At 50.6% G+C, this 57,671-nt stretch carries 54 protein-coding genes (1 of these 54 running past the window's edge); 38 read left to right on the forward strand and 16 right to left on the reverse strand.

The features are described from left to right. The first annotated feature begins 439 nt into the window (after nt 1–439). From PsAD37_RS24180 to PsAD37_RS24200, 5 genes are all read left to right on the forward strand, one after another. Nucleotides 440–673 carry a helix-turn-helix transcriptional regulator gene (locus PsAD37_RS24180; protein ID WP_063298249.1) on the forward strand — a complete coding sequence of 78 codons (234 nt, stop codon included), beginning with the start codon at nt 440–442 and terminating at the stop codon, nt 671–673. Nucleotides 674–852: 179 nt separating this feature from the next. Further along, on the forward strand, nt 853–4,215 hold the full coding sequence (carB, locus tag PsAD37_RS24185) for a carbamoyl-phosphate synthase large subunit (protein ID WP_063298250.1): 3,363 nt from the start codon (nt 853–855) through the stop codon (nt 4,213–4,215). Nucleotides 4,216–4,310: 95 nt separating this feature from the next. Then, a complete protein-coding gene (greA, locus tag PsAD37_RS24190; protein WP_057461124.1) occupies nt 4,311–4,784 on the forward strand; it encodes a transcription elongation factor GreA in 474 nt (157 codons plus the stop codon). Nucleotides 4,785–5,172: 388 nt separating this feature from the next. Then, nucleotides 5,173–6,513, forward strand: a complete 1,341-nt coding sequence (locus PsAD37_RS24195; protein WP_063298251.1) for a globin-coupled sensor protein — start codon at nt 5,173–5,175, stop codon at nt 6,511–6,513. 144 nt (nt 6,514–6,657) lie between these two features. Beyond that, a complete protein-coding gene (locus tag PsAD37_RS24200) occupies nt 6,658–7,992 on the forward strand; it encodes a hypothetical protein (RefSeq protein ID WP_063298252.1) in 1,335 nt (444 codons plus the stop codon). A 66-nt stretch (nt 7,993–8,058) separates the two neighbouring features. Here the strand turns inward: PsAD37_RS24200 and PsAD37_RS24205 are convergent, their stop codons facing one another. Further along, the gene (locus tag PsAD37_RS24205) at nt 8,059–8,541 is read right to left on the reverse strand and encodes an Lrp/AsnC family transcriptional regulator (protein ID WP_057461126.1); all 483 of its coding nucleotides are present in this window, start codon (nt 8,539–8,541) and stop codon (nt 8,059–8,061) included. A gap of 161 nt (nt 8,542–8,702) precedes the next feature. On the opposite strand from PsAD37_RS24205, the gene PsAD37_RS24210 reads away from it, so the two are divergent. From PsAD37_RS24210 to PsAD37_RS24220, 3 genes are all read left to right on the forward strand, one after another. After that, complete coding sequence (locus PsAD37_RS24210; protein WP_063298253.1) at nt 8,703–9,662, forward strand: mitochondrial fission ELM1 family protein; 960 nt, start codon at nt 8,703–8,705, stop codon at nt 9,660–9,662. A 63-nt stretch (nt 9,663–9,725) separates the two neighbouring features. After that, nucleotides 9,726–10,688: a thioredoxin-disulfide reductase gene (trxB, locus tag PsAD37_RS24215; RefSeq protein ID WP_063298254.1), complete on the forward strand. Its 963-nt coding sequence runs from the start codon at nt 9,726–9,728 to the stop codon at nt 10,686–10,688. Between the two features lie 27 nt (nt 10,689–10,715). Continuing rightward, nucleotides 10,716–11,627: a LysR family transcriptional regulator gene (locus PsAD37_RS24220; RefSeq protein ID WP_057461129.1), complete on the forward strand. Its 912-nt coding sequence runs from the start codon at nt 10,716–10,718 to the stop codon at nt 11,625–11,627. A 1,324-nt stretch (nt 11,628–12,951) separates the two neighbouring features. On the opposite strand, the gene msrP is transcribed toward PsAD37_RS24220, so the two are convergent. Beyond that, nucleotides 12,952–13,926 carry a protein-methionine-sulfoxide reductase catalytic subunit MsrP gene (gene msrP / locus PsAD37_RS24225; RefSeq protein ID WP_063298255.1) on the reverse strand — a complete coding sequence of 325 codons (975 nt, stop codon included), beginning with the start codon at nt 13,924–13,926 and terminating at the stop codon, nt 12,952–12,954. 265 nt (nt 13,927–14,191) lie between these two features. Between msrP and PsAD37_RS24230 the strand changes: the two genes are divergently transcribed. Further along, nucleotides 14,192–15,082: an NAD(P)-dependent oxidoreductase gene (locus PsAD37_RS24230; RefSeq protein ID WP_063298256.1), complete on the forward strand. Its 891-nt coding sequence runs from the start codon at nt 14,192–14,194 to the stop codon at nt 15,080–15,082. A 127-nt stretch (nt 15,083–15,209) separates the two neighbouring features. Here the strand turns inward: PsAD37_RS24230 and PsAD37_RS24235 are convergent, their stop codons facing one another. Both PsAD37_RS24235 and PsAD37_RS24240 read right to left on the reverse strand, forming a co-directional pair. Then, a complete protein-coding gene (locus tag PsAD37_RS24235) occupies nt 15,210–17,270 on the reverse strand; it encodes an elongation factor G (protein ID WP_063298257.1) in 2,061 nt (686 codons plus the stop codon). A 246-nt stretch (nt 17,271–17,516) separates the two neighbouring features. Beyond that, nucleotides 17,517–18,026: a DUF992 domain-containing protein gene (locus tag PsAD37_RS24240; protein ID WP_063298258.1), complete on the reverse strand. Its 510-nt coding sequence runs from the start codon at nt 18,024–18,026 to the stop codon at nt 17,517–17,519. Nucleotides 18,027–18,472: 446 nt separating this feature from the next. Between PsAD37_RS24240 and PsAD37_RS24245 the strand changes: the two genes are divergently transcribed. Next, nucleotides 18,473–19,186, forward strand: a complete 714-nt coding sequence (locus PsAD37_RS24245; RefSeq protein ID WP_063298259.1) for a hypothetical protein — start codon at nt 18,473–18,475, stop codon at nt 19,184–19,186. A gap of 114 nt (nt 19,187–19,300) precedes the next feature. Here the strand turns inward: PsAD37_RS24245 and PsAD37_RS24250 are convergent, their stop codons facing one another. Then, the gene (locus PsAD37_RS24250) at nt 19,301–20,500 is read right to left on the reverse strand and encodes a pyridoxal phosphate-dependent aminotransferase (protein WP_063298260.1); all 1,200 of its coding nucleotides are present in this window, start codon (nt 20,498–20,500) and stop codon (nt 19,301–19,303) included. A 274-nt stretch (nt 20,501–20,774) separates the two neighbouring features. Here PsAD37_RS24250 and PsAD37_RS24255 point away from each other — a divergent pair, with 274 nt between their 5' ends. From PsAD37_RS24255 to PsAD37_RS24265, 4 genes are all read left to right on the forward strand, one after another. Further along, on the forward strand, nt 20,775–21,173 hold the full coding sequence (locus PsAD37_RS24255) for a GtrA family protein (RefSeq protein ID WP_153039851.1): 399 nt from the start codon (nt 20,775–20,777) through the stop codon (nt 21,171–21,173). A 443-nt stretch (nt 21,174–21,616) separates the two neighbouring features. Next, the gene (locus PsAD37_RS24260; RefSeq protein WP_063298261.1) at nt 21,617–22,027 is read left to right on the forward strand and encodes a DUF3775 domain-containing protein; all 411 of its coding nucleotides are present in this window, start codon (nt 21,617–21,619) and stop codon (nt 22,025–22,027) included. A 168-nt stretch (nt 22,028–22,195) separates the two neighbouring features. After that, nucleotides 22,196–22,324, forward strand: a complete 129-nt coding sequence (locus PsAD37_RS29440; protein ID WP_256387170.1) for a hypothetical protein — start codon at nt 22,196–22,198, stop codon at nt 22,322–22,324. A gap of 161 nt (nt 22,325–22,485) precedes the next feature. Continuing rightward, nucleotides 22,486–23,385: a DMT family transporter gene (locus PsAD37_RS24265; RefSeq protein WP_084408093.1), complete on the forward strand. Its 900-nt coding sequence runs from the start codon at nt 22,486–22,488 to the stop codon at nt 23,383–23,385. An 86-nt stretch (nt 23,386–23,471) separates the two neighbouring features. Here the strand turns inward: PsAD37_RS24265 and PsAD37_RS24270 are convergent, their stop codons facing one another. Continuing rightward, complete coding sequence (locus tag PsAD37_RS24270; RefSeq protein ID WP_208992060.1) at nt 23,472–23,936, reverse strand: plastocyanin/azurin family copper-binding protein; 465 nt, start codon at nt 23,934–23,936, stop codon at nt 23,472–23,474. 249 nt (nt 23,937–24,185) lie between these two features. Here PsAD37_RS24270 and PsAD37_RS24275 point away from each other — a divergent pair, with 249 nt between their 5' ends. Next, the gene (locus PsAD37_RS24275; RefSeq protein WP_084408095.1) at nt 24,186–26,102 is read left to right on the forward strand and encodes a S9 family peptidase; all 1,917 of its coding nucleotides are present in this window, start codon (nt 24,186–24,188) and stop codon (nt 26,100–26,102) included. Between the two features lie 17 nt (nt 26,103–26,119). Here the strand turns inward: PsAD37_RS24275 and PsAD37_RS24280 are convergent, their stop codons facing one another. The 3 genes from PsAD37_RS24280 to uvrB all read right to left on the reverse strand — a co-directional run bounded on the left by PsAD37_RS24280 (nt 26,120) and on the right by uvrB (nt 30,520). Then, on the reverse strand, nt 26,120–26,761 hold the full coding sequence (locus tag PsAD37_RS24280; RefSeq protein ID WP_063298264.1) for an HAD family hydrolase: 642 nt from the start codon (nt 26,759–26,761) through the stop codon (nt 26,120–26,122). A 183-nt stretch (nt 26,762–26,944) separates the two neighbouring features. Then, the gene (locus tag PsAD37_RS24285) at nt 26,945–27,601 is read right to left on the reverse strand and encodes a Dps family protein (protein WP_084408097.1); all 657 of its coding nucleotides are present in this window, start codon (nt 27,599–27,601) and stop codon (nt 26,945–26,947) included. 21 nt (nt 27,602–27,622) lie between these two features. Beyond that, nucleotides 27,623–30,520 (reverse strand): excinuclease ABC subunit UvrB, encoded by a 2,898-nt coding sequence (gene uvrB / locus PsAD37_RS24290; RefSeq protein WP_208992061.1) that lies wholly within the window; start codon nt 30,518–30,520, stop codon nt 27,623–27,625. Between the two features lie 218 nt (nt 30,521–30,738). Between uvrB and PsAD37_RS24295 the strand changes: the two genes are divergently transcribed. Then, entirely contained in the window at nt 30,739–31,224 is a 486-nt protein-coding gene (locus PsAD37_RS24295) for a hypothetical protein (protein ID WP_063298267.1), read from the forward strand. Nucleotides 31,225–31,229: 5 nt separating this feature from the next. Beyond that, a complete protein-coding gene (locus PsAD37_RS24300; protein ID WP_063298268.1) occupies nt 31,230–31,730 on the forward strand; it encodes a hypothetical protein in 501 nt (166 codons plus the stop codon). A 54-nt stretch (nt 31,731–31,784) separates the two neighbouring features. Here the strand turns inward: PsAD37_RS24300 and PsAD37_RS24305 are convergent, their stop codons facing one another. The 4 genes from PsAD37_RS24305 to PsAD37_RS24320 all read right to left on the reverse strand — a co-directional run bounded on the left by PsAD37_RS24305 (nt 31,785) and on the right by PsAD37_RS24320 (nt 36,527). Next, nucleotides 31,785–33,017 (reverse strand): OmpP1/FadL family transporter, encoded by a 1,233-nt coding sequence (locus PsAD37_RS24305; RefSeq protein ID WP_063298269.1) that lies wholly within the window; start codon nt 33,015–33,017, stop codon nt 31,785–31,787. Nucleotides 33,018–33,029: 12 nt separating this feature from the next. Then, the gene (locus tag PsAD37_RS24310) at nt 33,030–33,227 is read right to left on the reverse strand and encodes a hypothetical protein (RefSeq protein ID WP_063298270.1); all 198 of its coding nucleotides are present in this window, start codon (nt 33,225–33,227) and stop codon (nt 33,030–33,032) included. A gap of 400 nt (nt 33,228–33,627) precedes the next feature. Beyond that, on the reverse strand, nt 33,628–34,887 hold the full coding sequence (locus PsAD37_RS24315) for an OmpP1/FadL family transporter (protein WP_208992062.1): 1,260 nt from the start codon (nt 34,885–34,887) through the stop codon (nt 33,628–33,630). A 686-nt stretch (nt 34,888–35,573) separates the two neighbouring features. After that, nucleotides 35,574–36,527, reverse strand: coding sequence for a DUF1624 domain-containing protein (locus tag PsAD37_RS24320; protein WP_063298272.1), 954 nt, complete (start codon nt 36,525–36,527; stop codon nt 35,574–35,576). Between the two features lie 166 nt (nt 36,528–36,693). Between PsAD37_RS24320 and PsAD37_RS24325 the strand changes: the two genes are divergently transcribed. Further along, nucleotides 36,694–37,185 carry a septal ring lytic transglycosylase RlpA family protein gene (locus PsAD37_RS24325; RefSeq protein WP_063298273.1) on the forward strand — a complete coding sequence of 164 codons (492 nt, stop codon included), beginning with the start codon at nt 36,694–36,696 and terminating at the stop codon, nt 37,183–37,185. A 73-nt stretch (nt 37,186–37,258) separates the two neighbouring features. Continuing rightward, nucleotides 37,259–38,236, forward strand: coding sequence for a DUF1402 family protein (locus PsAD37_RS24330; RefSeq protein WP_063298274.1), 978 nt, complete (start codon nt 37,259–37,261; stop codon nt 38,234–38,236). A 34-nt stretch (nt 38,237–38,270) separates the two neighbouring features. On the opposite strand, the gene PsAD37_RS24335 is transcribed toward PsAD37_RS24330, so the two are convergent. After that, entirely contained in the window at nt 38,271–38,936 is a 666-nt protein-coding gene (locus PsAD37_RS24335; RefSeq protein ID WP_063298275.1) for an MBL fold metallo-hydrolase, read from the reverse strand. A 547-nt stretch (nt 38,937–39,483) separates the two neighbouring features. Between PsAD37_RS24335 and PsAD37_RS29445 the strand changes: the two genes are divergently transcribed. The 6 genes from PsAD37_RS29445 to PsAD37_RS24365 all read left to right on the forward strand — a co-directional run bounded on the left by PsAD37_RS29445 (nt 39,484) and on the right by PsAD37_RS24365 (nt 43,922). Further along, nucleotides 39,484–40,128 (forward strand): cold-shock protein, encoded by a 645-nt coding sequence (locus tag PsAD37_RS29445; protein WP_063298276.1) that lies wholly within the window; start codon nt 39,484–39,486, stop codon nt 40,126–40,128. 197 nt (nt 40,129–40,325) lie between these two features. After that, nucleotides 40,326–41,180, forward strand: coding sequence for a 23S rRNA (adenine(2030)-N(6))-methyltransferase RlmJ (locus PsAD37_RS24345; RefSeq protein WP_063298277.1), 855 nt, complete (start codon nt 40,326–40,328; stop codon nt 41,178–41,180). Between the two features lie 179 nt (nt 41,181–41,359). Next, on the forward strand, nt 41,360–41,884 hold the full coding sequence (locus tag PsAD37_RS28970; RefSeq protein ID WP_208992063.1) for a hypothetical protein: 525 nt from the start codon (nt 41,360–41,362) through the stop codon (nt 41,882–41,884). An 89-nt stretch (nt 41,885–41,973) separates the two neighbouring features. Next, nucleotides 41,974–42,501 (forward strand): menaquinone-dependent protoporphyrinogen IX dehydrogenase, encoded by a 528-nt coding sequence (gene hemG, locus PsAD37_RS24355; protein ID WP_063298278.1) that lies wholly within the window; start codon nt 41,974–41,976, stop codon nt 42,499–42,501. Between the two features lie 165 nt (nt 42,502–42,666). Next, complete coding sequence (locus PsAD37_RS24360; RefSeq protein ID WP_063298310.1) at nt 42,667–43,284, forward strand: glutathione S-transferase family protein; 618 nt, start codon at nt 42,667–42,669, stop codon at nt 43,282–43,284. Between the two features lie 5 nt (nt 43,285–43,289). Next, a complete protein-coding gene (locus PsAD37_RS24365) occupies nt 43,290–43,922 on the forward strand; it encodes a glutathione S-transferase family protein (RefSeq protein ID WP_063298279.1) in 633 nt (210 codons plus the stop codon). A 56-nt stretch (nt 43,923–43,978) separates the two neighbouring features. On the opposite strand, the gene PsAD37_RS24370 is transcribed toward PsAD37_RS24365, so the two are convergent. Further along, nucleotides 43,979–44,644, reverse strand: a complete 666-nt coding sequence (locus tag PsAD37_RS24370; protein WP_063298280.1) for an outer membrane protein — start codon at nt 44,642–44,644, stop codon at nt 43,979–43,981. A gap of 394 nt (nt 44,645–45,038) precedes the next feature. On the opposite strand from PsAD37_RS24370, the gene PsAD37_RS24375 reads away from it, so the two are divergent. From PsAD37_RS24375 to PsAD37_RS24420, 10 genes are all read left to right on the forward strand, one after another. Further along, a complete protein-coding gene (locus tag PsAD37_RS24375; protein ID WP_063298281.1) occupies nt 45,039–46,025 on the forward strand; it encodes a calcium/sodium antiporter in 987 nt (328 codons plus the stop codon). A 101-nt stretch (nt 46,026–46,126) separates the two neighbouring features. Then, entirely contained in the window at nt 46,127–48,160 is a 2,034-nt protein-coding gene (gene uvrC / locus PsAD37_RS24380) for an excinuclease ABC subunit UvrC (RefSeq protein WP_063298282.1), read from the forward strand. Nucleotides 48,161–48,243: 83 nt separating this feature from the next. Continuing rightward, nucleotides 48,244–49,275: an endonuclease/exonuclease/phosphatase family protein gene (locus PsAD37_RS24385; protein ID WP_084408099.1), complete on the forward strand. Its 1,032-nt coding sequence runs from the start codon at nt 48,244–48,246 to the stop codon at nt 49,273–49,275. Between the two features lie 49 nt (nt 49,276–49,324). After that, the gene (locus PsAD37_RS24390; RefSeq protein WP_063298284.1) at nt 49,325–50,014 is read left to right on the forward strand and encodes an HAD family hydrolase; all 690 of its coding nucleotides are present in this window, start codon (nt 49,325–49,327) and stop codon (nt 50,012–50,014) included. Nucleotides 50,015–50,131: 117 nt separating this feature from the next. After that, nucleotides 50,132–50,770, forward strand: a complete 639-nt coding sequence (locus PsAD37_RS24395) for a thymidine kinase (RefSeq protein WP_063298285.1) — start codon at nt 50,132–50,134, stop codon at nt 50,768–50,770. Between the two features lie 27 nt (nt 50,771–50,797). Beyond that, nucleotides 50,798–51,079, forward strand: coding sequence for an HlyU family transcriptional regulator (locus PsAD37_RS24400; protein ID WP_063298286.1), 282 nt, complete (start codon nt 50,798–50,800; stop codon nt 51,077–51,079). Between the two features lie 117 nt (nt 51,080–51,196). Continuing rightward, a complete protein-coding gene (gene pgsA / locus PsAD37_RS24405) occupies nt 51,197–51,769 on the forward strand; it encodes a CDP-diacylglycerol--glycerol-3-phosphate 3-phosphatidyltransferase (RefSeq protein ID WP_057463579.1) in 573 nt (190 codons plus the stop codon). A 60-nt stretch (nt 51,770–51,829) separates the two neighbouring features. Beyond that, on the forward strand, nt 51,830–52,081 hold the full coding sequence (gene moaD, locus PsAD37_RS24410; RefSeq protein ID WP_063298287.1) for a molybdopterin converting factor subunit 1: 252 nt from the start codon (nt 51,830–51,832) through the stop codon (nt 52,079–52,081). Between the two features lie 42 nt (nt 52,082–52,123). Further along, on the forward strand, nt 52,124–52,609 hold the full coding sequence (locus PsAD37_RS24415; RefSeq protein WP_063298288.1) for a molybdenum cofactor biosynthesis protein MoaE: 486 nt from the start codon (nt 52,124–52,126) through the stop codon (nt 52,607–52,609). Nucleotides 52,610–52,813: 204 nt separating this feature from the next. Further along, nucleotides 52,814–54,010 carry a multidrug effflux MFS transporter gene (locus PsAD37_RS24420; RefSeq protein WP_244272561.1) on the forward strand — a complete coding sequence of 399 codons (1,197 nt, stop codon included), beginning with the start codon at nt 52,814–52,816 and terminating at the stop codon, nt 54,008–54,010. Nucleotides 54,011–54,074: 64 nt separating this feature from the next. Here the strand turns inward: PsAD37_RS24420 and PsAD37_RS24425 are convergent, their stop codons facing one another. Beyond that, a complete protein-coding gene (locus tag PsAD37_RS24425; RefSeq protein WP_063298290.1) occupies nt 54,075–54,974 on the reverse strand; it encodes a branched-chain amino acid aminotransferase in 900 nt (299 codons plus the stop codon). Between the two features lie 319 nt (nt 54,975–55,293). On the opposite strand from PsAD37_RS24425, the gene PsAD37_RS24430 reads away from it, so the two are divergent. The 3 genes in view from PsAD37_RS24430 to PsAD37_RS24440 are tightly spaced (at most 44 nt apart) and all read left to right on the forward strand, a layout consistent with a single transcriptional unit that may run on beyond the window. After that, nucleotides 55,294–55,770 carry a MarR family winged helix-turn-helix transcriptional regulator gene (locus tag PsAD37_RS24430; RefSeq protein WP_057463584.1) on the forward strand — a complete coding sequence of 159 codons (477 nt, stop codon included), beginning with the start codon at nt 55,294–55,296 and terminating at the stop codon, nt 55,768–55,770. 9 nt (nt 55,771–55,779) lie between these two features. Further along, nucleotides 55,780–56,481 (forward strand): response regulator, encoded by a 702-nt coding sequence (locus PsAD37_RS24435; protein ID WP_063298291.1) that lies wholly within the window; start codon nt 55,780–55,782, stop codon nt 56,479–56,481. A gap of 44 nt (nt 56,482–56,525) precedes the next feature. Further along, nucleotides 56,526–57,671: the 5' portion of an ATP-binding protein gene (locus PsAD37_RS24440; RefSeq protein WP_063298292.1), read on the forward strand. 237 nt of this gene lie beyond the right edge of the window; the window shows 1,146 of its 1,383 coding nt (coding positions 1–1,146); it begins with the start codon at nt 56,526–56,528; its stop codon lies off the right edge, out of view.

Consider the following 57,671-nt stretch of genomic DNA (forward strand, 5'->3'; position numbering starts at 1 on the left):
CAGCATGTGCAAGCCATAAGAAAGACACCGCATTCAGCAGATAAACTCAATTTACCATCAAACACGTACTTGCGCTTAGCCCTTCAACAGGCCATTGACGATCCGTCTGATTAGAAATCTGAAAGTCGCATGACGATGAACATCCATCTTTTTGCCCTTCAGATTAGCCCGATACAGGATGAGTTCGTTTAACATGATTATCTCCTTGATGAGCCGCGTGAATGGAAAGCCACCTCAGTTCTATGCAAAGAAATCACACAGGCTTACGGGAGTTTTCCTGAAACGCCACAATTATAAGCGCACTATTTGCGCCTCATCAAGGTAAATAACGCAATTTTTGCGCTTTTTACATTCTGTTATATGCAATAGTACGAATGCAGATTATTATGCATCAGTCTGTACAATGAATTTTCAGTCTGGGAATCATTAGGTTAGTATCATGAAACCATCTCAGTTTCGGGCTTGGCGCAAGTCGATGGGCTATAAGCAAAAAGAGGCAGCGGAACGCCTCGGCTTAAAAAAACGAATGATTCAATATTATGAAAACGGCAATCGTGACGGTAAACCGGTAGAAATTCCGAAGTCTGTCCGGCTGGCCTGCTATGCCTTAAGCACTGGTATTGCTGACTTTGATGGTGAGAAAACCACAGAGAATGCGACTTTAGCTGAATAAACTCCCCTTAAGTCTTGAGAAAAAAAACCGGATTATTTCGGAAATAGGCGTTCGTCGGGGTTTATCATTACGCGAATATTTCTTATAACGCGCGCTCAGCCGACATACTCCTAAAGAGGGCACCACCAGAGCACCAATCGGGTGCACTGGTGCTTAAACGCGAGCATATGTGAGTCACCATGCCTAAACGCAATGACATCCAATCTATCATGATCATCGGGGCTGGCCCCATCGTGATTGGTCAAGCCTGTGAGTTCGATTATTCTGGAACTCAGGCTTGTAAGGCACTGCGAGATGAGGGCTACCGAATTATCTTGGTGAACTCAAATCCGGCAACCATCATGACAGATCCGGATCTGGCTGATGCAACCTACATCGAGCCAATCACCACGGACGCCGTTGAAAAGATCATCGCCAAGGAAAAGCCGGACGCGCTCCTGCCAACCATGGGCGGACAGACCGCACTCAACTGTGCGCTGGAACTGGACCGCAAAGGCGTGCTGAAAAAACACGGTGTCGAGATGATCGGAGCAAAAGCCGACGTCATCGACAAGGCTGAAGACCGTGAAAAATTCCGCGCGGCCATGGACAAGATCGGGCTGGAAAATCCACGCGCCGCAATCGCATCCTCTCCGCCAATCCTTGATGATGAAGGCAACATCACCGGGTATGATCGTGGAGCAGGCTATGCTGAAGCCATGCGCCAGATCGACACCATCGGCCTGCCAGCTATCATTCGCCCTGCGTTTACGCTCGGCGGCACAGGCGGCGGCGTAGCGTATAACCGTGAAGAGTTTGAACAAATTGTTCGCTCCGGCATCGATGCGTCTCCAAACGGTCAGGTGCTCGTCGACGAAAGCTTGCTCGGCTGGAAAGAATACGAGATGGAAGTGGTTCGCGACACAGCGGACAACTGCATCATCATCTGCTCCATTGAAAACATCGACCCGATGGGCGTCCACACAGGCGATTCCATCACAGTTGCCCCTGCCCTGACCCTCACCGACAAAGAATACCAGATCATGCGGAACGCCTCGATTGCGGTTCTGCGTGAGATCGGTGTTGAAACAGGCGGATCGAACGTTCAGTTCGCGGTCAACCCGGCAGATGGCCGTCTCGTTGTGATCGAGATGAACCCACGCGTCTCTCGTTCTTCCGCGCTGGCATCTAAAGCAACAGGCTTCCCGATTGCGAAAATCGCGGCAAAGCTCGCTGTTGGCTACACCCTTGATGAGTTGGAAAACGACATCACCGGCGGAGCAACACCCGCCTCTTTTGAGCCAACAATCGACTACGTCGTCACCAAGATCCCACGTTTCGCATTTGAAAAGTTCCCAGGCTCCGAACCAACCCTGACAACAGCAATGAAGTCTGTTGGTGAAGTGATGGCCATTGGCCGGACCTTCAAGGAAAGCCTGCAAAAAGCCCTGCGCGGTCTGGAAACAGGTCTGACAGGCCTCGACCCAATCGAAGTCGAAGGCCTTGGTCACGGCGAAGACTACACCGCAATCCGCAAAGCTCTGGCTGTCCCAACACCAGATCGCCTGCTCAACGTGGCTCAGGCTATGCGTCTGGGCACCTCTGCAAAAGAAATCCACGACATCTGCAAGATTGATCCATGGTTCCTGGAGCAGATGCAGGAAATCGTGGACATGGAAGCAAAGATCATCGAGCACGGCCTGCCAGACAACGCGGCGGCCATGCGCATGGTCAAAGCCATGGGCTTCTCAGACAGCCGTCTTGCGGTTCTCACCCAGACGACTGCTGACAAAGTTGCAGCTCTTCGGGCTGAGCTTGACGTGAAGCCAGTTTACAAGCGCATTGATACCTGTGCCGCAGAATTCGCTTCCCCAACGCCTTACATGTACTCCACCTACGAGACACCAACACCGGGTTTGCCGTCTTGCGAAGCAAACCCAAGCGAGAAGCAAAAGGTTGTCATTCTGGGTGGTGGTCCAAACCGGATCGGTCAGGGCATCGAGTTCGATTACTGCTGCTGTCATGCTGCGTTTGCGTTGAAAGATGCTGGCTTCGAGGCCATCATGATCAACTGTAACCCGGAAACAGTCTCAACAGACTACGATACCTCCGATCGCCTCTACTTCGAGTCTCTCACCTCTGAAGACGTGCTGGAAATCCTCCGCCTTGAAAACTCCAAGGGCACACTGAAGGGTGTTATCGTTCAGTTCGGCGGCCAGACACCTCTTAAACTGGCACAAGCGCTCGTAGAAGCTGGAATTCCAATCCTCGGCACGTCACCAGACATGATTGACCTTGCAGAAGATCGTGACCGGTTCCAGCGTCTGCTGCACAGAATTGATCTGAAACAGCCAGAAAACGGCATCGCCTATTCTGTTGAACAGGGCCGCCTCATTGCCAACCAGCTTGGCCTGCCACTTGTTGTTCGCCCGTCCTACGTGCTGGGTGGCCGCGCAATGCAGATCATTCGCGACGAGGAAGCGCTCAACAACTACCTGCTTGGCACACTGCCAGAGCTGGTTCCACATGATGTGCGCGCCAAGTACCCGAACGATAAAACCGGCCAGATCAACACCCTGCTCGGCACCAACCCGCTTCTGTTCGACCGTTATCTCGACGGCGCAATCGAAGTCGACGTGGACGCCCTGTGTGATGGCGAAGACGTCTTCATCTGTGGCATCATGGAACATATTGAGGAAGCTGGCATCCATTCCGGCGACAGCGCATGTTCCCTGCCAGCCTACACGCTGGATGATGAAACACTTGCCAGACTGGAAGAGCAAGGCCGCAAACTCGCTCTGGAGCTCAACGTTGTTGGCCTCATGAACGTTCAGTTCGCAATCAAGGACGGAGAGATCTACGTTCTGGAAGTGAACCCGCGTGCATCAAGAACAGTACCGTTCGTGGCAAAAACCATTGGCGTGCCGATTGCGAAAATCGCAGCCCGCGTCATGGCAGGTGAGAAGCTGTCAAACTTCGACCTCAAGCCGAAAAAGCTGGATCATGTCGCAGTGAAGGAAGCGGTCTTCCCGTTTGCTCGTTTCCCGGGTGTTGATACGGTTCTCGGTCCTGAGATGCGCTCTACCGGTGAAGTCATGGGTCTGGACACCGACTTCTCCTTCGCATTCGCCAAGTCACAGCTCGGCGGAGGCACCGTTATTCCGGCAGGTGGAACAGTCTTCATCTCATTGAAGGATGCAGATAAGCCGAAAATTCTTGAAGCAGCTAAAAAACTTGTAGCATCAGGGTTTTCCATTATATCCACCGAAGGCACGCAAAGATACTTGGAAAACCAAGGCATCCCATGCGCAAAGGTCAATAAGGTGCTTGAAGGGCGTCCTCATATCGTTGATGCTATCAAGAATGGAGAAGTTCAGCTCGTCTTCAATACAACCGAAGGCGCACAAGCACTTTCCGACAGTCGGTCACTTCGTCAAGCTGCGCTGATGAACAAGGTTCCTTACTACACAACTGTGGCAGGAGCCGTAGCAGCAGCTCAAGGCATCGAAGCTTTCCGAGCGAAAACGCTTGAAGTAAGGTCCCTACAATCTTACTTCTGCTAAGATAGTTTAACAGGTCCGGGTTGAGGCTTCTCAGCCCGGTCAGTTTTTTAGTGTGATGGGCCACACCACCACAACGTAAGAAAGATGTACGAGCCATGGAAAAGGTACCTATGACGCCGGAAGGTTATGTGATGCTCACAGAAGAGCTTAAGCATCGCACGACCGGAGAACGCCCGCGCATTATCGCAGCCATTTCCGAAGCACGTGCTCACGGTGATCTTTCAGAGAATGCGGAGTACCACGCAGCGAAGGAACAGCAGAGCCTGAACGAAGGCCGGATCAACGAACTGGAAGCTCTTCTGGGACTTGCAGAAATCATCGATCTGACCAAACTCAGTGGCGATACTGTCAAATTCGGTGCAACCGTATCTCTCATTGACGAAGATACCGAGGAAGAAAAGAAGTACATGATCGTTGGCGATGTTGAAGCTGACGTAAAACGTGGACGTATTTCTATCTCCTCTCCAATTGCACGCGCACTCATCGGCAAGTCTGTTGGTGACAGCGTCGAAGTGACTGCTCCAGGTGGCGCACGCGGTTACGAGATTACTGAAGTCCAATTCGGTTAAGTAAATTGTAGAGCTGAATTCAGCATTTCAAGACTTCTCATGAACTGAGATAGTCCTTGCTTAATTTCAGAGCCTGATGATTTCAAGAAATGAAAGTGCCGCTCTGAGCGGCATTTTTTATGCAACCCACACGAGTTATCCACTAATTACAGAACAAATAATAGGTTCCTCGATAAGTTAACGGATTTACTTCAAAAATCTGAAAAAGCAGCCAAACGCTGCGACAATCTGGCACGGGTCGCTGCCTAAAAAGCTCATATCTCATCACAATCCTCGCTTACCAACACAATTATAGGTATATATTCGTTATTTTGCATGGATAAATCTACTTACTGTTAACCCTTGTAAATGCAAATGAACTCGACAAATTGACGGGAAATTTGCTGCCATGACCACCAATTCATTTTCAGGTCTGAAAAGCCAGCTCGGTTTTTTCAAAATCGATAGTCAGACCATAAAAACACTTTCAGATCTCTGGCCCAGTGTTGAGGGCCACTTAACACAGATTTTGAACGATTTTTACAACCACGTTCAACGTGATCCGGAACTGAAGAAAAAGGTATCCGGTAAGGTTGATGGTTTAAAATCAGCTCAAGCAAGCCACTGGAAAATCCTGTTCACTGGCGGCTTTGACTCCACCTATATGGAGCGCGTTGACAAGATTGGCCGCGCCCACGTGTACACCGACCTTGAGCCGGATTGGTACATTGGTGGTTATACGTTTATTCTCGAAGAGCTGACCAAAGTGCTCTCCAGCAAGATGCGCTTTTCACCAGGGCGCTTGTCGCGCAGCCTGATCGCTCTTCAAAAAGCAGTGATGTTCGACATGGGACAAGCGGTCTCCGCCTACCATCGTCACTACACAGAAGAACGTGATGAGCGCACTCACCAGCTTGAAGATGCTATCAATGCGTTTGAGCGGACAATCACCAAGCGGATAGAGCAGACAGCAGAAGCCGGCAATCGCGTCGAAAACTCTGCACTCACTCTTCGCGAGACATCCGAGCAAAGCAAAATGGCTGCAGAAGCTGCGAGCCAGTCTGCTGACTACACAGCCTCTGATGTTCACTCCGGTGCGGCAGCTGTTGAAGAGATGTCCGCAAACGTCGCCGAAATCGGTTCGCAAGTGACCCGCTCTGCAGAAACAGCACAGATAGTTTCCAAAGATGCGGAACGCACCAACGATACCGTCCTCGGGTTGCAGACAGCGACCAACGAGATTGGCGCTGTGACTGAGCTCATCAGTGCAATCGCAGAGCAGACCAACCTCCTGGCCCTCAACGCAACCATTGAGGCAGCCCGTGCAGGTGATGCAGGCCGCGGCTTTGCTGTTGTGGCAAGCGAAGTGAAAGACCTTGCAAGCCAGACAGGTCAGGCAACCGACGAGATTGCCTCCAAGATCAGCGCGATCCAAAGCGAGACACGCCGCTGCGTAGAAGAAATCTCTGCAATCTCTCAGAAGATTGAGGAGGTGAGTTCGACAGCGACGGCAATTGCTGATGCAGTGGACCAACAGGCCATCGCAACCAACGAAATCTCTTCAAGCATTCAGTCCGCCTCTCAAAATGCGAAGGGCGTGACAAGCGAGTTGAGCAACATCCTGGCAACTGCAGACGAATCCAAACGCGCTGTTGCCACCGCAACATCCGCTGCGACAGAACTCAGCCAGCAAAGCGAAGCAATTTCAGAAGAAATCTCTCATTTCTTCTCAAGCATCCGCTGCCTTTAATCGTCACGGCGACAATTCAAGAACACCAGAACGGCCTTCCACGTGAGGGCCGTTTTTGTATTTGCAGTCCAGAGCAGCAGCTCACAAAATCAACCAAGGCACGTCCCTCTAACACCAAGAAGAAAAACAAAAAAAGGGAACGTCATGTCCATCAAATTCAAACTGGTTGATGAAAGTGGTCTGCCCGGCACCACAGCACATGTCTGGGTCGCAGGCTGGATCAACGGAGGGTCACAGAAACTCTTCAAGGTCTTGGAAGGAAACAATTTCACAAGACCCAGCACAACAAAAGCGCCAACCAGCGTTCCGTTTCAAAAGCTCTCGGATATCGGCGATGTAGTGCTAGAGGACAAAACCAACGGTGATGATCGCTTCCTGCTTGTTGTCTCCAAAGACAAGCCGCAGGACCTCACAGTCACAAACAACAACCCGATCCAATACACCCAGTACCCTTATGCCAACACACCCGGCGTAGAGGCTCCCGGCCCTTTTGACGTTTTCGAGTTTGGTCTGGATGCTCAGCTAAACCTGTCTGCGGTAAGCGGTTTTGGTCTCAACCTCCGTTTTGATGTTGAAGGCTCGGACGGCCCGCAATATGGCATGCGCAAAGACGTGACACGGGCTCAGATTGCCAAGGCCTTCACGAAGTTCATGAAAAACGAAGCTAAGGCTGATCCAGCCGCCGCTCACTTCCTCCCCCTGCTCTACTCCACACCGCTCACAAAAGGCGGGTTCCAGCCACCGCTGGTAGACGATCAGTTCTTTGCCATCTGTGATCCTAACGATTGGCTCGCCTCAAAATCCGGCAACTATCAGAAAACAACAGATGATCCCCTGGCAACCTATTGGGATGAGACCCTCGACCATTTCTTCTCACCGGGAAACGTATTGAGCATCAATATTGGCTCCAAAGCGGTTCCTCGTTTGTATGAAGGAAGCTGCACCACACAGGCGCGCTCAGGATCAACCGAGCAACCCCAAGTCTATACACTGACAGGCCCAGCTGGCACTTTCCACTTCTACAAGCCGGAAAGCGGTCTGACGAGCAGCCAATACGTCTTCCAGCAATCCTTTGGCGTTGGTTTAACTCCGGCGGGGGCTGCAGGAGATGCAGGCCTGCTCCAGGATAGTATCTGGGAAGCGCTGTGCCGCGGTGTAGCACTAGACGGCGTATTGACCGCCGAAACGACAGAAAGCGCACAGGCAGCCTTTAGCACCTCAAAATGGAACGATTGGAGCAAGTGGTACGAGGCAGGCAAGACATGCCACTATTACTCAAAGTTCTTGCACTACAGCGACAGTGATGGAAACGACTCACGCCCTTCCGGCAAACCATCCCTCATGCTCAATCAGGCAGCCTATGGCTTCAGCATGGATGAAAACCCGGTCGGCCCCTATGACGGCCCTGAAGTTCCCTCGAAAACGAACGAAAACATAAAGTCAGGCACAGTTACAATCACAGTCGGTAAGTGGGTGTAACCACGCATAAAAAAACGGCCTTCCTACGCGAAGGCCGTTTAAAAAGTTTCTCCCGGATAAGCCCCGTTAGAAATACTCAGGCTTATCAATCGGCACGTTCGGCTCATCCTTGATACGGCGGATGGTCAGTGCAGTGCGAACATGATCCACATTCTTTGTGGAGGTCACATCGCGAATAATGAAGTTCTGGAAGGTTTCCAGATCTTTAGCCGTACAGCGCATGATGAAGTCAACTTCACCTGACACCATGTAGCTCTCCCGAACCAACGGCCATTCCTTGACTTGCGCTTCAAATGAGACGAGGTCATTCTCTGTTTGGTTATGCAATCCAACCATGACAAAGGCGGTGACTTCATATCCCAGTTGTTTCTCATCAAGTAGCGTACGGTAGCCGCGAATGAGTCCTGCTTCTTCCAGGGCTCGAACCCTGCGCAAACATGGGGGCGCAGAAATTCCTACACGACGAGCCAGCTCCACATTGGTAATGCGGCCGTCTCCCTGCAGCTCCTTCAAAATTTGCCAGTCGATCGAATCCAGACGCGCTTTCAAGCTCGTCTCCTTTGCTTGTCCTATTGGATTAACAGTTAACCTGTTTTACAACACTGCCTAAAACACGAAGTTAGGCGAAATGCTAGTTTATTGCTTATTTGCGACAGACTATATCAACAAATAGCATTTTGCAGACACTTCCCGAAAGCTGGGGGAACAAAATGTCGCAAAACCTGTGGGTTTTAACAGATGGCAAGATCGGAGACGTAGCACAATGCATCGGTGTAGCCGACGCGTTGGGACTTCCCTACGAAATTCGATTAGTTGCCCCCCGCAAGCTTTTTACCTACGCAATGCCTTGGGGACCAATCGATCCCAAAGACGCACCACACAAGCTAGAAAGCCCGCTTGCACCCCCATATCCCGCGGTCGCGATTGCATCCGGGCGCAGAGCGGTGCCCTACTTACGCGCACTAAAGCGGCTTTCCAAGGGCCAGACCTTTACTGTTTTCCTCAAGAACCCAAAGATCAACAGCAAATTTGCTGATTTTGTCTGGGCGCCGGAACATGACGGAATTTCTGGGAAAAACATAGTAACAACACTTACATCACCTCACCGTTTTTCAGCTCAAAAGCTGCAGGACGCGCGTGACAACCCGCTTGAAGCCATCGCAGCACTGCCAAAGCCCAAAGCAGCTGTCCTGATTGGCGGCAATTCCCAGCATCACACCTTTACGCCCGACAATATCAACACGCTTCTCGCCGCACTTAAAAACCTGTCGCACACCCATTCGCTCATGATCACCTGCTCTCGCCGCACCCCAAGAGAGCTGGCAATGCAGTTGCATGACCTGGGCAGATCTGAGGGTCATCTCTTCTGGAATGGGGAAGGTGAAAACCCCATCGCTCAGTACCTGGCCAACGCAGAAATCACAGTGGTTACAACAGATTCCACCAATATGGTGGGGGAAGCTGCAGCCACTGGAAAGCCTATCTATGGCTTCCGCCCAACAGGTAGTCACAGAAAGTTTGATAGGTTTTTATCAAGAATGGAGGATTTGGGAGTACTTCATCCCTTCCCCGGAGACATATTAGCACCTACTTATGAACCGATAGACGCAACACCGGATATTGCGGATGCCATATCCAAAGCGATTGAACAAAAGCAAACGAGCGGATAGAACCCCTCCCTAACACGGCACTGGTACTATCCAAGCGCGCACGAAATTTGAGGTTCTGAGGAAATGACTGTTAAGCACACCAAACTCCTGATCGTAGGCTCCGGCCCTGCTGGCTACACCGCCGCAATCTACGGCGCACGCGCTATGCTGGAACCGCTTCTGGTCACAGGTGTGCAGACTGGCGGTCAGCTGACCATCACCACCGACGTTGAAAACTACCCGGGCTTTGCCGATCCAATTCAGGGTCCTTGGCTGGTTGAAGAAATGCGCAAGCAGGCAGAAAACGTCGGCACCAAGATCGATTACGACACCATTTTGGAAGCAGACCTCTCCAAGCGCCCGTTTGAGCTGAAAGGCGACAGCGGCACCCTTTACACCGCAGATGCCCTCGTCATCGCAACCGGTGCACAGGCAAAATGGCTCGGTCTGCCTTCTGAGGAAAAGTATCAGGCTGGTGGCGTATCCGCATGTGCAACCTGTGACGGTTTCTTCTACCGTGGCAAGGAAGTTGTTGTGGTTGGTGGCGGCAACACCGCCGTTGAAGAAGCGCTCTACCTCGCGAACCTGGCAGAAAAAGTCACGCTGGTTCACCGTCGTGATGCCCTGCGCTCCGAAAAGATCCTTCAGGAACGCCTCTTCAAAAACGAAAAGATCAACGTGGTCTGGGACAGTGAAGTGGATGAAATCCTCGGCACCGAAAATCCAGCTGTTGTAACTGGCATCCGCCTGAAAAACCGTAAGACCGGTGAAACCACAGAAATGTCCACACACGGCGTATTCATCGCTATTGGACACGCTCCGGCGGTTGACCTTGTCAAAGATCAGGTAAAGATGAAGGAATCCGGTTACATTTGGACCGAAGCCGATTCAACTCAGACATCCATTCCGGGTGTGTACGCAGCTGGCGACGTGACTGATGAGCAGTACCGTCAAGCTGTGACCGCTGCAGGAATGGGCTGCATGGCTGCACTGGAAGCAGAACGCTACCTGGCAGCTTTGGAAGCTGAAACCGAAGCAGCAGAATAAGAAACCGGGAAGATGGGGGGAAAGCAAATGCCAGGCCGTTCTTTGGATTGGGACAAGCTGCGAATTTTCCACGCAGCAGCACAGGCAGGAAGCTTTACCCACGCAGGCGAAGCTCTCAACATGAGCCAGTCGGCTGTCAGCCGTCAGGTCAGTGCACTTGAGGCAGAGCTGGGTGTCCCCCTCTTCCACCGTCATGCGCGCGGGCTGATTCCAACAGAACAAGGCGAGCTTCTTTACAGAACCGCCCGTGAAGTTCTGCTGAAACTGGAAACCGTTCAGTCCCGCCTGACAGACACCAAGGAAAAGCCAAGCGGCACGCTCCGTGTCACCACCACAGTGGGTCTTGGCTCAACTTGGCTCACCGCCCGTGTCAACGAGTTCGTGGATCTTTACCCGGACATGCGTCTGGAACTCATCTGCATGGATGATGAGCTGGATCTGGGCATGCGTGAGGCCGATGTCGCCATCCGCTTGCGCCAGCCAACACAGCCGGACCTCATCCAGCGCAAGCTGTTTACGGTACATTTCCACGTCTACGCTTCACCGACCTATATTGAGCGCTTTGGCAGCCCAAGCACCATCGATGATCTGGACCACCACCGTCTGATCACCATCGGTGACAACATGGCCTCCTACCTGCGCGCGATGAACTGGCTTGCAACAGCCGGTTTGCCAAACGGCGAGCGCCGCGATGTCTCCCTGCGCGTGAACAACCTGTCTGGCATCAAGAAAGCCGTACAGACCGGTGTCGGCATCGCTATTCTGCCGGATTACATGGTTGAACCAGGAGCAGGCATCAAACGCGTTATGTCTGTGACACAGGAAGAGCTGCCAAGTTTTGATACCTACTTCGTGTATCCATCCGAGCTGAAAAACACCGCTCGTGTAACCGCATTCAGAGACTTCCTCGTCTCCTATGCAGAACGTTGGACACACTAGGCTAGAACTCTGCAAAAGAGCTAAGTTGGCTTGATAAGCCAGCTCAGGAGTTTCAACCCTAAGTTTTGCACTGCAAAATAAATAATATTCCAGATCTCTTTTGAGGCCTCTCAGACCGTCTGTGAGGCCTTTTTCACGCCATCTCATCCCGAAATGACAATATCTTACGCAGAGTTAGCTTTCTGACAGTTGTCAAATCCTGCAATGAAGTTTCGAGGGTTTTGAGCCCCCTTAAAAATGCATAGCTGCAATGCAAAAATTAAGGATTGCTGTTTCGGCGCTGCACTGCATATATACACCTGCTGTTGATCAGTTGTTGTCACACCTCTCCTCCCAGTGACATCAACATCCGATCAACTGTTCCCCTCTGGAAGGTGATTGCACCCATTAGGTGCTTTATCATTCATCACTTCGAAACCGGACCGCATGGTCCGGTTTTTTTTTGCCAAATGCCAAAGATGACCAAGGGTCTCCCTAAGTCTTTTAGTCAGCAAACCTCTTCAAGCACCTCGCAGCACACAAGGCCAGCAACTCACCTGACGCGCTATAAAGCTGTTTTGAATGGCCTTTTGCTGAGCAGTTACAGCCGCTGACAAACACGCATGACATGCTCAAAATCGCCCTGCCTAAAAACAGACCTAGGGTCGCTTACTTCTTGGGCACACTAAAAAATCAACTATCCCAGATACACGTAGAGACATGCGGATTCATCAGGCTATTGCGCAGCACCACCTTGGGAAAACCCATCAGATTCAAGGTATTCCCAACTCACATAAACTAGTAGTTTCTGCAATCCTTACTCAAATTAACTATATTTTTCCTAGGTAAATCTTCAAACAGTGAAATTTCACCACCTCTAATCAGCGAAATTACAAATCAGCTTGCATCCTTTACTTATCGAATCATACCTATTGGCAAATATCCGAGGTAATGGATGTGAATGACCTGAGAAAAGCATTTTACACTCTGGTTGCCTGCGCACTTTTCGCAATCTATGGCGAAATCTCCCACGCCATAAGCGAAGCTGACAGAGCGGAACGGCTCGGCAGTCAAATCACTTTGCACATTCCGGCAGAATAACAGCGGCACACTTTGATTCCTCTTTTAACGAGGACAAGCCGCATTTCAGTTATCCACAACAACCGGCAGGTTATCCTTCCAGTTCAATCCTGCCTAATCCTACAGCTCTAAAAACCCATTGAGTGAATAGGCTAATTCGCCAAACCCAACACCACATCACAACGCGCACAAAAAAGCCTGAGTGGCTTTGTCGCTCATTCGCAACCAAACCACTCAGGCCTTTTAAAAGCTTATCAGCAAGCGTTTACCGATAAAGGTTCTGCCCTTCCAGATCCTTATAAAGGTGCGCCACCTGCTCCGCATAGCCATTGTAAAGCTGTGTTGGCACGCGCTCATCCGTACCCAGCAAACGCTCAGAAGCCTGCGACCAGCGAGCATGCGGCACTTCAGGGTTCACATTCGCCCAGAAACCGTACTCGCTCGGGCCAATCTTTTCCCAGAAGCTGACCGGACGTTGATCAGTAAAGGTGATCTTCACGATGGATTTGATGGACTTGAAGCCGTACTTCCATGGCATCACCAAGCGGATCGGCGCGCCATACTGCTTCTGCAACGGCTTGCCATAGATACCCGTCGCTACAAACGCTAGATCGTTCATGGCCTCATCCATGGTCAAGCCTTCAACGTAAGGCCACGGATACCAGAACTGACGCTGGCCGCTGGCCACGTCGGAATCTTCAAAGGTCTCAAAACGGATATACTTAGCACCATTCTGCGGGCCAGCATACTTCACCAGCTCAGACAACGGGAAACCAGTCCACGGCACAGCCATAGCCCACGCTTCAACACAACGGTGACGGTAAAGACGCTCCTGCAAAGGCATTTTACGCACCAGATCATCAAAATCGATGGTCTGAGGGTTATCGACCATACCATCAATCGTGATGGACCATGGGCGGATCTTCAACGCCTGAGCAGCACCAGAAATGCGCTTGTGCGAACCAAACTCATAGAAGTTGTTGTAAACCGAAGTCACACTCTCAGGCGTAATTGCGCGTTTAAGAGTGAAATCAGCATTCCGCTTGACTGGATAGAGATCAAGTGTTGGATCCTTACCATCCTGGGCAAACACATTGCTCACCAAGCCGGTTCCACCAGCAGCCAGACCAAGGCCAACAGCGCCCAAACCCTTCATAAACCTGCGCCGGTTGAAGAACACATCTTCAGGTGTCGCTTCTCTTTCCGGAATAATCCATTCAGGCCTATGAATAATGTTCATGCTGCCATCTCCAAGCAGGTAAGGGTTACGGTAATGTCTACCAATATTGGCCTATGACTTAGCGGCGAAACCCCTTAAACTTCAAGTAAAGCCCCCGTGATCCTGTTCGTGATCAAGAAGAGAGCCTCTCACTCCCACCACAATCTTCTGCGCCTATCAGAATACAATTCGTTAAATTCAGCGAGTTCAGGACACGCTTTCAAACACGCCTCCAACTTATCCTGAAACGCACAGCGCATGTCAGACAGGGCAAAGGAGCGACACGATGACACTAGGATTTATCGGCCTTGGCGCTATGGGTCTAGGAATGGCCCAGCGCATTAACAAAGACCATGCGCTGAAGGTCTATAACCGCTCTTCGGAGAAAGCCGCCAGCCTTGTCGCGGAGGGAGCACAGCAAGCCACATCCCTGCAAGACTTCGCAGACTGCGATATCGTTTGCTCAATGCTGTCAGACGATGCAGCTGTTGAAGCCGTCTATCTTGCCGGAGACACTCTGGCACTCCCACTCAAAGAAAACAGCATCTCCATCTCCCACAGCACCATCAGCCCACCAATGGTAGACCGTCTCGTTGCTGCCCATGAGCATGCCAATGTCCGGTTCCTGTGTGTGCCAGTACTTGGCCGACCAGACAAAGCCGCGGAAGGACAACTGGTCGCCGTCGCAGCAGGCGAACGCAGTGCAATGGACGAGGCTCGCTCTGTGCTGGAAGCCATATCCACGCGGCAGTTCTGGATGGGTCCAACTCCGCGCCAAGCTGCGGTCACCAAACTAGGCATGAATTTCATGATAGCGGCGGCAGTAGAAGCCTTGGCCGAAAGCTTCACTCTTACAAGAAAGGCTGGCATAGATCCGGAGACCTTCCTCACGCTGATAACAGAGACACTGTTCAGCGCGCCCATCTATCAAGCATACGCCCCTCTCATCGCCCGCGAGGAAAACCCCACTCCCGGCTTCAAGACCGCCTTGGGCTTGAAGGACGTCAATCTAGCGCAACAAACAGCTCGGGACCTCAGAGTACCTCTCCCCACAGCAGAAATCATCGCCAATCAACTCCGGACTGCAATCGCAGCCGGATATGCAGACGAAGACTGGTCCATCCTCGCCCGCCTCATGGCCCAAACAGCCTCCCTGCCGCCCATCAAACGAAGATGAGAGGATTGCAGGAGCACAGAAAAACCCGGAGCATTGCCCCGGGTTCTTTTTCTATCTCACTTTAGAGCGTATTCCCGAAAAGTGGTTCCGGTTTTCGGACAAGAATACGCGCGCAAGCTCTGGAGTATCAGGCTGGTGCTGTTGCACCCTCAATCACTTTGTCCGCAGCCTTGCCGGAAAGCTCGGCCAGGTGGTCAAAGTTACGAGAGAACGTCGCCACACCAGCTGTTGCAGAGCGAAGCTCTACAATAAGGTCGCTGAGTTCACTCTCAGGGATCATGGCTTCCACTTCATCCCAGCCATCCCAGTTATCGCGGGCATCAAACCCAAGGATTTGTCCACGGCGACCGGAAACAATCGCATTGATACGAGCTGTTGTATCTGACGGACAGGCCACAACAACCTTATCAACGGGCTCAAGAAGAACCGGCTTACATTCCTTCAAACCATCTTTCATGGCGAGAATACCTGCCATGCGGAACGCCTGATCAGAGCTGTCAACGGAGTGATAGGAGCCATCCTTCAGCGTCACAGCCACATCCACGACTGGGAAGCCCAAAGGCCCTTTCTCAAGAGCTTCTTTCACGCCATCACCGACAGATGGAATGTACTGTTTAGGCACCACACCACCGGTAATCGTGTCGTTAAAGCTGTGCCCTTCACCTCGTGGCATAGGCTGGATAGACAGCACCACATCGCCAAACTGACCGTGGCCACCACTTTGCTTCTTATGGCGTCCGCGCAGCTCAGTCGTACCGCGAATGGTTTCCTTGTATGGAATGCGAGGTTCAAAGCTCTTCACTGACAGACCGTAGCGTCCGGTCAGTTTCTCAAGAGCAACCCGCAGATGCATTTCGCCCTGCCCCTCCAGTACGGTCTCACCCGTGCTCTGGACCTGGGTAATGCTCAGGGATGGATCCTCATCCACCAACTTGGAAAGCGCCGTAGAGAGCCTGACTTCATCCTTCCGTTCTGTCGCCGTAATCCCCTTGGAAAGAACTGCATCCGGAGTATCAACGACAAACAGACTTTGCGAAGGCTTGGCACCAACACCAAGTGTCATGCCGGTTTCAATATTATCCAACTTGCCAAGAGCCACCAGATCACCAGCAACAGCCTCTGTAATCTTCTTCGGCTGTAAACCCTGCATCTGGAACAGACCAGATGGCCGGTACTCTTCCCCATGTCTGTCGTAAAGAAGCGCACCTTCCTTCACAGACCCACCAAACAGACGGGCAACAGAGAGCTTGCCGCCGTGTGAAGTGTGGTAGGTTTTCAGCACCTGAAGAATAGCATCATCTTCCTTGAGCCCAAGACGCTTGCGGGTCTCAACAATACCTGGTGCATCATGGCGCAAAGCCTTCAACAAGCGGCGGATGCCATTGCCTTTAATCGCGCTGCCTATGAACACAGGGCAGATTTCACCACGTTGCATTTCCTGCACAAGATCATCAAAAATGACCTCACTCTCAGGTGCTTCGTCTTCTAAAAGCTTCTCCATGAGAACGTCATCGTGATCTGCCAGCATTTCCATCATGGCATAGCGCGCTTCCACCTCACGGGCACGCTCATCATCAGGAATCTCGATAGTCTTGCTTGGCTTACCTTCCTGGTAGACAAAGGCCCGCTCCAGCGCCAGATCAATAAAGCCTGTCGCAGTGCCATTCTCCCAAATCGGGATCTGGCGCAGCACCATTGGAAGGCTCGAAGCTGGCTGCAATGCCTGAAGCATCGCGCGCACACTGCCTGTTGCCTTGTCTATTTTATTCAGGAAGAGAACATGCGGGATGTTCCGCTGTTCGAGTGATTTGAGAATGAGTTGAAGAGCTGCTGTTTTCTTTTCATCTGGCTCAGCAACCACAACAGCAATATCTACTCCGTTTAAGACACTGTTGCCTTCGTGAAGAAATTCTACGGATCCGGGGCAGTCGATAAATGTGAAGTGATCGCCCTTATAGGTGCAGGTGGCAATGTTCGCCTCAACGCTCATGCTGTGATCACGCGCTTCGTCACTGCTGTCACCCAGTGAGCTTTTCGCGTCAACACTTCCCTGTCGCCCAATAGCCCCCGTTCGTGCGAGAAGAGCTTCCAGCAGAGTGGTCTTGCCACTTGCGAAAGGTCCAATTATGGCAACCGAACGAGGGCTGCGAACCCTGCCTCCGGCAACTCCGACATGCTTGTCTCCCATGATCCATACTCCCTGTTTGGGTTTGGGAAGCAGGCACGGGCGTTTGCGCCATGGCGGCGCAAAATCACACGCGCCTTCCAGAGTATTATAAGACTCTGGATGAGTATCGTCACTCGGAAACACAGTGATATGCAAGCGCCAAAACAAGGGCGGACTGAAGCGTGACAGTCCGCCGCACAATATGAACCGGCACTATTTATAAAGATCAAAGGGTTAGGATTCTCAATCCCCCTAAGATTTAATGGATCACTGCTTGGTCAACCGCAACCCTGTAACACCCGCTGTGATGTTCGCTCCGGTCTGCCCTTGCAAGCTCAAAGGCTGCAAAGCGATGGAGCGGTTCAGACCACCCAGCAGGACGTTCGCCTGCACACCAGCACCCAATGTGACACCGGCAGACACACCGCCGTAACTCCCGGCAAGAGAACCCGGCTTCAGGTTAGCCTTCGGCGCAACAACACCCCACACCAACGTTCCAGATGTGACGGGTCCAATATCGATGCCATAGCTATTGATCGTACCGGTGTATCCTTCGATGCGCTTGCCACTTGGCGATTTAAAGACACAGGACAGTTCGTGAGAAGAGCCAACAATAAAGTTGGTCCCAGCAACCAGATCACAAGTTAAGGATCCAACTTCAACACCTGGGCGATCTTTCTTTGGCTCTTCAGCAGGAGCTGCAGGTGTGTCTGCAGAATAGGCGGAAGTGCTGAAACCAAGAGCGGCGACAGCAGCAAAAGCTAGGCATTTTCTCATTATTATTCTCCAGTGCTCAGGCTCTACGACCTTTTACAATGGGAAAGCAAAGTGTACGAACTGTCAAAGCCTTGCTTCGATCACAGTGAACACCCCGCTTAGTTACAACGTTATTTTTACCTAGTGATATACGTTAGAAATTGTGATTAGGATTTTCACCATAAACGCATCACAGACCGGCCTGCCCTGTCCGTCACCTAACCGGGTTAACCCTAAGCATCCCTTAAGCCGCTCAAAGTCATCTACGAGAAGTCCAGCATGCAGAATGACTTACAGCAAAATAATCGATAAAGCCTACATTCCTGGAAGGTTTCATAAAGCTGTAAACCAATTATTAACCATAGATGTTAAGCCTAATGATTTGACCCATTTTGGGACACTTTAGAACAATGTTTTAAATAAAACACGAGACTCTCCACTCAGAAATTGAGTACGGAGAATCAGCAATGCGCTCAAATTTGAAGACACTTTTGTTTGGCGTAACCGGTGCAATAGCCATTGCAACTCTTCCAGCGATCGCGCAGGCAAATCCTATCAATGCCCGCATTACCACTGCTTTCGGGGCACTCGAAGGCAAGATGCTGGGCCTGTTGTCAGGAACAGCTGCTTTCGGGCAGGGTCCAGGCTTTGCATCACAATTTGATGCGACCGCAGGCGGAACAAAAGACTATGGCTTTTATGCTGGCACAGGCCGCATGGGCTTCCGCACGCAGGACTACAACTACTTCGGTGTTGTTGGCTCTGCAGCGCAAATCAACGGTGGAGCCGGTTCACTCGGCTACCTAGGTGCAGAAGCACAGGTTCACTTTGAGAACTTGTCTGTTGACGGCCTCATCGGCGTTCAGATGATCGACGATACGGGCTCAGTCATGGGTGGTGCAACCGCATCTTACTACGCCAGCGAAAACGCACGCTTTTACGCGGGTTACCGCTATCTGCGCGACAGCCATATCTACGCAATGGGTATGGAGTTCAAGCCAGGCACAGAAACCGCCAACGGCATGACAATGTTCGCAGACCTGCGCTCTGAGAAGCTTGAAAACGCTTCTATCATGGCAGGCGTCCGTTTCTCCTTCGCCGATGCACAGACATTGGTTGAGGAAAGCCGCGGCACATTCGTCAACAACAGCTACATTCTGGATGCTCTCCTCCCGGACTAAACATCCAGTCTCGCGAAACACCTACAACAAAAAAGGCGCTGCGTGATGCAGCGCCTTTTTTCTATTGAAAGCTGAGCACCAAAGAGGTCTTCGGCGCTCTTTTTCCAGATAAGCTTACTTCAGGTTTCCGCAGAAGCGCTGAATACGAGTACAAGCCTCAGTCAGAGCTTCAGTAGAAGTCGCGTAGGAAACGCGGAAGTTTGGACCCAAACCGAACGCAGAGCCCGGCACAACAGCAACACCTTCAGTCTCCAGAAGCTCACCTGCAAAGTCCAGATCAGTCTCGATCACCTTGCCGGACGGCGCAGTCTTGCCAATGGTGCCAGCACAGGATGGGAACACGTAGAACGCACCCTCTGGAACCGGGCACTCAAGACCGGAAGACTGGTTCAACATAGAAACAACCAGATCACGACGATCCTGGAAGACCTTGTTGTTGACCGGGATGAAGTCTTGTGTCCCATTCAGCGCTTCAACCGCAGCTGCCTGAGAAATGGAGCATGGGTTGGAGGTGGACTGAGACTGAACCTTCGCCATCGCCTTGATCAGATCAGCAGGGCCACCCGCATAACCAATACGCCAACCGGTCATGGAATACGCTTTGGAAACGCCATTCACGGTCAAAGTGCGATCATAAAGCTGAGGCTCAACCTGCGCAGGCGTGGTGAACTCAAAGTCATCATAGACCAGGTGCTCATACATGTCGTCAGACATGACCCAGACATGCGGATGCTTCAGCAGAACGTCGGTCAGAGCTTTCAGCTCATCGCGCGTGTAGCCAGCACCAGACGGATTGGATGGTGAGTTGAAGATCAACCACTTGGTTTTAGGCGTAATCGCCGCTTCCAGCGCTTCAGGCGTGATCTTGAAGGTCTTCTGATCCGCTTCAACAACCACAGGCTCACCACCAGCCAGCAGCACCATGTCAGGGTAAGACACCCAGTATGGTGTTGGGATGAGAACTTCATCGCCTGGATTGATGGTTGCGATCAATGCATTGTAGAGCACCTGCTTGCCGCCGGTTCCAACAGTAATCTGGTTTGGCTCATACTTCAGGCCATTGTCACGCAGGAACTTGGCGCTGATTGCCTGTTTCAGCTCAGGAGTGCCATCAACCGCTGTGTATTTTGTTTTGCCTTCATTAATAGCTGTAATTGCAGCAGCTTTAATGTTGTCTGGCGTATCAAAATCTGGTTCACCAGCACCAAGGCCGATAACGTCGCGGCCTGCGGCTTTCAGTTCGCGTGCCTTCGTGGTCACTGCAATCGTTGCAGATGGTTTCACACGAGACAGCGAGTCAGCGATAAAGCCCATAATGCCCTCCAATAGAAGCGGGTACGTTCTTCGCAAAATAAGTGCGGGCAGACCCTAAGGCGCAGACCAAAGCTTGGCAAGCGCAAACACGCCAGTTTTTCTGCTCAAATTTCGCCAAAGACTGCAGATTTTTTCAAATATTACTCCCCAGATATAATCAGGGGTTCTGTGACGCTGCGTCTCTTGTATTTCCGGAGGAACAAAGCTAAGCAGCCTCTCAAGCTAAAGACCTGAAGATTTAGCTGGTCCCATCAGAAATGAGAGCCTGAATTCCGTGAAAAGCCTGCTGCGAAAACTACTCGAAAATCAGTTCATTCGCTTCGGAATGGTTGGTGGCTCTGGTCTTGTGGTCGATCTGGTAGCCCTCGCCTTTTTCTGGCAAGTGGCTGGTCTTGATCCCCTCATTGCGCGAATCCTTTCCATCTGGATTGCCATGACCAACAACTGGTTCTGGAATCGCATCTTCACCTTCCGCTCTGAAGGCAATCCGTTTGGGGAGTATGTGAGATTCGTTCTGGTCAACAGCGTGGGGGCGGTCATCAACTACAGCACCTATGGCGCGCTGATCACCCTGATCGACAGCTTCTCCACCTATCTGGCCGTTATCCTCGCCACACTGGTGTCCATGACCTTCAACTTCGTGCTTTCAAAAATCTACGCATTCAAAATCTAAGCGCAGGTATTTCAGGAAAAGGGGCTCTTTTTTGGATGTGCCGACAGGGTAAGAAACACCCCTGCCAGCACAAAGCACTCAGGTCCGCCAGCACCTAGAAACTCTAGGAGATTTGATTGTATTTTCGCCCTTACATCAAATGCTACTCGTAGGTGCAGCGCACAAACAACCCCTACCCCTGCGGTATATACTGTTTTTTTTAACCATAACGATATCCAGTATTCCGCTCGGTAGAACTACATAGGATAAGTTGCGGTCACGCACTAACCTCCATTTAACCAATTCCCTTTTCTTTTCTGCCGCTTAAATCGCCTATTACTCTCAGCAGCGCCATACTGTCACTCAGCGCGATTGGACTGCAGGCAGCTGTTCCATAAGTTCCACTTGCAGAATAATTCCGAACAGGAGTAACGTTCTGTTACAGCAATAAGCGGGGACGAACGATGGCCGTAGAACTAGCACTATCTGCAGAAACTGTTCGCTTGATCGTACAAAAAGCGCGCGCTGTTTCCGTAAGCCTGCCAGACACTTACGAGGACGGGCACGAAGGTGACTTCTCCTTCGATACGGAAAAGCTGGAAAACGTTCACCACCATGACGGACTTGCAGAAGAAGAGCATGACGACTTTTCTGAGTCTGAACTGAGAGAGATTATCGACGACCTCAACATCGACGAAGCGACAGAACTGGTCGCCATCGCATGGATAGGTCGCGGTGATTATGATCAGAACGACCTGGATATTGCCTTCTCTGAAGCACGCGAACGATCCACATCTCCAGTCTCAACGTACCTTTTGGGCCTCCCCCTCTTGCCTGATTATCTCGAGGCTGGTCTCGAAGCTCTGAATCTATAAGAAAATATGGGCAATAGCAGTTTTGCAATTGAGTGATCTGCTTAAGCTCAACCTGTGGTATCTCGAACACACCAAAATCCAGTAATATATACTTTCTGTATTCGATGTAATCCGCGTCTATTGGCCCCTACTCAGGAAAACAACTGACCTGGGCCGCAGGGGAGCACAATGAGAACCTCGCCAGTTGACTACCATCGTAAAGAGCACGTCAGTCACGCCCAATCACCATGGCCTGTTGCAGCAACAGTCATCGCCGCTTTCGTTGGCATAATGATCATGGTCTTGTTTGTCTTTTAGAGCGTTTGCCCAAAAGTCAAATGCCAGCACACGCAGCGCGAGTGCAAATGAACGCTACGTATCTGACACCGTCAAGAAGCTCAAAATCGCCTTGAGAGAAATTCAACAGAAGCGCTGACAGACCGCTTGCAGCACCTATTCGCTTGCAGTACAGCTGCGGGATGACTAGGGCATCTGCAAACATACTTCTTCTCATGGCTGGCCTCATCTGGGGCATGGCCTTTGTCGCGCAATCAACTGCAATGGAAAGTCTTGGACCCCTGCAGTTTTCTGGCCTGCGATTTCTCCTCGCCACCTTGGTGATCTTTCCATTCGCGCTGCGCGAACGCCGCGTGCACAGCACCAAGAAACTTGGCAAGGCTCACCTTCCTGCGCTGTTGATGGTTTGTGTTGCCTTCACACTGGGCACTGTCCTGCAACAGTATGGCATCGTGATAACATCCGTCACCAACGCCGGTTTTCTAACCGCTATCTATGTTGTGCTGACGCCAATCCTTGTCACACTGTTCTTTAAAGGAAGACCAAATTTCCTCGTGTGGCCTGCAAGCCTGCTCACCCTGCTCGGCATTTACCTGCTCGGCGGTGGTTTGACAGCTTTGAACGGCGGCGACTTGCTCATGCTCTTGTGCGCAGTTTTCTGGGCTTTGCAAGTGATCTTCGTTGGACGCCTCGCAACCTCCTCTGGCCGCCCGATCACCGTTGCTGTCATCCAGTTCGCCTTCCTTGGCGTTGTGTGTGTAGTAGCCTCACTCTTCTTCGAAGCCTACTCCGTGCAAGCCCTTCAGGATGCGTGGTTCGAAATCTTCTTCGCAGGCGCGTTGTCTGGAGGCGTGGCCTTCACCTTCCAGGCATTCGGCCAGCAATGGACCACACCGTCCGACGCAGCCATCATGCTGTCTTCAGAAGCCCTCTTCGCCGCTCTGGCTGCAGCAGTCATTCTGGGCGAACGCATCGCCCCAATCGGACTGATCGGCTGCGCCCTCATCTTCAGCGGTATCCTGCTTGTTGAAGTCGGACCTCACTACCTCAAATCCCGACGAAGCATGGCACAGGCCGAATAGAGCTTTAAAAAGCATCAGCACAAAACACAAAAGGCAGCCAACCGGCTGCCTTTATTTTATCTAACTTCCGCGCAAGCTCTACACGCTCACTTGCCTTCAAGCCGATCCAAAATCTGGGAGATCTTGGTACCCATCCGACCACCCGGCACCACAGAACGAGCGCCTTCCAAGTCCTCGGCACTGTCTTCACCCACCTTGATGATCATCGCCATTCCAAAACGGCCATGAATACCGCAGGTCACACCATAAATTCCCGGTGTATCAAAGGTAACATTCCGATCAGCAGACATCTTGCTGAACTTGAATTTCGGCCCGCCATCCGGCGTCATCTTCTTGATCGAAATAACCGTGTGGTTTCCATCAAAATTATCAAACTTCACAGTAGCGCCCAACGGCACCTCAAGCAGATCAGGCTCAAAGCGGAACATATGAGACGGTGTGTTCGCACTGGCATCAGTCACCTGATTAACGGAATACGTCTTGCCCTCCCCAGCAAGAGCACCACCCGCCATCAATACACTCACAAGAAGGGTTGAGAGAATTCTTTTCATCGAGAAACGTCCACCTGCAATTCGGAATTATTATCAACAATGCGTCCGTAACTGGCAGTCTGCATTGATCTAACGCAGCTTATTTCTGAAATGAATAATTTAGGCGATGACCTCGGCAAGCGAAAAGCATTTCAATCCCTAACGCAAGCGACTGAACTGCCCCCTCAGCCAAACACGCGAGGATAGACAAGCAAACCATTGCTACCGATACTCTGGAAAATCTTGGTATCTCAAGCAGGACAATCCACCATGAAAGTGAAGGAAAGAGTTCCCCTCATACCACGCCAGACATTCTTCGATCCAATTGAGCGTCGCCTGGTTAAAATCAGCCCCTGTGGTCAATGGATCGCATTTCATGCCCCCATCAACAGCGTACACAATCTCTGGCTCGCCAACATCGAAGACCCGCAGACAGCCCGCCCTCTCACAAGCTTCACAGACCGCCATCTTGGTCTCACGCTCGAGTGGGCGTTTGATGGCCAGCACATTCTGTTTTCTCGGGATCAGTCAGGCGATGAGAACTTCTGTATCATGAGCGTCTCTATTCATGGCACAGATGCCAAATGTCTGACGCCAGAGGTCGGAGCTAAAGCCTATCTTCAGGAGATTTCGAAAAATCACCCCAATGAAATCTTGATCGCCCATAATGAAAGGTCTGAAAAGCATTTCGACCTCTACAGGGTTTCTCTTTCTACTGGAGCCAGCCAGCTCATTGAACAGAACGACCAATTTGCAGGCTTCTTTACGGACAGCAACTTCAACGTCCGCCTCGCTCGCCGCTACACCGACAACGGCGAGATTGAATATCTTCATAGACCGAGCAGCAAAGACTGGCAGCGTTACGCCCTCATTCCCTTTGAAGACAGTTTGACCACCAGACCTGTTGAGTTCAGCGAAGATGGACAAACCCTGTTCTGGATCGACAGCCGCGGACGAGACAAAGCCGCAGCACTAGCAGAAAATACTCAAACACGAGCCATTGCCATTCTGGCACAGGACTCGCAGGCAGACATCAACAATCTGTTGCTCACCCCGCACACACAACGTCCTTTGGCAGCTAAGGCCACATTTGTCCGTACCAATTGGAAGGGTATAGACCCTCAGTTTGCCTCTGTTCTCTCCGCTTTCAAAGAACTCTTTGCTGGAGACATAGAAATCAGCAGCCTTTCAGAAAATGCTGAGAAACTCATTCTGACTCATGTGCAGGACAACCAACCCGTTGAATTCTACTGCTATGACAGATCAACCGGAAAAAGCACCTTCCTGTTTGTCACTCAACCCAAATTACAAGACTTACCGCTAGTCAGAATGTCACCCGCAATCGTCAAAGCAAGAGATGGGCTAGACCTTGTCTGCTACCTGTCACGACCAATCAAAGCAGAAGGGCCTCATCCCATGGTGCTGTTGGTACATGGCGGGCCTTGGATGAGAGATTCATGGGGGATACACCCAACACACCAATGGTTGGTAAACCGAGGCTATGCCGTTCTATCCGTCAACTTCAGAGGCTCTTCCGGCTTTGGCAAGGCATTCGTAAATGCTGCAAGCAACGAGTGGGGTGGAAAGATGCAAACTGACCTTCTGGATGCTGTCGATTGGGCCATTGATGAAGGAATAGCCGATCCCAACCGCATCGCCATCATGGGTGGTAGCTATGGCGGTTTTGCAGCACTCACTGGCCTGACTCAAACCCCGAAGAAGTTTGCCTGTGCAATTGATCTGGTTGGAATATCAAACCTGCTCAGTTTTCTGGGCACCATCCCTGAATACTGGAAAACGTGGAAGTCCCTCTACAGAACACGTCTTGGCGACTACACAACTGAAGAAGGTTGCGCCTTCCTGAAGGAACGCTCACCTCTCACCCATGTCGGGAAGATCGAAAAACCGTTGTTGATCGTTCAGGGTGGCAAAGACATACGCGTCAAGCCACCAGAGTCAGAGCAAATTGTCTCCGCCATGCAAGATCACGACATCCCAGTCACCTACGGCCTTTTCCCGGACGAAGGCCACGGCATTCAGAAAATGCACAACCGTCGAGCCTATCATGCCATGGTAGAACTGTTTCTCGCCAAACATCTGGGTGGCCAGCAGGAGGCAGTCGGAAACGACCTGGAAGGCTCATCCCTCCAGATTCTCGCAGGTCGTGATCTCATCGATGGTCTGTAACCATCGCTCATAATCCGTTACTTCAGCGCCTCAGCGACAGCACCCGTAAGGCTGGTGGCGACTGGGGCGCCTGTGGCGACGAGGCGGTTGTGGGAGTACATGCCGGTTGAAACCAGAACAGCAGAAGCTCCAAGACCGTTGGCCGCATCAAAATCATCAATGCTGTCACCAATCACGCAGACGCTGGAAGGCTCCACACCCAGCTCATCAAAGTGCGCTTTGAGTGCATCGATTTTGAAATGCTTCTTCAAATCCCGTGCGCCATCAACGCGGGTAAAATGCTCGTAGATACCATTGTGCCGAACAAGCGAGACCAGCTCCTCATGGGGAGCCATGGACAAGATCGACTGGCTCTTACCAGCACCGCTTATAGCCTCAAGAGCATGAAACGCATCAGGTGCCAGTGGCAAATCATACATCGCAGGCTCGTAGACTTTGCTGAAGTCACTGTAGAAGCTGGCAAGCTCGCTTTCAGTAGCGGCACGCCCCATCAGCGACTTGATATAATCCGCAAAAGGACGGGTATGATGCTGGCGAACATCCTCAAACGTCACACCGCTCAATCCAGCCTTTGCAAAATAGTCGATACCATATTGCGCAGTGATTTCGAAATCATCCAGTAGGGTACCGTTCCAGTCCCAAACAATGTGCTTTGTCATGCAACGCCAATTACTACTACAAATTCCACTATAGCTGATCAGATGCGGCTGCTATCAGTACGCACTCAAGCTGATGAGAGCACTATATGATTTATCCAAAGCAGGCCAGCGCGAAAGAACACAATCTTTGCCCGATCAGTTTCCAGGCGTCACCATTCAGTCCCTCCGAGAAGCAAACCGCACTTACTTTTCAAGATGAGCTCTGAGGAACCAGGCCATTTTCTCATGTTTGATAATGAGGTCTTCCATCAAACTGACAGTCCCCACATCATGCTCATATTCTTCAACACTGTCGTGATTAATCCGCAGCTCTCGAACAACGGACTCATGATCAGCCAGCAAACCAGCAATCATACCCATTTGATCTGGAAGAGCTACTTCGGAAGGCATTTCTTTAAGCCGTGTATGCTCATGACAATCATGCAGAGATCTCAAAGCGTTGCAATCCAGAGCCCGGACACGCTCAGCAATATCATCAACAAAATCAACAAGCGCATGATATTGCTCATCGAGCAGTTCATGCAGACTAATGAAGTTGGGACCTTTCAGATTCCAGTGACAGCTCCACGTTTTCATCAGTAACACAAATTCATCTGCGAGCAGATTGTTCAAATGCTTCGCGGTCTGTTCCCGTGCCTGTTTTGAGAGTCCAATTGATGTTGGGGCCATGTGTTTTTCCTCACAGTTACATCGGCCTTTTTGAAAGGCGGGTGTAAGGTAATCGATGACCTTTAGGTAACGTTTAGTTCTAACGCTAAAATCTTGCGCACTTAGCAAATCAGCTTGAGCAGTAAACGTGACAGTCAAAGAATGCCCGCCAAACCAAGGCTCAGCAGGCATCCATCATCAATCAAATCTGCCCTAGTTCTTCTTTCGATGGGTCCGCGTGCCTGGTCGCCCGCCTGAACTGCGCCCTGACGAAGTCCGGCGCGGTTTCTTCTCGCCGGTTGCACCAGCTGGTGTCGGCAGGTCTGTTCCCGGCCCCATCTCACCCAGCCGTGGCTTATGCACCTTGCTGCCAGCATCAGCTTTATCCGCCTCTGCCTTTGGCAAATTGCCAGCGGCACCATATTTCTTCTTCCCACCAAACCCGCCGGTTTGCTGCGCAACAGAAGTTTGTCGTGCCATGGGGTCATCGGCAATTGCAAGCTCGGTCTCTTGCAGGCGCTTGATCTCATCGCGCAACCGCGCCGCTATCTCAAAATCAAGATCAGCTGCAGCTTCACGCATTTTCTTCTCAAGATCTTCAATATGGCCTTTAAGGTTGTGACCAATCGTGGCCCCTTCCTCGGCAAAGCCAGCATCGACAGAAACATGATCCTGCTCGTAAACGCTCTCCATGATATCGCCGATAGAGCGCTTCACACTCTCTGGCGTAATGCCATGCTCTTCGTTGTATTCTTCCTGCTTCGCCCGGCGACGGTTGGTCTCCGCAATAGCCCGCTCCATAGAGCCAGTCATTCTGTCAGCATAAAGAATGACCTTACCATCTACGTTACGCGCAGCACGACCGATGGTCTGGATCAACGAGGTTTCAGAACGCAGGAACCCTTCCTTATCAGCATCCAAAATAGCCACCAAAGCACATTCAGGAATGTCCAGCCCCTCACGCAACAGGTTGATCCCGATCAGTACATCAAACGCTCCAAGGCGCAAATCACGCAGGATTTCAATCCGCTCCAGCGTATCAATATCAGAGTGCATGTACCGCACCCGCACACCATTCTCGTGCAGATACTCGGTCAGATCCTCCGCCATGCGCTTGGTCAATGTTGTCACCAGCGTACGGAAGCCCTTGGCCGCCTTCTCCCGCACTTCGCCCAGCAGATCATCCACCTGCGTCTTGGCAGGCCGGATCTCGATATCAGGATCAGTCAGGCCGGTGGGACGGATAACCTGCTCGGCAAACACACCGCCGCTCTCATCCATCTCCCAGTTGCCCGGCGTGGCTGAAACCGCAACTGTCTGAGGCCGCATCGCGTCCCACTCTTCAAAACGCAAAGGCCGGTTGTCCATGCAGGACGGCAAACGGAAGCCGTACTCCGCCAGCGTCGCCTTACGCCTAAAGTCACCTCGGTACATCGCGCCAATCTGCGGCACGGTCACATGGCTCTCATCAATAAACACAAGCGCATTGTCAGGCAGGTATTCAAACAGCGTTGGTGGCGGTTCACCCGGTGCACGGCCAGTCAGATAACGGGAGTAGTTCTCGATGCCCGCACAGGCACCCGTTGCCTCCATCATCTCCAGATCAAACGTACACCTCTGATCCAGCCGCTGCGCTTCCAGCAAGCGGCCATGGTCATTCAGCTCCTGAAGGCGTTGCTTGAGTTCTGCCTTGATAGACTTGGTGGCTTGGTTCAGCGTCGGCTTTGGCGTCACATAGTGCGAATTCGCGTAGATTTTCACCAGCTGAAGCTCACCGGACTTCTTACCTGTCAGAGGATCAAACTCGGTGATGCTTTCAATCTCATCGCCCCAAAGGGAAATACGCCAGGCCCGGTCTTCATAGTGCGCCGGGAACACTTCAATCGTATCCCCCCGCACACGGAACGTCCCACGCTGGAAAGCTGCATCATTGCGCTTATATTGCAGCGCAACCAGATCGGCGAGCAGCTGGCGTTGCTCAATCTTCTCACCAACCTCCAGCTGGAAGGTCATGGCCGTATAGGTCTCAACCGAACCAATACCGTAGATACAGGAGACCGAAGCCACGATGATCACATCATCACGTTCCAGCAGCGAGCGGGTTGCAGAGTGGCGCATCCGGTCAATCTGCTCATTGATTGAGCTTTCTTTCTCAATGAAGGTATCCGTCCGCGCCACATAGGCTTCGGGCTGGTAGTAATCATAGTAGGAAACAAAATACTCAACCGCATTGTTCGGAAAGAAGCTTTTGAACTCCCCATACAGCTGCGCCGCCAGCGTCTTGTTGGGCGCAAGTATCAGCGCCGGGCGCTGTGTCTGCGCAATCAACTGCGCCATGGTGAAGGTCTTACCAGAACCCGTAACACCCAGCAGAACCTGCGTATTATCTCCATCCGCAAGACCGGCCTTCAGGTCCGCAATCGCCGTCGGCTGGTCTCCTTTGGGCTCAAATTCGGATTCTAGAACAATGGGAACCCCACCCTCAGACTTTGACGGACGCTCCGGTCGGTGCGGAACCCAGGCATCCTCCCCGGATTCATCAGAGCGGCCTTGCTCAATCAGCCGTGCCAGCGCCTGTACAGTCGCTGTCGCTCCGGTGATCGTGTCTTCCTTGGCCTTCTTCTTCTTTTTCTTCGTCTCTTTGACGTGACTATCAAGAAGCTTCTCAGCATCTTCCAGCGAGATATCCAGCCCCGCTACCGGGTTCAAACCACCCTTGGCCCGCTCACGCGGATCACTCGTGGCCCCCATGGACGTGCCCCGCGCAGACTTGGCAGGTGCTTTCTTCGCCTTGGCAGCAGGCTTTTTGGCCGCTGACTTCGCAGCAGCTTTCTTCTTCGGAGCAGCCTTTTCTTCGCTCGGCTGCTCTGCTTCCTTGCGAGCCTTCAGACCGGAAAGATCTTCATCAGCAATCTGGTCCGCCCAGTCAGAAACGGAACCTGACAACGGACTGCCGGAAAGTGCAGGCTGCGGAGCTTCCCCAAAGCCAGAGGAGGACCCCTCAGCTTCAGGCAATGAAGAAGAACTGGAAGATTTTGTAGGGCGCTTAGTCATGGGTGCACTATGCCGTGAGTCATTTGGAAAAGAAAGTATGTTCTTAGTTCGTTCCATCACTCTCGTGTAATCATCCTCTTAATTTCTCAGCAAAGATTTGAAAGAACCCGTTGCCTTCTCTTAACCAGACTGACCGCATTGAATTGAGTGATGCCTGAGGTTGCCGCAGACTGCACCACAACAGCCAGAGCGTGTTCCATTCAATGAAACCAACCGCAAAATCGCTCTCACACCAGCTTGACGCTCATTTCTCATACCGAGCAGGATTAATAAGAATGACAAAGCTACATTTCGGAGTTGGTACACTCACCATCATTGCCGCCTCTCTTTTCCTCACCACAGCGTCCCAAGCCGCGCCTTCCAAAAACGTCAGTGGCGAAGTCCTCGTCCCGCTCAATTTCATCATTGGCCTAAAGGAAGACGGCTCATCAGACCCGGCTGTGACAGAGGCCTGCGAGAAAAAGTACGAGTTCGGTATGGGCAAGGAAGTTTTCGTCGAATATCAGATCAGCCCAACCCAAAACAGAGCAGTGGCACTGGTGGAAAGCACTGAAGTCAGGCTCACCCCTCTCGGCATACCGGAAACCTATTCCTTCACCTCAGACAAGATGCCAGATATCTTGAAAAGCAAAGGGTTTCTAAGGGTCATCTTTACAATGGAAGACGACTTCGACGATGAAGTGGTGCACATCATCGCAGCTGGAGACCAACCAACAGACAAATGCTTTTTGAGCACTGAAGCCTTCAAGCTGAGACAGTAAGGCAAATGCCTTTCCCAGCAATCGCCTGTCACAACAAACCACTTCGCGAAAAAGCGGTGGTGCTGTGCATAGCTGCTGCAGTCCACTTGGGCTCAGCTGGCATGGCAAATGCACGACTGATCACAGAAGAACTCATGCTACCCATCGCCCACTTTGGAACAGCAGTGAGTGCCGGGGCAGCCTCCTCAGCAATGACCGACCATTGTCAGGAAATTTATGATGAGTTTCGTGGAACGGCAGTGTTTATCGATTATGAAATCGACACCACCTCAACCTACACATTTGTTGAAATCGCTGTTGCCGGTGAAGTCATCAAAATGACAGCCCACCCAATCAAAGCTCACTACAAATTCTTCAGCAACAAACTACCCGACCATCTTTCAAGCCTCGGCGCTCAAGCCGTGATCTTTCGCATCAACAGTAAGTTTAAACAACCATCTGTCGAAATCCGCTTCAGCAGCAACAACCGCTACGAATGCCACCTCATCGCCTCAGTCCCAAAATAAAAAAGGGCCAGAGATCACCATCCCCGGCCCCATAATTCTCAAAGATACAAAAGCTTAGAACGCTACGCGGAGTTTAGAGGAAACCGCAAAGTTCCAGGAGGAGTCGTATTCGTAATCGGTGTTAACCTGAGAGTTCACAGCTCCAGTCTTAGCAATGTCATAGCTACCTTCACCTGAGGTTTTGAAGATTGCTCGACCACCGAGTGTAAACTTCACGTTCTTCGCGAAGTCATAACTACCACCCAGGCTAAGCGAATATGTATCAGAGTAAGGGCCTCCGATACCCTTGTCCCAAGTAACACTGCTTCCGAGGCTCAGTTTGTCTGTCAACTGATGACCAATACCAGCTTCAACAATCCAACCATCAGAATAACCAAGATCACGAACTACTTTTGTTGGTACTGGGCCACCTGGAGAAGCCACATCAACAGCAAGCTCATTAAGTACGCTCCAATCAGTCCACTTAACACCGAGGGACGCCAACCATTTAGGAGCGATACCGGTCTGAACCTTCGCTTCAATTGACTGAGGAAGCGTCGCTTCTGCATTTGAACCAAAACTTCCAACATTCTGAATGGAAAGCGCGCCATCAAGCTCCACATCAATTGCGGACTCATACGCGATCATCGCACGTAACGCGATCTCTGGTTTTTCGAATGCTGCACCAATACGAAAGCCGTATTCTCGTTTTGAATCCACATTAATATCTGTATCCAGATCAACAGTACCAATAGGAAGGCCAGTACCAGGATCGATAACAGGAGCCAGTGTCTTGGACAACTGCTCATAATCAACCGTAACAGAGCGTAGACCACCAAATACACGCACGAAGTTACCCTTGCTCACTTCGTGCTTGTAGCTCAGCATTGCATCGAAGCCCAAGGCATCTGCATTTGTTTCACCAATGGCATAACGGCCGTTCCAATCAAATCCAGGTTGCTCGCGGATTAGATAAGGTTGGTTGAGACGAGCGTACAGGTCTAGATTTTCCAGCAGCTCTACTTTTACGGCACCAGAAAACACTGCGATGTTCGGTGCAATGTCATCAGCGGATGAGTTAGTTGTGTCTTCTGGCCGACCAGTCTGGTTTGTCTTCGCATTCTTGAAGTCAACGTTACGGTCTGCATAAGTCGCCTGAGTTTCAACAACGAACTTGCCGTCAGCAAACAGCAAATCGTAGTCTGCAATGCCTTCAGTGGACCAACCGCCTGCAAATGCAGCAGCAGGAATCATGGATACCGCGCAGCCCAGAACGGTTGTCTGAGCCAATGTCTTGAGAACACGCATGCCCTCTCCCCCTTATGTTTCCCCGTACACAGTGTTTAAAACACCGATTTTAGGTTCATTCAGTTGGGAGCACTTGCTTAAGATGCGGAATGCAGTGCGTTTCGCCCCAATGCGATAATCCTGCAATCCGCACTCAACGAGCATCAACGTGTCTCGCGCCAGTGCAATCCCACCAATTTGCAGAGCAAACTGATATAGTTCTGACTGCATGCATAACGCATCGGGAGAAATAATCACCCCTCCCATAGTATAAATACTACACTATTTCGCTTGGGTAAGCTTTTCTAGACTTTAATATGACCTAAGGTAAATTATGATGTTATATTACTATTCTCAAACAAAGGCCAGTTAATCGCAAAGAGCGACTAAGCATTAGACGATAGTCAAACTTACCTATACGTAAGTTACTTAAGAGTTTTGGGATAGGTTTTCCAACAATCCAACATGCTCATTTCTCCACAAAACTGTTGCATAAACAGCACAAATTGAGCTGCATCTTGCACAAATCACACACAATGAAGGATTCCCCTAAAATCCCGGCACGAGCACCCAAAACAAAAAAAGCCGGAGACAACGCCCCCGGCTTTGTATTTGAGTTTTTTGAACTTATTTAGAACGCTATGCGCAATTTTGTATTCAGCGCGTAATTCCAAGAAGAATCATACTCATAGTTATTTTCAGCCCCACTAGCCAGATTGTTAGCATCACCCGCACCAGAGGTTTTATAGATTGCCGCACCACCGAGAATGACCTTGACCTTATCATTGAGTGCATAAGACCCACCAAGCCCTAGTGTGTAGGTATCAGAATAACTCCCCCCGACACCGCGGTCCCATTGCACTGAGCTGCCAAGACTCAATTTTTCATTGAGCTTGTGGCCGACACCTGCCTTAACAGTCCATCCGTCTTTGAAGTTCAGAGCCCGATCAGTCTTTTTGTCGCCCTTTGCATCCGTCAAAACAAGACTATCAATGACAGACCAATCCATCCATTTGACACCGAAAGTTGCCAACCACCCAGGCGCTATGCCTGACTGAACATTCAATTCAACTGATTGAGGCAACGTCAGAGAAGCAAAAGCAGTTCCAGGAATATTGGTCGTTCCTCCACCAGCAATAGGTTTCAACGGAACATCATTGACGTAGGTTTCACCTTCAAGGTCAAATTCAATTTCTGAATCGTATACAAGGCTGGCTCTCATTGCGTATTGAGGAATTTCATAAGCAACGCCTGCACGCCATCCCCAACTCATACCCTTGGATTTTAAAGAAGCACCAGAGACAAAATCACTATATGTATTTCCATTTGGAGCTGTACGGCTTCCAAGATCGTGAGCAGTTTCTAGAGGTGTCCCAACAAGACCACTTGCTAAAGCAACACCAAGGACCACTCCATCAGAATCGTAAGTTAAGTCCAAAGCCTTAACACCAATAATCGCCCTGAAATTACTACTGCCATCAATTTGAAACTTATACGCGCAAGTTGCATCTAATCCGAATGTACCTGCCTCAGTCTTATACCCCCCATAACGGCCCGCCCAGGTAGGATCCATTTCTTCTGTAATCCCAAATGGATTATATGTGCGCCCAAGACAATCCAGATTTTCCATCAAAGTAGCCTTTACGCCGACCTGATAGTTCCAAATATTTGGAGTGGTACGTTCGTTGGTCGAATTGGAAGCGATAGGGCCAACGCCAACATCAGCCCCGCCTTGCGCCTTTGCACTCTTCACCTTGTAATCAACATTCCGGTCAAAGTAGGTCGCCCCACCTTCAACCACAAATTTTTCTGGCGCGAACAGCAGATCAAGGGATCCAACTCCCATATTATCCCACGCACCCGCAAAGGCAGCACTTGATCCGGCCAGCACAAAGCAGCCTGCTGCAAGGCCTCGGCCTGCATTCTTCAAAACCCGCATTCTCTTCCCCCATACTCGTGAGCTTCCGGTAATTCCCCAAAACCGGTCTCACTCCTGAAGGGATGCGAAGATATGTCGTGAAAGAAGAGCTCACCTCATGGAGGTACGCTATGTTTAAAACATTATTTGAGCATAGATTACGACTATACTCCCCCCCACAAGCACGAAAATCTCAACATCACTTCATAATAACTGCGTATATTTACCGAGTGATATATTATCCGTACATTTATTGTGGTCAATACCATCTATCTGTAGTTTTGAGTATTTTTCTTCTGAAGATAACTTTATGTCAGCTACACAATTGAGCAAACTATGACTTACTCATAGAAACGACATCTCAGCTCAGATTGTGAAAATCTCATTCAATTCCAAAACTTACGTATAGGTAAGAGCGCAAAAACACAGCCTTTTAGGAAAGGAAGACCTCATGAATGCCCCCTTGAGATTTCAGCGGCCAGAAAATGTATATTTTTTCAGAGGAATAGCTGCGCACCAGAATAGTTGATGCCCAACTCTCCGAAATTTCAGAGAGCTCTGCCTGACTGATTCACAAACAGATCGGCTAAATCAGCTTAACGCGGGCATATCTTCCTTGAAGCAGGGGGATAAAATCATATCGCAAAGGGATGCCGAACTTACCGGCGCAGACACACCTGAAAGACCTGCTGCGCGATTTCACGCACATCCGCATCATTCGGTCTTGTCAGCAAGTCCTCCCACATGCCTCGCTCTTTTATTTCAGAGGAGGTACACCGACACGCCTGCTCACACTGCCTGGCATCCACGGTCTGACTACAAGCCATCACGCAAGATTGCTGAAAGCTCCTGACCTGAACATCGCCACTGGTACCAATCACTCCAGCAGTCACACCAGCCCAAACGATCCCGAACAGGACCGGCTGGTGCAGAAGGTAGGTCGCAAGGGAATGTCGACCGAACCACGCAAAACAACGCGAAATAACGCTCGGAAACGCAGAACCGCGCAAAAACCGCAAAAGATTATAGCGATGCAGGATATCCCCGCACCCGATGCCCAAAAGCACTGGCCCAAACCAAGGAATAAGTGGCACATAATCAACGGAAACTTCAGGTAAGGAGTTGAGCCCAAGCCAGAAAAACTGCCGGTATGGCAGCACATAATCCCCGAGCCAGTGGTAGAGAAGGATCACCCCTGCCCCACATAGCAACGCAAACACGTAATGAACACGCAAAAACGGCAGGGCAAGAAGGCTCGACACCACGATTGAATGTAAAATTCCAAATCTAACCCACTGATCCTGAAAGATAAAATAAGTCGCAACCGAAACCGCAAGCGCAGCAACTGCCACCTTTATCTCTCGACGCCAGAAACTCTCCCAGCGGATACCGCTTTTATGCGCCAGCACCAGACTGAACCCAACCAGAAACAGAAAACTGCCCGCAATCAATTGCGCGAACAACCGCCAACCTGGCGAACCGGAAACATCCCAGTCGACAACACCAAACCAAGAAAGATCCCAGGAGAAATGATAGATTGCCATTGTCAGGAGCGCGAGGCCGCGGGCGACATCCGCGAGGATAAGTCTTCCAGTCAATAGCTTTTGCTGCACTTTATTCCCCTATCCGGAATATGTTCGCGCGGTACGCACCGCTACAAACGTGATCATTTTTTTCAATCTACATAAACCAACTCAACAACACAGAAAATCTCTCTGGTCCCTAAAACAAGGGAAACCCTGTATAATTGACGTAGCTAAATTGCCAATAGGCTTCAGAATGTCTTGGAACAATAAAGGCTTAACCCATCGCGGTAGTCGCATCTCTGCTCTCCTTCTGTTCATCGCCGCTATCTTGATAGTGTCTGTCGCCTTCATCTTGCGCCCTCATCAGGTGGAAATAAAAAGAACCGCCCAATGCGGAGAAGCATCCTGGTATGCCCTCAACTCTCAAACAGCGAATGGGGAAAAGATGGACCCAGCAAAGCTCACAGCTGCTCATCTGACATTGCCGATGGGTACAAGAGTGCTTGTAACCAATCTGTCAAACGGCAAGTCTTTGACGGTCCGGATCAATGATCGCGGCCCATATGCCCAAAACCGCCTGATTGATATTTCCAAAGCTGCTGCAGCAGAACTCGGCTTTATTCAAAGCGGCGTAATACAAGTGCGCATCTCTGTCGCCAATGAATTCAAGCAATACCTAAGTGGCCACAGTTGTAAAAAGCAACAACTTACTTACGCTAGAAAGCAAAACATAGAATCTGAATAGATTTTTAGGACAATTCAGATACGTATCAAGCAATCAAAATCAACAGCGATTAATAGTGCAGAGTTCGATTGCTATGATAATACCTATAAAAGCAAGTGCATTCTTTTTAGTAACGGCCCTAGTCTTATCTTCACCTGACTTATTGTTAAGCTCAGCACAGGCAAATGTTCCGCTTGTGGTTCCCTCTGGCAATCGCCTCCAAAGTCAGCCGACCATCCCCAGCGCTTCTGCAACGCGTACCAAAGCCTTCAAGCGAACCTATGAAAAAAAGTTTCAGCGCATTCTTAAAGTGCTTAAACGAGAAGGCCGCCTGATCAAGAACATCAAGAAGGTCGCCAGTCTGTACAACATAGACCCGGTCCACATCCTGGGTGCGATCGTTGGAGAGCATACCTACAATTATGATAGCCTCGACAGCGCTCAGGGCTATTACATGAAGGCTCTGCAATACGCGCGAATTCCCATTTCTTTCCAACATGACGGCGAGAAAGTCTGGAGTTTTGTAAAGCGCCCGCAATTCAACACATGCCGCCGCCAGGAAACCAGCAACAGCCGGTGGAGATGCTACGAACTCATTTGGAACACAAGGTTTATGGGCAAAACAATCGGCTCGATCCGCTATCCGCGAGAGCCTTTTCACAGAGCTTTTTTCAGACCAATGTTCGCAGGCCAAAGCTTCGGTTTAGGTCAGATAACGCCACTTACGGCCCTAAAGATGAATGACATGGTCAGCAGCATCAGCGGCCTGCCAAAACTCAGCTCAAAAGATGCCTCTGGCCTTTATAAAACGGTGATGGATCCAAACAAATCAATTCACTACACTGCAGCAGTGCTAAGGGACGCCATCAACGCTTACAAAAAGGTCGCTAACGTCGATATCTCCGAAAACCCTGGCATCACATCGACCCTATATAATCTCGGAAACCCTTGGGAACGCGCTATTTCCTATCGGAACAAGCGCAGAATAACACCAGCACATTTGCCACGAGAAAATTACTACGGCTGGCTCATCAACGAGCGCATCGACGAACTCCAGGCAATCCTTCGATAAAAAAGGGGAACTCAAACTCTCAAATAGCCGCCGACTACTTCAGATATGGATTGTTCAGCCTTTCGTGGCCAAGCGAAGAAGCTGGTCCATGTCCTGGCAGGAACGTAATGTCATCACCCAGCGGCAAAAGCTTTTCCTTGATTGAGGCGATAAGCGTATCATGATCACCACCCGGCAGATCAGTTCGCCCAATCGACCCTGCAAACAACACATCACCCGAAATCGCCAGCTTCAGATCCTTGTTGTAAAACACAACATGCCCCGGCGCATGGCCTGGGCAGTGTAGAACCTGAAATTCAGCTCCCGCAGCAGTGACGACATCACCTTCAACAAGCCATTGATCTGGCTCTACTTTCTTGACTGCATCTAATCCAAACTGCTTGGCCTGATCTTCAACACGATCAATCAGCGGATGATCATCTTCATGCGGGCCAATCACTTTAACATCCAGCGTCTCTGCCAGTTCAGCAGCACCGCCGATATGGTCGATATGCCCATGAGTGATGAGGATATGCTCTACAGTCACATCCAGCTCTTTAAGCGCAGCAAGAATGTGATCCACATCTCCACCCGGATCAACAACAACAGCTTTGCGCGTATTCTTGTTCCACACGATGCTACAGTTCTGCTGGAAGGCAGTGACCGGAACAACAGTTATCTGAATTCCCGTCAGATCTGCTTTATTGCTGGCATCACTCATAAGTGCTTCATCTCCAAATTCCGAGTTCTTCGCACCATACAGTAATCAGATATGCTGAGCTACTCTCAGCCCTTTCAGAAACCTGCTAATATTACGGTTTTTAAATACAACCCCAAAACTAACCCTATGCAAATACCATTTATAATTGCAGCGACAATCAAACATGCAAATATCATTTGTCTTCGCAAAATTATTCGATATTTTAGATGTAAATAATAGGCTTTTATCCTCCCATTTCTGGCTATACCCCCAATTTCATAGGGTTTTACCTCCACCTTCCCTAGGAAAAGCTTGCCCTATTACCAAACTGAACCCTATGATATGCCGCGCATACGTAAAGACTGCCTATGTTGAACTGGCCACTATTATTACCCGGCCAAGCAATTAGGGATTGTTTGCGATGCAAGGCAGGTAGGAGCTCTTAACCAAAGCCCCACTAAGACATTTGATTATTACTTTGTGTGTTTTCGGACGGGCAATTGGCTTTGAGAAAGCGAGTACATGCGGATACTGGCAGGTTTAAATCCGCAGGAAAGGCGATATTGTAATGCATAATGGGAATTCGGGTCGTCGTCCACGCAGCAAGCGAGGCGGCAAGCGCGAATTTGGGGATTCGCAGAATTTCGGCCCGGAGTTTGGGGCACCAGCATATTTTCCTGGAGATTCTGAGCGAGGCGCCTACGCGCCTCCTGTGGTGGAAAATGAACGCAGGGGTCCCTACGGTAACCGCAGTCCGGGAGGATACGGCGGAGACCGGAATAACGACCATCGCGCGAGCGGGCATGGCGACAATGATCGTGGTGGCGGGTATGGCAACCGTGATGGCGGAGGCGGTGGCTTCCGGGACGGACCAAACGGTGGTGGAGGCGGACGACGCAGCTACCCACCAGTTGAACGGGGACCTCGCCAGTCTGGCACTGTCAAGTTCTTCAAGTTGGATAAAGGCTTCGGTTTCATCACACCAGATAATGGCGAAAGCGATGTATTCGTCCATATCTCAGCTGTTGAGCGCTCCGGTCTGACAACCCTTGATAGTGGGCAGCGGATTTCCTTTGAGACAGAACCTGATCGCCGGGGCAAAGGTCCAAAGGCAGTTGAACTGCGACTGGAAGACGGCACTGCAGTTTCATCTGAAACAGCTGAATCTCAGCCAGAGATGCGCGACGACTTTGACAGCATAGGCCAGGACTAACCACCTTGGACTTGCACTGTTGATTTACTAAAGGCAGCACTTTGCTGCCTTTAGTTTTGGGCTCAGTAGAGAGCTTTGCGGCTTGTGTCCCTGCCCACCATCAGACTATAAGGCCGACAACAAACCTATTAACAAGAGCGCCTCTAGAGAACTCCACCCTGGCAGCAGCGCACGATAAAGGCCAACAGGCGCCCACCATGAACTACCGGCACATTTACCACGCAGGCAACATTGGCGATGTACTCAAACATATCGTCCTCGCCAACATCTTGAAGTACCTCCAGAAAAAAGATGGAGCCTACAGAGTACTGGACACGCATGCCGGAATTGGCCTGTATGATCTGACCTCTGAAGAGGCCCAGAAAACCGGAGAGTGGCAGCAAGGCATCGGCAAAGTGCTGGAAAATCTTGGCGATGCGCCAGTTCCTGTGAAGGAAGTTCTCGCTCCCTGGCTGGAGACAGTCGAGACTCTCAACCCGGGTGGCGGCGTAAAATTTTACCCCGGCTCCCCTGAAATTGCCTGTATGCTCGCCAGAAAACAGGACCGTCTGACACTCACAGAACTTCATCCAGAAGATTTTGAAGAGCTGAAGAACAATTACGGCGGGGACAAAAAGGTCAAGGTGATTGCACTGGATGCCTGGCTCGCATTGGGTAGCTTCCTCCCCCCAAAAGAAAGACGCGGTGTCGTCCTGATCGATCCGGCGTTCGAAGTGGAAGATGAATTCGCACGCGTTGCAGATGGCGTTATCCGCGGTTGGAAGAGATGGCCAACTGGAACATTTGCCATTTGGTATCCAGTCAAAAACTTCAGTGCAGTTCGACAACTCATTGCTACGCTTGACGAAGCTGGCATCCGCAACACTGTGAAAATCGAATTGTCGGCAGGTAAAGTCAGCAAGGACGTGCCAATGAAGGCCAGCGGGATGATGGTCATCAATCCTCCTTGGACACTCACAAAAGACATGAACACCGCTCTGCCATGGCTCTGCAAAACTCTGACGCAAGGCATCAACCCGTCATGGAACGTGGAACAGGTTATTCCTGAGTAACCCCTCAGAACCTTTGATTGACCCAAAACAGCAAATCACTGATTGCTAGAAGCGCAGGGCCAAAGCTCATGCGCTTTTTAGTATCTCGTCGCGCCTCACAAAGAGGCTGGTGCATAAACGCTTCCTGCAGGCAGCTGTCCGCTGCTTCAGACCAGCCAGCCTTTCCGTGGAGAGTGTTAATGCGCGCGAGATCAATCCTGACCCTACTGACTGCAACTGTACTGAGTGTTGCCACCGGAACGACATTTGCTGCTGATCTCGTTCCTCCGGGGAGCTATGACACAACCATCCCGCAGATAGACGAAGAGGATTTCATCGATCCTAATGAGAAAGTCTATTTCGGTTGGTCCGGCGACTATCTGCCAGCCTGTGACTCAGGCAAGGCGCAAAGAGCCGTCGCACGGCAAATCGCACGTGCTGTTCCAAGTTATTATGACGGATTAGAGATCAAGCTGATCGAAGAAATTCGCGAGTCAGATTTCACAATCAGACGCCCAAGCCCAGTGGGCCGCCGCTATTGCAATGGCGTAGCAACACTAAGCGACGACACCCGCCACCGCATCTATTACGCACTGGTGCAGTATGATGGCTTCCTTGGCCTTTCATGGGGCGTCAAAGCTTGCCTTGACGGCCTCGACAAGTTCAGGGTCTACGATGGCGAATGCCGGACAGTTCGACCAGAGCAGGAAATCATACCCCGCTAACGCAACGCCTTGCTACATCATGCCTCCTAGGACTGTGTGCACATGAGATTTATATTCGATCTCAGCACAGTCCTACGGGTTCACAACTGATGAAATACTATCTCGCCTACGCCAGTCATGACGGCCAGACTAAAAAAATAATTGGCAAGATCTCAGAGTTTCTTGAAAAGAATGGAGAAAAGATCGTCTTCCTCCCTCTTGTAACAGGGGTGGAACAGCTCCCAACTGATTTGAAGGACAACCGAATTCTCATTGGAGCCCCTATCCGCTATGGCTTCCACTTACGTCCGGTTCGCCAGTTTGTCAGCCGCAATTTGGCCGAACTGAATCAGGCACATACAGCTTTCTTTTCAGTCAACCTGACGGCCCGAAAGCCGGAGAAGAGCACCCCGCAAACCAACGCATACCTCAGGAAATACTTGGAGAAATCGAAGTTTGAGCCAAAGAAGGTTGCTGTCTTTGCAGGTGCTCTCAACTATCCTGACTACAAGCCGTGGGATCGAGTGATGATCCAACTCATCATGAAGATGACCAATGGCCCGACAGACCCCAAACTCACTGTCGAATTTACCGATTGGAATGCTGTCGAGCATTTTGCGAAGGAGCTCGCCCAGTAACCGCAAGCTCTGACACAATCAAATCGAAGTCCCTTGCATTATTGGAAGAAACACGGATATCGTGCAGACCACTCAATTCTCCTAGAGCGTATCACCGAATGCACCTCCGGGTTTCGGATAAGGATGCGCGTTGCAACATGATCTAGTGTTTTACAGGTGGCTGCCATGCAAACTCTCCGTTCCTCCAGCGCTTCTCCCTTTGGTCGCAAAATCAAGCTCGCACTGTACGTGCTAGGCTTCGCAGACAAAGTGAATATTGAAGTCGCGCAGACACTCGATCCCAATGACACGCTCCGCCAGCAAAACCCGCTCGGCAAAATCCCGTGTCTTGTCCTTGAAGACGGCAACGTACTCTACGACAGCCGCGTCATCACTGAATATCTGGACTATACGGCTGGTGGCGAAAAGCTGTTTCCAGCAGGTGCTGAACGATTTGAAATTCTGACCAAACAAGCCCTTGCAGATGGTATCTGCGATGCGGCAATCCAAATCGTTTATGAAAGCCGTATGCGCCCGGAAGAAAAGAAGCATCAGGACTGGGTGGACTACCAGCAGGCAAAGGTTGATCGCGCACTGACAGCCTTCGAAAACAACCCTCTGCCAAAGGTCCAGCATAATTCTCCGGATGCAGCTCAGATAGCCCTGGCCTGTGCTCTTGGATACCTTGATCTTCGTTTCGCAGGTGAATGGCGTAAATCCTATCCGACACTCGTTGCTTGGCTGGATGACTTCGCTTCTAGCGTACCTTCATTCGACAAAACCAAAGCTGAGCCGGGAGTTTAGGCAGAATGGTCATCCTCCGCACGTCACCAACCTCCCCTTATGGACGCAAAGCGCGTATCGCTGCTGCTGTTCTGGAACTTCAGGAACAGGTGAAAGTCGATTGGGCTGACACAAGAGCATCCGAAGGCTCTTTGTACGAACAAAACCCACTTGCAAAAGTCCCAACACTTCTGCTGGAAAATGGCGATGTAGTCTACGACAGCCGCGTCGCATTGGAGCTGCTCGACACTCTGGCTGGTGGAGGCAAGATCATCCCGCCAGACGGCACCCGCATCTCAGTCCTTACGAAACAGGCAATGGCAGATGGCATCACTGATGCCGCCATTCAAGCTCAGATTGAAACAAGGAACCACCCGGAAGAACACTGGAACCGGACCTGGATCGACCGTCAGCAAGGAAAAGTTGATCGCACATTGAAAGCCTTCAATGACCATCCTTTGCCAACTCCAACAGAAACCAACGGCATTCCGGACTGTGCCCAGATCGCACTTGCTTGCTCATTAGGTTATCTCGATTTACGAGCGAATGGGGAATGGCGACAGAACAACCCGAAACTGGTTCGCTGGCATGATGCTTTTGTTGCGCAGGTTCCGGCCTACAACGAAACACAGACACCAGAAATGCTTGAGAGAAGCTAAAAACGAAAAAGGCGCATGCCGGAAGCATGCGCCTTTAAAGCAGAAAATCAGTTCAATTAGAACTTCATGGAAACGCCTGCGCGTACCAGATTTTCATCAATCTTAGTTTTCTCAGTGTTGCCACCGAAGTCAAACTTCTGATCGCCGAAGTCCTGATAGAGGTATTCAAGGCGAGCAGTCAGAGTGTCGGTTACTGCGTGTTCAACACCAGCACCTACAACGTAACCAATTGCGATTGTGTCATCTTTGCCTGCAGAGGATTTTGCAGTCAGATCTTTGAATGCAGCACCACCTGTACCGTATACAAGCGTACGGTCGAGAGCGTAACCTGCACGAGCGCGAACGGTTGCATTCCAGTCGGACTGCAGCTCTACGCCAGCGCTTTTCTCTTCAAGGTCGTTGTACTGAATGTCAGCTTCAGCACCCAGGACAACACTTGGAGCAACCATGAAGTTGTAACCGGCATGAACGCCCGCAGTTACACCATTCTGGTCGTCATCCAATGCACCGGATGCACCGCTTTTGCCATCAGCGCCGAGGAATCCCCAACCAGCGTTGGCACCAATGTAAGCACCAGACCAGTCATACGCAGAAAAGGTCGCTGGTGTTTCATAAGAAATTTCTGGCTGACTTGGCTGTACTGGCTGAGGGAGGTCAGCAGCAAGGGAAGTGCCGGCCATCAGACCGAAAGCGATAGCGGTACAAGACGCAATACGCAGCATGTATCATTCTCCAACAAATTATAAACGGAGCGCATGAAACGCATCCGCTGGGGGAAGGCGATCAAATGAGACCGCCCCAGGATGGAGAAAGGTATGATTTGACTTTGTGGCTGGATCTGACACGAATTCTGGTTAATTCAAGGCAAACTACAGAAAGAATATGGCACCTTTGACAACCTGTTGTTTACGCTAGGTAATGCATACTATTTGAGTGGCCATTTTACTATACACAAGCTGTGATCAATTCTACCGACTGAAATTTTTGCAGAGATCTGGTGTCAAAAGTGATCTGAGACACTTCAAGAACGCGGCAAACCTGTCTATATACCCGGTCAGACTCCTGTATGCCCCCTTTGGCGTAGCAAATAACCTTACATAATTGGAATTTCAGCCTATGCTTTTCTCATATGCTGCCCTCCTCGGAGGTCTCGCACTATTGATTTTTGCCGGTGACTTGCTTGTACGCGGCGCTGTGTCAATTGCTCAGGCTCTGGGAATTCCAACTCTCATCATCGGTTTGACCATTGTCGCCTTTGGTACCTCTGCACCAGAACTCTTTATCTCTTTAAAAGCTGCTCTCGACGGTGTCAGCGGTGTTGCAATCGGTAACGTTGTCGGCTCCAACATCGCAAACGTACTGCTGGTTCTTGGTGTACCTGCTCTGATCGCAACAACGCCATGCGATGAAAATGGAGCTCACAGAAACGCTCTGTTCATGCTTGTGGTCTCCGTCATTTTTGCAGCACTCTGCTTCATGGGTACGCTAACCCATTATGCAGGTATCGGCCTTCTTGTTTTGCTTCTAATCTTTCTGGGAGATTCAGTCCGCGCAACCAAGAAGCATAAAAAAGAGAACGACTCTTGCTGTGTAACGGCTTCTGAAGGAGATGAAGAAGACGATCTCGACGTCGATTCCGTTCCAGAAAATAAAGCGATTGCAGCACTCTTCCTCGTTCTGGGCCTGATCGGCCTGCCGCTTGGAGCTCAACTGACGATCTCCGGGGCAACTGATGTGGCATCATCCTGGGGCGTGTCCGATGCCGTCATCGGTCTAACTGTCGTTGCACTTGGCACCTCGCTGCCAGAGCTTGCAACAACCGTCATGGCAGCCCTCCGTCAGCATTCAGCAGTGGCTCTCGGCAACGTCATTGGCTCAAATGTATTTAATCTGCTGGCGATCATGGGCATCACGGTCACAATCATTCCAATCCCGATCCCAGAACAAATCCTCGTCTACGACATCTGGGTCATGCTAGCCTGTGCCGTACTGCTGTATATCTTTGCCGCCAAGCGTCTGTGCCTCGGCAAAGCATGGGGCATATTCCTTAGCGTTGCCTATGTCGCTTACATCTACGGCGTATTTGCTCTGGATTTCATCTAGGACACACAACTAAAACACTTCTGAGAGACCGCACCTGCCGTTGAATCGGATAAGGTGCGTTTCCATATTTTATTTCAGCATACACCGAGAGTAATTGGATCATGGCTAAAGACACATCTGACATGCCTGCTCAAGCAGAAGACAATGTCGATGTGCCCCAAAGCAATCCAGACATCCAGTTTGAAAGCAATGCCGCGCCACGCAAACCTGGCGTAAAGGGTGTTGAAGTCATTGCAGACTTCGTAAAACGCTTGCCCCTTGGCCCCGGCGTCTACCGCATGTTTGATGAGGACGGCGAAGTCCTCTATGTGGGCAAAGCCCGGTCACTGAAGAAGCGCGTCACAAGTTACACTCGGCTTCAGGGCCAATCCAACCGCATTATGCGGATGATCATGGCAACCGCTGCCATGGAGTTTGTTGAAACCCGCACAGAACCAGAAGCCTTGCTGCTGGAAGCAAACCTCATCAAGCGTTTGCGCCCTCGCTTCAACGTACTTCTACGCGACGACAAGTCCTTTCCATACATTCTGATCAGTGCCGACCATGAAGCCCCTGCCCTGATCAAACACCGCGGTGCTCGGGCCCGCAAAGGTGATTACTTCGGACCATTTGCATCCGCTGGCGCTGTCAACGACACCATCAATGCCATGCAAAAAGCGTTTCTCATCCGCAACTGCTCCGACAGCTACTATTCCAATCGCTCACGCCCTTGCCTGCTTTATCAAATCAAGCGTTGTGCAGCACCATGCACTGGCGAGATCTCCATTGAGGACTACAAAGGACTTGTTGCTGAAGCAAAGTCCTTCCTCTCAGGCAAAAGCCAGCTCATCAAACAAGACCTGGCAGTCGCTATGGAAAAAGCCTCAGAGAACCTCGACTTTGAACAGGCGGCTGTCTATCGCGACCGCATCTCTGCACTGTCACATGTTCAGAGTCATCAGGGCATCAATCCGCAGAGCATTGAAGAAGCAGATGTTTTCGCCACCTATCAGGAAGGTGGCCAGACATGCGTACAAGTCTTCTTCTTTCGCACAGGACAAAACTGGGGCAACCGTGCATACTTCCCTAAAGCGGATAAAAGCTACGAACCCTCGGAAATTCTGGAGAGCTTCCTCTCCCAGTTCTACGAGGATAAACCACCACCACGTATGGTCTTGCTCTCTCATGAATTGGAAGAGCAAGAACTACTGGCAGAAGCCCTCTCTGCAAGGGCCAATCGCAAGGTCGAAGTTGCAATACCAAAGCGCGGCGAAAAACGCGAATTGGTGGAGCATGCGCTCACGAATGCCAAGGGCGCTCTTGGCCGTAGGCTTGCTGAGACATCCAGCCAGCTGAAACTCTTGAAGGGCGTCGCTGAAGCCTTTGATCTGGACCGTACGCCACGTCGCATCGATGTTTTCGACAACTCCCACATCTCAGGCACCAATGCTGTTGGCGGAATGATTGTTGCGGGCTCTGATGGCTTTGCGAAAGGTCAGTACAGAAAATTCAACATCAAGTCAGAAGACCTGATCCCGGGCGACGACTACGGCATGATGCGAGAAGTGCTCTCACGCCGTTTCGCCCGCCTGATGAAGGAAAACCCGGAAGGTTACGAACAAGCCGCCCGTTTCACCGCACAATCAAAAACTGAGCCAAAAGCCGGTGAAGAAGAGCAGGATGTCGCACCATCCAATGCTGACATCCCTGCATGGCCTGATTTGGTGCTGATCGATGGCGGGAAAGGCCAGCTCAGCGCCGTTCGCGAAACACTCGAAGAGATGGGCATCACGGACATCCCATTGGTCGGCATCGCAAAAGGTCCTGATCGCGATGCAGGACGCGAGAAGTTCTTCGTCACGGGCAAACAAAGTTTCATGTTACCTGAACGTGATCCGGTCCTGTACTTTGTGCAACGCATGCGAGATGAGGCACACCGCTTCGCGATCGGCTCCCACAGAGCTCGCCGCAAGAAGGCAATCGTCGCAAATCCACTGGACGAAATCGCAGGTATTGGCCCGACAAGAAAGCGCGTTCTGCTTCGTCACTTCGGCACAGCAAAAGCAGTTTCAAAAGCTGGCATCGAAGACTTGCGAGCTGTTTCGGGAATCTCTGAAAGCATTGCAAAACTGATCTACAACCACTTCCACGAATAATCACGGGATAACGCATTGTTTTCACAAATAGAAAACGACTATACGCTATTCTCATCAAAACTTAACAACCAAAGGTGAGAGCAGTGCGTTCAGACAGGGTATTATCAAAGAAAAAACCAAATACCCCGATCTTGCTTCATCTGGTGCGCGCAGGAACACTTGCAGTCACCTTCTTGCTCCTCGCCTCTTTATTCGCTCCCGGAAACCTGTTGAGCGAAGCGGTAGCTTTCTTCATCCCTCAGCTTATCGCAGTAGGTTTTGTCGGTCTCCTTCTCTGGCTCGTACTGGCCAGAAAGCTGCACTGGCTCCATTTACTCTGCCTCTTAGGATTGATCATCTCCAGCTTCTGGATGGTCACCAGCATCCGTCTCGTCACTCAACCTGTCGCAATTCTGGATAACCACCCCAAGAGCAAGTCGTTCAACGTCATGAGCCTCAATCTCCTGCATATGCAGTTCGAGAAGGAGGCCTTGCAAGAGCTGATTGAAAAACGTCAACCAGACCTGATCGTGTTTCAGGAAACCGCAAGCGCAACTCCTCGCCTGAAAACATTCCTTACAGAGAATTATCAATACGCTATCCTGCCCCCAGCAAAGCGCGACACTGATCTCACAGTCTTCAGCAAATTTCCGCTAAAGAACTCAAAACGGGTTCATATACCTGGCCTTGGGCAAAACGGGTACATCCCGCGCGAGTTCCTGAGCGCAGATATCGACATCAACGGCACCCTGATCCAGCTCTATGCAATCCACCCGGCAAGTCCACGCAGTCAACGTCGCCTGGACGGACGGACGACCTACATGAATTACGTGTCAAATTACATCCGGGAACAGCGGACAGATTCACCCATTATGGTTTTAGGGGACTGGAACACCCCTGTCTGGTCAGATACCTTTCAGAAACTGCTTTCAGATTTGAAGCTGAAAACAACGTTCACCAGCCTCATTCCGCAGACAACTCGATATTTTATCAATCCATTTCTTGGAAAAGTGTTGGGATCAAAAGTCGATCACATCACCTCTTCTGAAGAAATTATAATCAAAGACCTCATAATTGACGAAGATGTCGGCTCAGACCATTTTCCAATCTTCGCGACACTTCACATATTACCCTAAAGTAAGCATATAATAACTTTATAGGGACCGGTTCGGAGGGAAATTTGGAATGCCACGAGAATTGCTTATATCCTTCGATGCAGACCAAACCCTCTTTGATTTTCAACGAATTCTGGACGAAGCCCTCATCACCACCGCCAGTTTTTTAAGCCATTACTCTGACAAACCCATCACGCCCAAACGCCTCAAAAAAGTACATAAATCCCTCGTTGAAGACGCAGACCCCAGCAACATTCGCTATCTGGAAATTCGAAGAGCTTCATTTGAACAAGCACTTAATCCACTGAGCAATGCTAAGGATTTGTCCGAGCAGGCGCTGGAGATCTTCAAGAAAGTCCGCTTCGGAGACCCTTACTTTTACCCTCATGTCAAAGAAACGCTCGCAACACTGAAGCGAAACTACAAGACAGCACTTATCACCAATGGCAACTCTTGCCCTAAAAGCACAGGTATCGCCCACCTCTTCGACTTCGTGGTGATGGCAGAAGAGTATCCCTACAAAAAACCGGACCCCCGTCTCTTTGATGCTATGCTTTCAATGGCTGGCATGAGCCCCGACAAGCTCATCCACGTAGGCGACTCATTGGAACACGACATCGCAGGTGCAAACAATATCGGCGCCACGTCCGTCTGGTTTAACCCTCTGCAGCATAACAACCAATCCCCTGTTCTGCCAGATCATTCCATAGCCTGCATGCGTGAATTACCAAGTTTGGTCGCTGGATACGCCTCACGTTAAAAGTTTGCCGTGGAACCTTGTGAGTAACCTCCCAGGGTTCTGGCCTCTCCCACGAATCCATGTATGAAGACCTGATCAGATTGAACGCGATGAGGCGCGCCGCGCCGCGAAGGGCCAATGGCAAAACTATATTTCAATTTCTCCGCAATGAATGCTGGTAAGTCCACTCTGCTATTGCAGGCCTCCTATAACTATCAGGAACGCGGCATGCGCAGTTTGCTGTTCACAGCAGCCCTCGACAATCGCACCAAGGTCGGAGAGATTTCATCACGTATAGGTTTGAAATCAGACGCCCTCATCTACGACACAAAGCTTGATCTGTTCGCTTGTATTGAGGAACAACTCAAAGAACACCAGTTCAATGCCGTTTTCATCGATGAAGCGCAATTCCTGACAGAGGAACAGGTCTGGCAGCTGGCCAATGTTGCTGATCATCTTCGTATTCCTGTAATGGCTTACGGTTTGAGAACCGATTTTCAGGGCAAGATGTTCCCAGGCAGTGCCGCACTCCTCGCCATTGCAGATATCCTCCGCGAAGTGAGAACCATCTGCTGGTGCGGATCCAAAGCAACAATGGTGGCCCGCGTGGATGAAAGCGGAAACATTGTCGAAGAAGGTGATCAGGTTGTCATCGGCGGTGAGGAATCCTACATCTCGCTTTGCAGAAAACACTGGTCCATGCGCAAACTTGGGGAACCCACCGGTGAAAACAAGGATGCACTCTCCGACATGATGTGCGAACCTGTAGACCAATAAAACTACGTTTAGTCTGGGAGAATAAACATGGGCTTTTTCTCAAATCTGTTTGGCGGCAAAAAAGATGAAAACTCAGCGCCAACTGCGAAAGCAGAAGAATTTGAAGGCTATCTGATTTACTCTGAGCCTTCGCGCCGTGGAGGACAGTGGCAAACTGCGGGCCGCATCACCAAGCAATTTGGTGAAGAGACCAAGCAACACACCTTTATCCGCGCAGACACACATGGCTCTGAGGATGAAGCAAAAGAGTTCTCTTCACGCAAGGCAAAGCAGATCATTAACGAAATGGGTGACAGGATGTTTACATAATCCCGTATACTCCCCTGAAGTCCTGCACAAATAAGCGTGCTACAATTGACAGGACGCACTTGGATGTGCACACCCTGCCTATGAGCGCTTGTTAGCCGCGTAAACTTGAAGGTTCATATGTCCCGTAAGCTTATATTTTCTCTTCCAAATATTCTTACTTACGGCCGTATTGCTGCTGTGCCAGCTCTGGCTGTGTGTTTCTATTTCCCAACCCACACCGCCCGTTGGATTGCATTAAGTATCTTCTTCATAGCTGCAATCACGGATTTCTTTGACGGCTACCTCGCCAGAATTTGGCAGCAACAGTCCGCTCTTGGCCGTATGCTGGACCCAATTGCCGACAAACTTCTTGTTTCTGTTTGCCTACTTATATTGGCATGGGATCAAACAATCGGAAACTGGTCTATCTTTGCCGCTATCATCATTCTTTGCCGAGAAATCCTTGTTTCTGGCTTGCGTGAGTTCCTTGCTGAGCTTCGTGTTTCGGTCCCTGTTACCAAACTGGCTAAATGGAAAACCACTGTTCAACTCGTTGCCCTAGGCTTTTTGCTCGCAGGTGATGCTGGCGATGTTGTTTTCCCCTACACTACATCGACTGGTATAGTGCTACTTTGGGTCGCAGCGATTTTGACCCTATATACGGGGTATGACTACTTTCGCGCCGGAATTGGCCATCTGATTGAAGACTAATTCCTGTAAAAGACAAGGCTTCCATGAAAAGGAAGCCACACAATACCGGGGCTCAATCTCATGAAAATTCGTTACTTCGCTTGGCTGCGTGAGCGCACTGGAACTTCTGAGGAAACCATTGAGCTTCCGGAAACTGTTAAAACCGCTGGCGAATTGATAAGTTGGCTCGCAGCTCGTGATGAAGGTTATGCGTTTGCCTTCGAACAACCAGAAACCATTCGCATCGCAGTCAATCAGGAACATGTGGAAGAAGATCACGTATTGTCTGGAACTGAAGAAGTTGCATTCTTCCCGCCGATGACAGGCGGTTGAGGAACACCTTCCCTCCAGCATATCTCAAAGTCTGCGAGTACCATGTCAAACAGCACCACCACAGAATTTACAGTCCGCGTTCAGGCTGAAGATTTCGACGTTTTAGCGGAAACCGAAATCCTCACCAAAGGCCGTAAGGATGTCGGAGCTATCGTTACCTTCACCGGCCTCTGCCGCGATGAAGGCGGTACACTTGAAGCTCTAGAGCTAGAACATTACCCAGGCATGGCCGAAGCTCAAATTTCAAAGTTTGCACAGCAAGCCGTTGAACGTTGGCCTCTGACAGGCCTCACTATCATTCATCGCTTTGGCAAAATTCCTCCAGGCGACAATATTGTATTAGTCATAGCAACCAGCTCACATCGTCGCGCAGCCTTCGAAGCCTCTGACTTTCTAATGGACTTCCTAAAAACTCAGGCGCCATTCTGGAAGAAGGAGCATCTCAAAGAGACATCTGAAGGAACTTGGGTCGAGGCCAAAGCAGTTGATGATGCCGATGCAGCACGCTGGAGAAACTCCAGACATTAAGGCAAACTAGAAAATTTATGCATGTTAAGCGCATATATTATACTTATCTTGCCTTGATATAGCCTTTTTTTTGCGTAAATTCGACTAGAAATTTGTGGTAGTGTCAACTACCCTTTACCATTCTTACACCCAACACATAGGTCCCTTATGCCCGCAGGCACATCTCTGCGGCACGAGCGAGTACCTCATCCTGGGCTTTCCTTTGTGGAAATTGTCAGCCTTGTTGCGGCGCTTATGGCGCTAAACGCGGTTGCGACGTCTATGATGCTTCCGGCTCTTCCAGCCATGAGCAAAGCATTATCCGTCTCTGACAACGATCGCCAATTGGTGATCACAGCCTATATGCTTGGTCTCGCTTTTGCTTCTCTCTTTTTCGGGCCGCTTTCAGATATGATCGGTCGCCGAACCACATTGTTAATTGGTCTTAGCCTGTACATCATTGGCGGAATATATTCGACATTTGCTGTAAGTTATGAGCACATGCTCGCAGCTCGCGTCCTTCAGGGTATAGGCGCAGCTGCACCACGTGTTGCTTCCATCTCAATGATCCGGGACTGGTACAGCGGTCGTCAAATGGGCAAGGTCATGTCCTTGGTCATGGTAGCGTTCCAGATTGCACCGGTGATAGCACCATTCCTCGGGCAAGTTGTTCTGTGGTTCGCTCCATGGCAGGGCGTATTCGCTGCTCTCACCCTATTTGGTGTAATTCTGTTAATCTGGTGCGTCATGCGACTTCCCGAAAGCCTCGCCCTTGTGAATCAGCGGCCTTTGGAACTACGGTCTGTTCTCAGTTCTTACCGATTAGCTCTTACAACACGCGTGACCGTTGGCTACATGATGGCAATGACATTTATCTTTGCTTGCCTGTTTGCGTTCATTAATTCCGCGCAACAGGTCTTCATGGAGCACTTTGCGCTTGCTGAACTGTTTCCAATCGTGTTTGCAGCAATATCAATCGCGATGGCCCTCTCCTCCTACCTGAACTCTCAGATGGTCGAGAAGTACGGCCTGAGAAAAATGTCACACATGGCGATCCTTGGTTTTGCAGCAACATCGGTGCTCCTCGCGGCGATTGCCTTCAGCGGAACGCTATCCATCGTCTCCTTCATTGCAATCCAGTCGTTGGCAATGTTCTTCTTTGGCTTCATTGGCCCAAACTTCAACACCATGGCGATGGAACCACTAGGGCGGGTTGCTGGCGCAGGCTCAGCGATGATCGGCTTCGTCACCACACTAATCGGTGCGTTACTTGGCGCTGGCATTGGAAAACTGTATGACGGGACTGAACTACCGCTCGTCTATGGGACTGCATTGTTCTCGGTCCTTGGTTTGATCTGCGTCTTAGTAACTGAAAACGGCAAGCTCTTCAGGCAGCAGAAAGAGCAACAACTCGCAACCTAATAAGACAAGAAAGCCCGCTACTTAGTCAAAGCAGCGGGTTTTGAATTATTATGCAGCGAAGAAATCAGCTAGCAACAAGCAACTCTTCTTTCGCTGGCTGCACCGCAGCCATGTAGTCCTCAATCATCAGCTTAGTGATATCGCCCGGAGCAAAACTGTGCGGTCCGATTTCAGAAACCGGTGTCACTTCAGCAGCTGATCCAGTCAGGAAGCACTGTTCAAAGCCTTCCATCTCTTCAGGCATGATACGACGCTCAATCACTTCGATACCGCGAGCACGTGCCAAATCAATCACAGTGCGGCGTGTGATACCATCAAGGAAACAATCTGCAATCGGAGTGTGGATTGCCCCGTCTTTGATGAAGAAGACGTTGGCACCAGTTGCTTCAGCAACACGGCCCTGCCAGTCCAGCATCAAAGCATCAGAATAACCTTTTGCTTCTGCAGCGTGCTTGGAGATTGTGCAGATCATGTACAAACCAGCTGCCTTCGACTTGAACGGCGCAGTCTTTGGATCAGGGCGGCGATATTCCGCCAGATCCAGACGAATACCCTTCAAACGCTCTTCTGGAGAGAAGTAGCTTGGCCACTCCCAGGCAGAAATCGCCAGGTGGATGGTGTTGGACTGAGCGGAAATGCCCATCATCTCACTGCCGCGCCAGGCAACCGGACGCAGGTAAGCGTCTGTCAAGTTGTTTTCTGCAAGCATCTGTTTACACGCACCGTTAATCTGCTCTTCGCCCCACGGAATAGTGAAGCCCAGAACCTCAGCAGAAGCATGCAAGCGCTTAGTGTGTTCTTCCAGCTTGAAGATCTCGCCACCATAGGCGCGTTGACCTTCGAACACACTGCTTCCGTAGTGCAAACCGTGCGTGAGCACGTGCACCTTGGCCTCTGACCACGGAACAATTTTTCCATCCAACCAGATTGAGCCTTCTAGTTGATCAAAGGGTATACCCGCCATTTCTCTTCTCCATATGGCGAACAATTCACGGTGCAGGCAAGGCAAGGACTTGCCAGTCAAGGTGTGTTCTAGCTAAATCAATGAGTTTATAAAGGACAGGTATACAGAGCAGCCGTATTACAACTACAGATGATCAATACCTACCCACGACGTAAAACCGACGAAGAAATTAATTTTTCAACTATTGCGCACATGCGACGTGTTGAGTTCTTTCCTTTCTTCAGCGATGAGTAACTTGTAACTATCATTCTGAAATAAGTCAACATGACTGACGTATTTTTTGTAAGATTAAAAAATAGGCAGTTATCCGGGACAGGAAATGAATAAAAAAGACAGCGATTCACCACGGTTTGACCTTATTGAACTGTTTTTCTTCGCTTATCGCGATTTTACGGGTGATCCGGATGTGCTTCTCGATGAGCTGGGTTTTGGTCGTGCCCATCACCGTGTTCTTCATTTTGTGCACAGAAACCCCGGAATCAGAGTCTCTGACCTGCTCGACATTTTAAAAATCACGAAGCAAAGTTTGGGACGTGTTTTGAAACAGTTGGTGGATGATGACTTCATTTGTCAGGAACCAGGAGCGTTGGACCGCCGTCAGCGCCTGCTATATACCACTGAAAAAGGTACAGAATTTTGTGCCCGACTATCCAAACTCCAGTCCCAACGTATTAATAAGGCGATCTCCATGATGCCAGATGGCAGTGATGAGATTGTCCGCCAGTTTTTATATCTTATGATTGATGAGAATGATCGCAGCGAAGTTGCCCGTCTCATCACCAAACAAACAGATTGAGGAATTACCGTGGCCCGCTCTGCTCTTCTGGAAGATGATGCACCTCACATTCTCCTGATTGATGATGACAGCCGTATCCGCGACCTGCTCCAAAGGTTTCTCGGAGAAAGCGGTTTTCGGGTAACCGTCGCAAGAGACGCAGAAGAAGCCCGCCGCAGATTATCCGGCCTGGAGTTCGACCTGCTCATTCTGGACGTCATGATGCCGGGCGAAAGCGGAATCGAGCTCGCAAAAGACCTGCGCCGTTCCAAAGCTGTCCCCATCCTCATGCTCACAGCCCGCTCCGATATTGAAGATCGGATTGAAGGACTGGAAGCTGGCGTCGATGATTATGTTTCAAAACCGTTTGAACCACGCGAATTGCTCCTTAGAATTTCTGCCATCCTCCGCAGAGGTGGCCCAAAGCCAAAAATGAAGCTCGAAGTCTTGGCGTTCGGCCCGTTCCAATACAACGCAGAACGCGGAGAACTAAAACGCAATGACGAGCATGTCCGCCTGACAGACCGTGAAAAGCAGATCCTCAACACCTTTGCAGAAAAGCCTGGTCAAACTGTAGCACGAACTGATCTGGTGGGAGCAGATGCTGCACTTGGCGAACGCACAATCGACGTTCAGGTGAACCGCTTGAGAAGAAAGATTGAGGAAGACCCCGGCAATCCCCTATACCTGCAGACCGTGCGTGGGATAGGTTATCGGCTTATTACCAACTAGCTGCCATTATAGCAGCCAGCGCACAGGCGAGCAGCGAGAGGACAATGGGCTTATCAGACCGGTTCACACTTCCACAATGGATCAGAACGCTTTTAAAGCCCTACTTCGCGGTGACCAGCTGGCTGCATTATCGGCTTCCGAAGGGCCTTTATGTCCGCGCTCTGCTGATCATCGTCATCCCCTTCCTCATCCTGCAATCAGTCCTCGCTTTCGTTTTCATGGAGCGCCACTACGATCTGGTAACACGCCGCCTGTCTGAGGCTGTCGTTCGGCAAATTGCTGCTGTTGTCGACATGACAGAAACTTATAATCACGACGACAACTACGCGACACTTAAGCAAATCAGCGCAGGTGCGCTGGGTCTGTCCGTTACGGTTCTTCCCAAGGAGCCTCTCCCACCACCAAAATCAAAACCACTATTTGATCTGGTGGATCGGTATATGACCCGCGAGATTGCTGCGCGCATAGGCAAGCCATTTTGGATTGACACTGTCGGCGCTTCAAAATACGTCGAAATCCGCATCCAGCTTGAGGACAAGACGCTCCGCATCATTGCCCGTCGCAGCCAGACATATGCGTCAAACTCTCACATCTTCATCGTCTGGATGGTCGCCACCTCGCTGGTTCTGATCATTATCGCGGTCTTGTTCCTCAGAAACCAAATCCGGCCAATCGAGCAACTGGCAGATGCTGCCGAGGAGTTCGGCAAAGGTCGGCAAGTCTCCAACTTCCGCCCACATGGGGCTCGTGAAGTCCGCCGTGCCGCTCTTGCCTTCGTTGACATGCGCCGCAGAATTGAGCGCCATGTTGATCAGCGCACGACCATGCTTGCAGGCGTCAGCCATGACTTGCGAACCATCCTCACGCGGTTCCGTCTTGAGCTTGCTCTTCTTCCTCAGTCCCCTGAGGCAGATGCTCTGCGTAAAGACGTTGACGAAATGAACCGCATGTTGGAGGACTATCTTTCCTTCTCCAAAGGCTATGGTGACGAGCCGCCTGCTCCGGTCGATATCTCGCTCATGCTGGAGGATCTGGAGGTCGAGGCAGAGGTTGTTGGCGCTGATGTTGCATCCTCCTTCGACGGAGATCCCCTTGTCATCGTCAAAGGCCGGGCCTTCCGGCGCTGTCTTCTGAACGTGATTTCCAATGCGGCACGCTATGGCAAGACGCTGCGCATCAAGGGCAATCGA

Origin of the sequence: Pseudovibrio sp. Ad37 (assembly GCF_001623075.1) — a bacterium.
In the GTDB taxonomy this organism is placed as follows: domain Bacteria; phylum Pseudomonadota; class Alphaproteobacteria; order Rhizobiales; family Stappiaceae; genus Pseudovibrio.

Excerpts from the sequence above, each read along its gene's own strand:
- PsAD37_RS24180 (WP_063298249.1), top strand. The coding sequence starts at position 440 with ATGAAACCATCTCAGTTTCGGGCTTGGCGCAAGTCGATGGGCTATAAG.
- carB (WP_063298250.1), top strand. The coding sequence starts at position 853 with ATGCCTAAACGCAATGACATCCAATCTATCATGATCATCGGGGCTGGC.
- greA (WP_057461124.1), top strand. The coding sequence starts at position 4,311 with ATGGAAAAGGTACCTATGACGCCGGAAGGTTATGTGATGCTCACAGAA.
- PsAD37_RS24195 (WP_063298251.1), top strand. The coding sequence starts at position 5,173 with ATGACCACCAATTCATTTTCAGGTCTGAAAAGCCAGCTCGGTTTTTTC.
- PsAD37_RS24200 (WP_063298252.1), top strand. The coding sequence starts at position 6,658 with ATGTCCATCAAATTCAAACTGGTTGATGAAAGTGGTCTGCCCGGCACC.
- PsAD37_RS24210 (WP_063298253.1), top strand. The coding sequence starts at position 8,703 with ATGTCGCAAAACCTGTGGGTTTTAACAGATGGCAAGATCGGAGACGTA.
- trxB (WP_063298254.1), top strand. The coding sequence starts at position 9,726 with ATGACTGTTAAGCACACCAAACTCCTGATCGTAGGCTCCGGCCCTGCT.
- PsAD37_RS24220 (WP_057461129.1), top strand. The coding sequence starts at position 10,716 with ATGCCAGGCCGTTCTTTGGATTGGGACAAGCTGCGAATTTTCCACGCA.
- msrP (WP_063298255.1), bottom strand. The coding sequence starts at position 13,926 with ATGAACATTATTCATAGGCCTGAATGGATTATTCCGGAAAGAGAAGCG.
- PsAD37_RS24230 (WP_063298256.1), top strand. The coding sequence starts at position 14,192 with ATGACACTAGGATTTATCGGCCTTGGCGCTATGGGTCTAGGAATGGCC.
- PsAD37_RS24235 (WP_063298257.1), bottom strand. The coding sequence starts at position 17,270 with ATGGGAGACAAGCATGTCGGAGTTGCCGGAGGCAGGGTTCGCAGCCCT.
- PsAD37_RS24240 (WP_063298258.1), bottom strand. The coding sequence starts at position 18,026 with ATGAGAAAATGCCTAGCTTTTGCTGCTGTCGCCGCTCTTGGTTTCAGC.
- PsAD37_RS24245 (WP_063298259.1), top strand. The coding sequence starts at position 18,473 with ATGCGCTCAAATTTGAAGACACTTTTGTTTGGCGTAACCGGTGCAATA.
- PsAD37_RS24250 (WP_063298260.1), bottom strand. The coding sequence starts at position 20,500 with ATGGGCTTTATCGCTGACTCGCTGTCTCGTGTGAAACCATCTGCAACG.
- PsAD37_RS24260 (WP_063298261.1), top strand. The coding sequence starts at position 21,617 with ATGGCCGTAGAACTAGCACTATCTGCAGAAACTGTTCGCTTGATCGTA.
- PsAD37_RS29440 (WP_256387170.1), top strand. The coding sequence starts at position 22,196 with ATGAGAACCTCGCCAGTTGACTACCATCGTAAAGAGCACGTCAGTCAC.
- PsAD37_RS24265 (WP_084408093.1), top strand. The coding sequence starts at position 22,486 with ATGACTAGGGCATCTGCAAACATACTTCTTCTCATGGCTGGCCTCATC.
- PsAD37_RS24270 (WP_208992060.1), bottom strand. The coding sequence starts at position 23,936 with ATGAAAAGAATTCTCTCAACCCTTCTTGTGAGTGTATTGATGGCGGGT.
- PsAD37_RS24275 (WP_084408095.1), top strand. The coding sequence starts at position 24,186 with ATGAAAGTGAAGGAAAGAGTTCCCCTCATACCACGCCAGACATTCTTC.
- PsAD37_RS24280 (WP_063298264.1), bottom strand. The coding sequence starts at position 26,761 with ATGACAAAGCACATTGTTTGGGACTGGAACGGTACCCTACTGGATGAT.
- PsAD37_RS24285 (WP_084408097.1), bottom strand. The coding sequence starts at position 27,601 with ATGCCTGCTGAGCCTTGGTTTGGCGGGCATTCTTTGACTGTCACGTTT.
- uvrB (WP_208992061.1), bottom strand. The coding sequence starts at position 30,520 with ATGGAACGAACTAAGAACATACTTTCTTTTCCAAATGACTCACGGCAT.
- PsAD37_RS24295 (WP_063298267.1), top strand. The coding sequence starts at position 30,739 with ATGACAAAGCTACATTTCGGAGTTGGTACACTCACCATCATTGCCGCC.
- PsAD37_RS24300 (WP_063298268.1), top strand. The coding sequence starts at position 31,230 with ATGCCTTTCCCAGCAATCGCCTGTCACAACAAACCACTTCGCGAAAAA.
- PsAD37_RS24305 (WP_063298269.1), bottom strand. The coding sequence starts at position 33,017 with ATGCGTGTTCTCAAGACATTGGCTCAGACAACCGTTCTGGGCTGCGCG.
- PsAD37_RS24310 (WP_063298270.1), bottom strand. The coding sequence starts at position 33,227 with ATGCAGTCAGAACTATATCAGTTTGCTCTGCAAATTGGTGGGATTGCA.
- PsAD37_RS24325 (WP_063298273.1), top strand. The coding sequence starts at position 36,694 with ATGTCTTGGAACAATAAAGGCTTAACCCATCGCGGTAGTCGCATCTCT.
- PsAD37_RS24330 (WP_063298274.1), top strand. The coding sequence starts at position 37,259 with ATGATAATACCTATAAAAGCAAGTGCATTCTTTTTAGTAACGGCCCTA.
- PsAD37_RS24335 (WP_063298275.1), bottom strand. The coding sequence starts at position 38,936 with ATGAGTGATGCCAGCAATAAAGCAGATCTGACGGGAATTCAGATAACT.
- PsAD37_RS29445 (WP_063298276.1), top strand. The coding sequence starts at position 39,484 with ATGCATAATGGGAATTCGGGTCGTCGTCCACGCAGCAAGCGAGGCGGC.
- PsAD37_RS24345 (WP_063298277.1), top strand. The coding sequence starts at position 40,326 with ATGAACTACCGGCACATTTACCACGCAGGCAACATTGGCGATGTACTC.
- PsAD37_RS28970 (WP_208992063.1), top strand. The coding sequence starts at position 41,360 with ATGCGCGCGAGATCAATCCTGACCCTACTGACTGCAACTGTACTGAGT.
- hemG (WP_063298278.1), top strand. The coding sequence starts at position 41,974 with ATGAAATACTATCTCGCCTACGCCAGTCATGACGGCCAGACTAAAAAA.
- PsAD37_RS24360 (WP_063298310.1), top strand. The coding sequence starts at position 42,667 with ATGCAAACTCTCCGTTCCTCCAGCGCTTCTCCCTTTGGTCGCAAAATC.
- PsAD37_RS24365 (WP_063298279.1), top strand. The coding sequence starts at position 43,290 with ATGGTCATCCTCCGCACGTCACCAACCTCCCCTTATGGACGCAAAGCG.
- PsAD37_RS24370 (WP_063298280.1), bottom strand. The coding sequence starts at position 44,644 with ATGCTGCGTATTGCGTCTTGTACCGCTATCGCTTTCGGTCTGATGGCC.
- PsAD37_RS24375 (WP_063298281.1), top strand. The coding sequence starts at position 45,039 with ATGCTTTTCTCATATGCTGCCCTCCTCGGAGGTCTCGCACTATTGATT.
- uvrC (WP_063298282.1), top strand. The coding sequence starts at position 46,127 with ATGGCTAAAGACACATCTGACATGCCTGCTCAAGCAGAAGACAATGTC.
- PsAD37_RS24390 (WP_063298284.1), top strand. The coding sequence starts at position 49,325 with ATGCCACGAGAATTGCTTATATCCTTCGATGCAGACCAAACCCTCTTT.
- PsAD37_RS24395 (WP_063298285.1), top strand. The coding sequence starts at position 50,132 with ATGGCAAAACTATATTTCAATTTCTCCGCAATGAATGCTGGTAAGTCC.
- PsAD37_RS24400 (WP_063298286.1), top strand. The coding sequence starts at position 50,798 with ATGGGCTTTTTCTCAAATCTGTTTGGCGGCAAAAAAGATGAAAACTCA.
- pgsA (WP_057463579.1), top strand. The coding sequence starts at position 51,197 with ATGTCCCGTAAGCTTATATTTTCTCTTCCAAATATTCTTACTTACGGC.
- moaD (WP_063298287.1), top strand. The coding sequence starts at position 51,830 with ATGAAAATTCGTTACTTCGCTTGGCTGCGTGAGCGCACTGGAACTTCT.
- PsAD37_RS24415 (WP_063298288.1), top strand. The coding sequence starts at position 52,124 with ATGTCAAACAGCACCACCACAGAATTTACAGTCCGCGTTCAGGCTGAA.
- PsAD37_RS24425 (WP_063298290.1), bottom strand. The coding sequence starts at position 54,974 with ATGGCGGGTATACCCTTTGATCAACTAGAAGGCTCAATCTGGTTGGAT.
- PsAD37_RS24430 (WP_057463584.1), top strand. The coding sequence starts at position 55,294 with ATGAATAAAAAAGACAGCGATTCACCACGGTTTGACCTTATTGAACTG.